The organism is Massilistercora timonensis, from assembly GCF_048354975.1.
GTDB lineage: Bacteria > Bacillota > Clostridia > Lachnospirales > Lachnospiraceae > Massilistercora > Massilistercora timonensis.
Map to the genome: position 1 here is coordinate 1 of NZ_DBGCJQ010000102.1, position 40,983 is coordinate 40,983.

40 protein-coding genes and 1 tRNA gene are annotated in these 40,983 nt (G+C 47.7%); 25 read left to right on the top strand and 16 right to left on the bottom strand.

Annotated elements, in window-relative coordinates:
- Positions 1-639 (top strand): glycerate kinase (locus tag ACML7B_RS09210; RefSeq protein ID WP_418540814.1); only part of this gene is annotated, 639 nt, incomplete at its 5' end.
- A gap of 70 nt (positions 640-709) precedes the next feature.
- On the opposite strand, the gene ACML7B_RS09215 is transcribed toward ACML7B_RS09210, so the two are convergent.
- The 3 genes from ACML7B_RS09215 to ACML7B_RS09225 all read right to left on the bottom strand — a co-directional run bounded on the left by ACML7B_RS09215 (position 710) and on the right by ACML7B_RS09225 (position 4,142).
- Positions 710-1,939: a dicarboxylate/amino acid:cation symporter gene (locus tag ACML7B_RS09215; protein ID WP_418540817.1), complete on the bottom strand. Its 1,230-nt coding sequence runs from the start codon at positions 1,937-1,939 to the stop codon at positions 710-712.
- A 224-nt stretch (positions 1,940-2,163) separates the two neighbouring features.
- Positions 2,164-3,120 (bottom strand): D-2-hydroxyacid dehydrogenase, encoded by a 957-nt coding sequence (locus ACML7B_RS09220; RefSeq protein ID WP_418540820.1) that lies wholly within the window; start codon positions 3,118-3,120, stop codon positions 2,164-2,166.
- Positions 3,121-3,230: 110 nt separating this feature from the next.
- The gene (locus tag ACML7B_RS09225; RefSeq protein ID WP_418540823.1) at positions 3,231-4,142 is read right to left on the bottom strand and encodes a LysR family transcriptional regulator; all 912 of its coding nucleotides are present in this window, start codon (positions 4,140-4,142) and stop codon (positions 3,231-3,233) included.
- A 118-nt stretch (positions 4,143-4,260) separates the two neighbouring features.
- On the opposite strand from ACML7B_RS09225, the gene ACML7B_RS09230 reads away from it, so the two are divergent.
- Entirely contained in the window at positions 4,261-5,544 is a 1,284-nt protein-coding gene (locus ACML7B_RS09230; protein WP_418540826.1) for an aminotransferase class V-fold PLP-dependent enzyme, read from the top strand.
- A 145-nt stretch (positions 5,545-5,689) separates the two neighbouring features.
- Here the strand turns inward: ACML7B_RS09230 and ACML7B_RS09235 are convergent, their stop codons facing one another.
- From ACML7B_RS09235 to dnaA, 9 genes are all read right to left on the bottom strand, one after another.
- Entirely contained in the window at positions 5,690-6,154 is a 465-nt protein-coding gene (locus ACML7B_RS09235; protein ID WP_418540829.1) for a hypothetical protein, read from the bottom strand.
- A 19-nt stretch (positions 6,155-6,173) separates the two neighbouring features.
- Complete coding sequence (locus ACML7B_RS09240; protein ID WP_418540831.1) at positions 6,174-6,518, bottom strand: hypothetical protein; 345 nt, start codon at positions 6,516-6,518, stop codon at positions 6,174-6,176.
- A 78-nt stretch (positions 6,519-6,596) separates the two neighbouring features.
- Complete coding sequence (locus ACML7B_RS09245) at positions 6,597-6,719, bottom strand: DUF4367 domain-containing protein (protein ID WP_418540834.1); 123 nt, start codon at positions 6,717-6,719, stop codon at positions 6,597-6,599.
- Positions 6,720-6,893: 174 nt separating this feature from the next.
- On the bottom strand, positions 6,894-9,374 hold the full coding sequence (gene gyrA / locus ACML7B_RS09250; protein WP_418540836.1) for a DNA gyrase subunit A: 2,481 nt from the start codon (positions 9,372-9,374) through the stop codon (positions 6,894-6,896).
- Between the two features lie 14 nt (positions 9,375-9,388).
- Positions 9,389-11,320, bottom strand: a complete 1,932-nt coding sequence (gyrB, locus tag ACML7B_RS09255; protein ID WP_346707413.1) for a DNA topoisomerase (ATP-hydrolyzing) subunit B — start codon at positions 11,318-11,320, stop codon at positions 9,389-9,391.
- A gap of 11 nt (positions 11,321-11,331) precedes the next feature.
- Positions 11,332-12,417: a DNA replication/repair protein RecF gene (gene recF, locus ACML7B_RS09260; RefSeq protein ID WP_418540838.1), complete on the bottom strand. Its 1,086-nt coding sequence runs from the start codon at positions 12,415-12,417 to the stop codon at positions 11,332-11,334.
- A complete protein-coding gene (locus ACML7B_RS09265) occupies positions 12,407-12,616 on the bottom strand; it encodes an RNA-binding S4 domain-containing protein (protein WP_106789364.1) in 210 nt (69 codons plus the stop codon). The genes recF and ACML7B_RS09265 overlap by 11 nt, the downstream gene beginning before the upstream one ends.
- Positions 12,617-12,650: 34 nt before the next feature.
- Positions 12,651-13,760, bottom strand: a complete 1,110-nt coding sequence (dnaN, locus tag ACML7B_RS09270; RefSeq protein WP_418540840.1) for a DNA polymerase III subunit beta — start codon at positions 13,758-13,760, stop codon at positions 12,651-12,653.
- A gap of 235 nt (positions 13,761-13,995) precedes the next feature.
- Positions 13,996-15,384 carry a chromosomal replication initiator protein DnaA gene (gene dnaA, locus ACML7B_RS09275; protein ID WP_346707417.1) on the bottom strand — a complete coding sequence of 463 codons (1,389 nt, stop codon included), beginning with the start codon at positions 15,382-15,384 and terminating at the stop codon, positions 13,996-13,998.
- A 294-nt stretch (positions 15,385-15,678) separates the two neighbouring features.
- Between dnaA and rpmH the strand changes: the two genes are divergently transcribed.
- Genes rpmH through jag form a run of 5 tightly spaced genes read left to right on the top strand, consistent with a single transcriptional unit; the run spans position 15,679 to position 18,391 of the window.
- Positions 15,679-15,813 carry a 50S ribosomal protein L34 gene (gene rpmH, locus ACML7B_RS09280; protein WP_106789367.1) on the top strand — a complete coding sequence of 45 codons (135 nt, stop codon included), beginning with the start codon at positions 15,679-15,681 and terminating at the stop codon, positions 15,811-15,813.
- A gap of 51 nt (positions 15,814-15,864) precedes the next feature.
- On the top strand, positions 15,865-16,200 hold the full coding sequence (gene rnpA / locus ACML7B_RS09285; protein WP_106789368.1) for a ribonuclease P protein component: 336 nt from the start codon (positions 15,865-15,867) through the stop codon (positions 16,198-16,200).
- A gap of 22 nt (positions 16,201-16,222) precedes the next feature.
- Positions 16,223-16,423 carry a membrane protein insertion efficiency factor YidD gene (gene yidD / locus ACML7B_RS09290; RefSeq protein ID WP_418540886.1) on the top strand — a complete coding sequence of 67 codons (201 nt, stop codon included), beginning with the start codon at positions 16,223-16,225 and terminating at the stop codon, positions 16,421-16,423.
- A 32-nt stretch (positions 16,424-16,455) separates the two neighbouring features.
- Positions 16,456-17,523, top strand: a complete 1,068-nt coding sequence (gene yidC, locus ACML7B_RS09295; protein ID WP_418540844.1) for a membrane protein insertase YidC — start codon at positions 16,456-16,458, stop codon at positions 17,521-17,523.
- A 19-nt stretch (positions 17,524-17,542) separates the two neighbouring features.
- Complete coding sequence (jag, locus tag ACML7B_RS09300) at positions 17,543-18,391, top strand: RNA-binding cell elongation regulator Jag/EloR (RefSeq protein ID WP_418540847.1); 849 nt, start codon at positions 17,543-17,545, stop codon at positions 18,389-18,391.
- A 53-nt stretch (positions 18,392-18,444) separates the two neighbouring features.
- Here jag and ACML7B_RS09305 read toward each other — a convergent pair whose 3' ends face one another.
- From ACML7B_RS09305 to ACML7B_RS09315, 3 genes are read right to left on the bottom strand one after another with little or no spacing between them, the layout of a single operon-like run.
- The gene (locus ACML7B_RS09305) at positions 18,445-19,353 is read right to left on the bottom strand and encodes a lactate/malate family dehydrogenase (RefSeq protein ID WP_418540848.1); all 909 of its coding nucleotides are present in this window, start codon (positions 19,351-19,353) and stop codon (positions 18,445-18,447) included.
- Positions 19,354-19,364: 11 nt separating this feature from the next.
- Entirely contained in the window at positions 19,365-20,351 is a 987-nt protein-coding gene (locus tag ACML7B_RS09310; RefSeq protein ID WP_418540849.1) for an ornithine cyclodeaminase family protein, read from the bottom strand.
- Positions 20,352-20,373: 22 nt separating this feature from the next.
- Positions 20,374-21,021 carry a GntR family transcriptional regulator gene (locus tag ACML7B_RS09315; protein ID WP_418540851.1) on the bottom strand — a complete coding sequence of 216 codons (648 nt, stop codon included), beginning with the start codon at positions 21,019-21,021 and terminating at the stop codon, positions 20,374-20,376.
- A gap of 159 nt (positions 21,022-21,180) precedes the next feature.
- Here ACML7B_RS09315 and mnmE point away from each other — a divergent pair, with 159 nt between their 5' ends.
- Genes mnmE through rsmG form a run of 3 tightly spaced genes read left to right on the top strand, consistent with a single transcriptional unit; the run spans position 21,181 to position 25,214 of the window.
- Entirely contained in the window at positions 21,181-22,605 is a 1,425-nt protein-coding gene (gene mnmE / locus ACML7B_RS09320; protein WP_418540852.1) for a tRNA uridine-5-carboxymethylaminomethyl(34) synthesis GTPase MnmE, read from the top strand.
- Entirely contained in the window at positions 22,571-24,490 is a 1,920-nt protein-coding gene (gene mnmG / locus ACML7B_RS09325) for a tRNA uridine-5-carboxymethylaminomethyl(34) synthesis enzyme MnmG (protein ID WP_418540855.1), read from the top strand. Before mnmE ends, mnmG begins: the two co-directional genes overlap by 35 nt.
- The gene (gene rsmG, locus ACML7B_RS09330; RefSeq protein ID WP_418540858.1) at positions 24,474-25,214 is read left to right on the top strand and encodes a 16S rRNA (guanine(527)-N(7))-methyltransferase RsmG; all 741 of its coding nucleotides are present in this window, start codon (positions 24,474-24,476) and stop codon (positions 25,212-25,214) included. Before mnmG ends, rsmG begins: the two co-directional genes overlap by 17 nt.
- A gap of 30 nt (positions 25,215-25,244) precedes the next feature.
- On the opposite strand, the gene ACML7B_RS09335 is transcribed toward rsmG, so the two are convergent.
- Complete coding sequence (locus ACML7B_RS09335) at positions 25,245-26,198, bottom strand: alpha/beta fold hydrolase (protein ID WP_418540860.1); 954 nt, start codon at positions 26,196-26,198, stop codon at positions 25,245-25,247.
- A gap of 239 nt (positions 26,199-26,437) precedes the next feature.
- On the opposite strand from ACML7B_RS09335, the gene ACML7B_RS09340 reads away from it, so the two are divergent.
- The 15 genes from ACML7B_RS09340 to ACML7B_RS09410 form a co-directional block, all read left to right on the top strand.
- Positions 26,438-27,208: a ParA family protein gene (locus ACML7B_RS09340; RefSeq protein ID WP_418540863.1), complete on the top strand. Its 771-nt coding sequence runs from the start codon at positions 26,438-26,440 to the stop codon at positions 27,206-27,208.
- Positions 27,209-27,223: 15 nt separating this feature from the next.
- Positions 27,224-28,126: a ParB/RepB/Spo0J family partition protein gene (locus ACML7B_RS09345; RefSeq protein WP_418540865.1), complete on the top strand. Its 903-nt coding sequence runs from the start codon at positions 27,224-27,226 to the stop codon at positions 28,124-28,126.
- Between the two features lie 6 nt (positions 28,127-28,132).
- Positions 28,133-28,654, top strand: a complete 522-nt coding sequence (locus ACML7B_RS09350; RefSeq protein WP_418540867.1) for a DUF4446 family protein — start codon at positions 28,133-28,135, stop codon at positions 28,652-28,654.
- 21 nt (positions 28,655-28,675) lie between these two features.
- Positions 28,676-29,965, top strand: a complete 1,290-nt coding sequence (gene serS, locus ACML7B_RS09355; protein WP_106789379.1) for a serine--tRNA ligase — start codon at positions 28,676-28,678, stop codon at positions 29,963-29,965.
- Between the two features lie 43 nt (positions 29,966-30,008).
- Positions 30,009-30,884, top strand: a complete 876-nt coding sequence (locus ACML7B_RS09360) for a DUF3881 family protein (protein WP_418540868.1) — start codon at positions 30,009-30,011, stop codon at positions 30,882-30,884.
- Positions 30,885-30,938: 54 nt separating this feature from the next.
- Positions 30,939-31,010 (top strand) — tRNA-Arg (locus ACML7B_RS09365).
- An 83-nt stretch (positions 31,011-31,093) separates the two neighbouring features.
- Positions 31,094-31,534 (top strand): DUF4869 domain-containing protein, encoded by a 441-nt coding sequence (locus ACML7B_RS09370; RefSeq protein WP_346707429.1) that lies wholly within the window; start codon positions 31,094-31,096, stop codon positions 31,532-31,534.
- A 10-nt stretch (positions 31,535-31,544) separates the two neighbouring features.
- Positions 31,545-32,504: a translation initiation factor 2 gene (locus ACML7B_RS09375; protein WP_346707430.1), complete on the top strand. Its 960-nt coding sequence runs from the start codon at positions 31,545-31,547 to the stop codon at positions 32,502-32,504.
- A gap of 302 nt (positions 32,505-32,806) precedes the next feature.
- Positions 32,807-33,796, top strand: a complete 990-nt coding sequence (locus tag ACML7B_RS09380) for a helix-turn-helix transcriptional regulator (RefSeq protein ID WP_418540871.1) — start codon at positions 32,807-32,809, stop codon at positions 33,794-33,796.
- Positions 33,797-33,903: 107 nt separating this feature from the next.
- Entirely contained in the window at positions 33,904-35,289 is a 1,386-nt protein-coding gene (locus ACML7B_RS09385; RefSeq protein WP_418540873.1) for a D-alanyl-D-alanine carboxypeptidase family protein, read from the top strand.
- A gap of 162 nt (positions 35,290-35,451) precedes the next feature.
- Complete coding sequence (locus ACML7B_RS09390) at positions 35,452-37,056, top strand: response regulator (RefSeq protein ID WP_418540876.1); 1,605 nt, start codon at positions 35,452-35,454, stop codon at positions 37,054-37,056.
- Positions 37,057-37,066: 10 nt separating this feature from the next.
- Positions 37,067-38,125 (top strand): sensor histidine kinase, encoded by a 1,059-nt coding sequence (locus ACML7B_RS09395; protein ID WP_418540879.1) that lies wholly within the window; start codon positions 37,067-37,069, stop codon positions 38,123-38,125.
- Entirely contained in the window at positions 38,079-39,497 is a 1,419-nt protein-coding gene (locus tag ACML7B_RS09400; RefSeq protein WP_418540881.1) for an ATP-binding cassette domain-containing protein, read from the top strand. The genes ACML7B_RS09395 and ACML7B_RS09400 overlap by 47 nt, the downstream gene beginning before the upstream one ends.
- 113 nt (positions 39,498-39,610) lie before the next feature.
- Entirely contained in the window at positions 39,611-40,609 is a 999-nt protein-coding gene (locus ACML7B_RS09405; protein WP_346707439.1) for a substrate-binding domain-containing protein, read from the top strand.
- Between the two features lie 94 nt (positions 40,610-40,703).
- The coding region (locus tag ACML7B_RS09410) for an ATP-binding cassette domain-containing protein (RefSeq protein WP_418540884.1) at positions 40,704-40,983 on the top strand (280 nt) is incomplete at its 3' end.

A 40,983-nucleotide genomic window follows, 5' to 3' on the forward strand; every position in this document is an offset into this window, starting at 1 on the left:
GCTCTCTCAAAGATTGAAACCATCTCCGCAGAAAACGCAGATCCCCTTCTTGCGGACTGCCAGTTCCAGGTGGCCTGCGACGTGACCAACCCCTTATGCGGGCCTAACGGCGCCACTTATATCTACGGCCCCCAGAAAGGCGTGACCAAAGATCTGCTGCTCCCCATTGACCAGAGCATGGCGCACTACGCCAAGATCACAGCACAGGCAACCGGGACCCAATACCTGGAATCCCCCGGTGCAGGCGCCGCAGGCGGACTGGGATTTGCCTTCTTAAGCTATCTTAAGGCTGCTCTTGTCCCAGGCATCGATCTTATCCTGAACGCCATCCGTCTGGAAGAAGAGCTTTCTGACGCAGATGTAGTGGTCACCGGCGAGGGACGGCTGGATCACCAGACCGCCATGGGGAAAGCTCCCGTGGGTGTGGCCCGGCTTGCCAGGAAATATCACGCCACTGTCCTGGCCTTCGCCGGAAGCGTCACCAAAGGCGCATCCGCCTGCAATAACGCCGGGATCGACGCATTCTTCCCTGTTGTCCGGGGAGTGACCACACTGGAAGAAGCCATGGATCCTCAGAATGCATGGGAGAACCTGCGGGCAACGGCAGAACAGGTCTTCCGGCTTCTTGCTTGCTTCTAACTTTTAGATATGGATAAAAAAACATCGTCCACAAACGTAGATCCCCGATTGTGGACGATGTTTTTATTATCTAGCTATTGTATACTTCTTCATCTAATACATGCAGACTCTTTGATACAAGTGTTGTTCCTGTCAAATCTCCTACATTATTTGCGGTTGTCGCAAATGGATCAAGAGTAGGCCAAACTGCCGCCAAAATCGGAATTAACGTCAATCCGGCATCGCCAATCAAAGTCTGAATAATAATCGTTGACATAACAATTCCTGATCCTTTTACACCTGCCGCACCAATAGAGAGAATCAAACTCAGAAAGATAAACTGGAAAATTCTCTCTGGTGTAATATCTAATCCAAACAGATTGCAGGCGAAAACCGCGATCACGCTATACTGAATTGCCGCCCCATCCATATTACATGTATTTCCAAGCGGAAGTGTGAGCCCGTATACCTTCTGCGGACATCCTAATCCCTTCTCAGCTACCCTCATAGATACCGGCAATGTAGCCGCAGAAGAAGTTGTAGTAAATGCAACCAGCATAGAAGCTGAAGCCTTCTTAAAGAATTTAAATACATTCACCTTTGCCAGGAATTTTAATACTGCCGGATAGAATATCGCCATAAACACTACAATTGTTACATCAATCGTGGCAATGAATACTAATACTTCTTTCATCATTGCGCCAGACAACGTTGAAATCATAGATGCCATCAACGACATAATACCAATTGGAGAAAGATTGATCACATATTCTGTAATTTTCAGCATTACATTATTTCCTTCTTCAATCAATCCTAACATCCGCGGAACTTTCTCGCCTAAAGCAAGAAGCGCAACTCCTAAGAAAAGGCAAAATATAATGATCTGAAGCATGTTTGCTTCTGCCATGGCATTGACAATATTGTCCGGAAACCAGGAAACAATATTTTCTACCATATCAAAATCCGAAGCTTCCGCTGCTTCTCCTGCTGACAGCGCCAGATCCGTCACATTCCGGCCTGGCTGAGTAATCATTCCTCCAATAACACCAAAGATACCCGCTGCCACTGTAGAAAGTGTATAATAAAGAACAATTCGACCACCGACGCTTTTTAGCTGTTTCACATCTTTCATCTGGCAGATTCCGTTTGTAATACTGAAAAAAACAAGCGGAACAATCAACATCTTCAACAGATTCAGGAAAATATCCCCCAATGGGGAAATTACTTCTGCTGCTTTCGGCGATACTACCCCAATCAGTATACCAACTGCGATCCCTATAAAGATCTGCGCCCATAAAGGTACTTTTTTAACTTTTCCCATGCTTTCTCTCTTGCAGGATGTTTTTTTTAATAATGTGTACCTGCTCTCCTTTCCTTTGACTTTAATGGCATACCGGTTATACCTTTTAGATTTTGTTTTATCATACTACAAATACAAAAATTCTAAAAATGGATTATTTTTCTTAATAATATAAATATATTTTATATTATTAAAAGCATAAAGAGAGGCCATGAACGCATATAAATGCTTTCATGGCCCATAAATTAATTATTTATAATATTTTGTGGTTTTCCCGACTGGAATGCTTTCAGATTTTGAACAGCTATATCCATCAGCCGTTCTCTAGATTCTTTTGGCGCCCAGGAAATATGCGGAGTAATAAAACAATTTTTTGCCTTTAATAATACATTGTCTTCTTTAATCGGCTCCGTGGAAACCACGTCTAACCCTGCTGCATATACTTTTCCACTATTCAAAGCATCTGCAAGATCCTGTTCAACGATCAAGGGGCCTCTTGAATTATTCAAGATAATTACTCCGTCTTTCATTTTTGCAATATTTTCTCGATTGATCATTCCTTCTGTTTCTGGGAATAATGGACAATGCAACGCAATTACATCTGATTGCGCAAATAAAGTATCTCTGTCAACATATGTAGCCGTTTCTTTACCTTTTTCACTTTCAAAAGCATCGTTTGCAAGAACTTTCATTCCCAGGGCTTTCGCAATTCTTCCAGTTGTCTGACCAATCCTTCCATAACCAATGACCCCCATCGTTTTGCCGGCTAATTCAATCAACGGATAATCCCAAAAACACCAATCTGGATTATTGCTCCACTCTCCTTTATGAACAACCTCCGAATGATATCCAATATGATGACAAATCTCCAAAAGGAGAGCAATTGCGAATTGTCCTACGGCATCTGTCCCATACGTTGGAATATTTGCTACAGGAATCCCTTTTTCCTTTGCTGTTGCTACATCTACCACATTGTATCCCGTTGCAAGAACTCCGATAAATTTAATCTGATTACATGCTTCCAATGTTTCTTTGGTAATTGGCGTTTTATTTGTGTAGACAATTTCTGCATCACCAATCCGCGTAATTACTTCCTCTGGAGAAGTCCGATCATAAACTTTCAGTTCTCCCAATTCCTCTAATCCATTCCAGCTTATATCGCCCGGATTAAGAGTATATCCGTCCAGTACAACAATTTTCATGGCAACTTCCTCCTTTGTGTGCTGCATGATTCAATTTCTGTCGGAATTATACCATGATTCAATTTTTTAAAAAAATAAATTATTTAATTATAATATATTTACTTTTTCTATTAATTTTCTATATATCCCCAATCCTTTTCTCTAAGATACTCCCGCAGCTTTCTCTCAAAAATTTCCACAGATTTTCTGGTGGCTTCGCTTGGATATTTATTTCTTACTTTATATGTCGGCCGTTCTGGAGGAAGCACTTCATTTGCAATTTCACTCACAAGAACCGGCCGAAGCTTTTGGATTCTTTCAACCACCGATATCGGCGCAATTGTCCACATCCGTTCCCTGGCCAACAAATGAAAAAGTAATTCAAATGTGTCAACCTGAAATCTTGAGCGCTTTCCTTTTGTAACCCACTGGTCATGCCAGATCTGATATCCCGTCTCCCAACTTAAAAAAATTTCCCTTTCAACGTCCAACTCATCTGTATGGATAATTTCTTTTTCTATATCTGCTTTTTCTGACTGGATAATATACATTTTTTCCTTTAGTATCGGTTCCGCGATAATATTTTTAAAATGAAGATAATGGTGCACAAAACCAAGATCAATATCATGATTTTCCAAATAATGATATATTTCTGATGAATAATGGGTTTTAATCCGAAGTTTGATTATTTGTTCATCTTCATCCAACATCCCACTATACAAATTAAACATCATGGCACTGTTAATGGTATCTGTGCAGCCAATCGTCAGATAAAGATTCTCCCTATCTTCTCTTAGACACTGCATTTCCTGCCAAAGATAGATCCAACGTTCTGCAATAGGAATAAAATCTTCTCCATAAGAAGTAAGCTCTATCTGCTTATATCCTTTTTTTCTGGTCATAAGCTGTACTCCAAGTTCTTCTTCCAGCGCTTTTAATCTATGACTGACTGTTGGCTGCGATAAGAACAGGTTTTCCGCTGTTTTTGTAATATTTTTAGTTTCTACGGCCATTAAAAATGTTTCAATTTCTGCCAGATTCATTTGCTCACCTCAAATTATAAACTTTTTTAATATTATACAGCAAAATTATTCATTTCTCAATTATTAAAACTTATGATATGATGAAATCAACAAAAAGCTCTTACAAGGAGGGAACGGAATGAATACAGAGCATGGAATTTTATTTTCTGATGAATATCAAAAATCTCTAAAGGCGCAATTTTGCTATGCAGATGCAGATCCTACTCATGGAAAACGACTTTTTTTTGAAAATTCCGGAGGATCATTAAGACTTAAAAAGGCCGTAGAGGCAAAAGCGGAAGTGGAGATGTTTCCAGATTGCCCGGAACGTGTCCGCGGAAGAGGTCTTGAGTTATCCGCTTATGTCAAAAACGGAACGGAAGATATTTTAAAAACTTTATTTGGCGCAAAAAGCGGTGCGCTTATTACAGAATTATCCTCATCACAGGCCATGTTTTTGGCAGTAGGAACTATCATGGAAGGCATCAATTGGGGAAAAAATGTTGTCACTTCCGCACTGGAACATCCCTCCGCTTTTGATGCAATGGAATACTATGCTAAAAGAACCGGAAGAGAATTAAGAGTAGTTCCACCCAATCAAAAAACCGGAGGTATTGATGTAGATACTGTAATGGAATACGTAGATAAAGATACCTGCGTTCTGAGTATTATGGCTGCCTCAAATATTTCCGGAAATATTATGGATATTAAGGAAATCACCCGCCGGGCCAGAGAAATCAATCCTGAGATCTACGTTATCTCTGACTCTGTACAACATGCCCCACACGCTATTATTGATGTCGATGACTGGGATATTGATGTTGCAAATATTGCTCCGTATAAATTCTTTGGAGTTCGCGGATGTGGCTATGCCTATGTGTCCGACCGGGTAGCTGTCCTTCCTCATCGCAAACTTATTCATAAACCAGCAGACGTATGGGCACTTGGAACTCCTACCCCAGGAAATTTTGCTGCTATGATAGCTGTGATTGATTATGTATGTGCTATTGGAGCTCACTTTACTGATAGTACGGACCGCAGAACTTTATACAAAGAAGGAATGTACCGTATCCATATGCAAGAGCGTGCCTTACTGTACCGTATGCTGGAAGGAACTGCAGAAATTCCTGGGCTTCGCCACATTCCAAAAGTAGAGGTTTATGTAGACATGGAAGATCTGACTTATAAAGATCTGATCGTTGCCATGGGCATCAAAGGCATTAATTATGCAGAATGTTCTCAGCGTTATCTAGATCATGGCGTTACCATCTTTGAACGAGTAAAAACAAGTCCTTATTCCCAGAGAATCGTAGAATCTCTCGGATTAGAAGGAGCCCTCCGAGTATCTCCACTTCACTGTCATGGAACAGATGATATTGATGAATTTCTTAAGATTACAAAAGATATAGCAGAAAGCGCATAAAGGCATTTCCCCAATACTCTTTAAAAATGGGCTACTGTAAGATTGCAGTAGCCCATTTCCTTTCACTTTTAAGAAACTAGGTCCCTACGAAGAAATGGCATGGGGAGAAGAAAAGGGCCGAGAGCAACTCCCATACGAATTATCACTACATGATATTCGCTGTTGATGAACATGCCCGCTTCCCATGTTTCCTCCATTTTTGTATCTTAACAACCAGATATCCCGCGCTTATGCCGATACAGACACAATCCAGCAGACATATAACCGGATTCACCGCCCATCCATCCCACCAGATCCGGTCTGCTATCAGAAGCCAAAACATAAGCTCCGCCAAAACATTCAGGAATCCCACGATCAGGATCTCTTTTCTCCCCGTGGCAAGGTATTCCCTTTTCTTCCTTTTTTCTCTGCGCTTCTTGGTAAAAGGCACTCCCGGCAAGAACAAATAAATCCCAATCGCGCCTGAAGCCATCCAGTAATTCAGCTTACCTATATCCCAGCAAAATGGATTGAATAAGAGCAGCAAAATCACCAGTTCTATTATCAGCGGGAATATCGTCCGTACTTTCTCGCCGCGTATCATTCGGATATATTCATCGTCAATGATCATAAGCCTCTTCTCTACTTTCTCAGAAACCCGCACATAACCGTCCCCGCCAACGCGATCCCCATCCGGCGCCCAGGACAAGATACGGTATCTTCCGGGAATCTGTCCCCTTACTAGCGGTTATGACAGAAAGTCCTTCCTCTCCATAATCCTGGATCAGAGAATCTACCTCCGCTTCCGTAACCTTCCCCCTTGCCTCTGACGCGATCCGGACTCCCCGGTATTCTTCCGCTGTGATAACAGGGCTTTTTTCCGTCCCATCAACCTGCTTTCCGGACAGGACCATGGAAACCAGCAAAACACTCATAACTGCCAAAGCAAGGACAAAAAATATTGTAACCGCTTTGAAACCTCTCTTTTCTTTCAAAATAAATGGCCCTCCTTTTTCGTCTTTACTATTTCAACGAATCAGGAAGGCCATTTGTGACATGATAAGATCAATATTTTAATTTTCTTTTTCAATGATAGACTCTGCCATTTTTAGAAGTTCTTCTACTTCTATATCTCCTGTCAGGTCATAATAAATATCTTCATCTGTCCAAAATACATATCCCATACAGTAATTCAAATTTGAATTTCTCTTCTACGGTGTCGATGGCCGCCAGGTAAAGAGAAAGCATATCTTATGTTCTCCTTCAGCTTCTGCTCTCATTATACCCGAGGACCGGACAAAAAGAAACCAGCCCTCCCTCTTCATTTACTAGAACGAATCGGAAAGGCTGGTTGTGACACTTTGCGTCAATTATTCTTCAATCTGGAATTTATGCTTGTAGTCTTCTTTTTCTTCGTCTCTTACCTTGGCGATACTTGCCACCGTATCTCCCTCTTTCAGGTTGATCAGCTTCACGCCGGAGGTAACCCGGCCAAGAACGGAGATTCCGCTGCACAGCATCCGGATGATGATCCCTTCTGTGTTGATGATCATGATCTCATCCTGCTCGTTGACGCCCTTGATCCCCACTACATTGCCGGTCTTCTCGGTGATCTTATAGCACTTCACACCTTTGCCGCCCCGGTTCTGAGCGGTGAATTCATCCATCAGCGTCCGCTTGCCCATACCCTTCTCAGAGACGATCAGAAGGTCGGTTCCCTGGGAGGCAAGCTGCATACCGATGACTTCGTCCCGGTCTGCCAGGTTGATCCCACGCACGCCCATGGAGGTTCTTCCGGTGCAGCGTACATCCTGCTCCTTGAACCGGATACACTGTCCGTACTTGGTAGCCAGGATCACTTCCTGATGTCCGTTGGTGAATTTGACTTCGATCAGCTCGTCGTCCTCCCGCAGGGTGATGGCGGCCAGACCTACCTTTCTCACATTGGCATATTCCTTCAGCGGCGTCTTCTTGATCAGACCCTTCTTGGTGGACATCATAAGAAATGCTTTCTCGCTGTAGTATTCTACCGGGATCACCGCGGTGATCTTCTCTCCCGGCATAAGCTGCAGGAGATTGATGATGGCGGTTCCTCTGGAAGTCCGGCTGGACTCCGGGATCTCGTAGCCTTTCAGCCGGTAGACCCGTCCGGTGTTGGTGAAGAACATAATGTAGTGGTGAGTGTTGCACATCAACAGATCCTCCACATAGTCCTCCTCCAGGGTCTGCATTCCCTTGATCCCCTTGCCGCCCCGGTTCTGGGCCTTGAAGGTGTCCTCGGACATCCGCTTGATATATCCAAGCTTGGTCATGGTGATCACCACGTCCTCCCTTGGGATCAGATCTTCCATGGAAATGTCGTACTCGTCAAATCCAATGGAAGTGCGGCGCTCGTCGCCATATTTTTCCTTGATGGCAAGGATCTCTTCCTTGATCACCCCAAGCAGAAGCTTGCGGTCCGCCAGGATGGCTTTCAAATGTTCGATCTGTTTTACCAGCTCGTTGTATTCCGCTTCCAGCTTCTCCCGCTCCAGACCGGTCAGCGCACGCAGACGCATATCCACAATGGCCTGGGCCTGGGCGTCGCTTAAGTCGAAGCGGTTGATCAGTTCTGCCTTGGCGATCTGTACCGTCTGGGAACCCCGGATGATACTGATCACTTCGTCGATATGATCCAGGGCGATCAGCAGGCCCTTTAAAATATGCGCCCGCTCTTCTGCTTTATTTAACTCATATTTTGTTCTTCTGGTGACCACGTCTTCCTGGTGCTTCAGGTAGTGGTTCAGCATATCCAGAAGATTCATTACTCTTGGCACGTTATTCACCAGCGCCAGCATGATCACACCGAAGGTATCCTGCAGCTGGGTGTGCTTGTACAGCTGGTTCAGAAGAACATTGGCGTTCACGTCTTTACGAAGCTCGATCACCACCCGCATGCCTTCCCGGCTGGACTGGTCGCTTAAGTCTGTGATGCCGTCGATCTTCTTATCTCTTACCATCTCCGCGATCTTCTCGATGAGACGGGCTTTATTGACCATGTAGGGAAGCTCGGTGACAATGATCCGGCTCTTACCGTTTGCCATGGTCTCAATATTGGTCACTGCCCGTACCCGGATCTTGCCCCGGCCGGTACGGTAGGCTTCCTCGATCCCCCGAGTTCCAAGGATGGTTCCTCCTGTGGGGAAGTCCGGTCCTTTTACGATCTGCAGGATCTCCTCAATGGTAGTTTCTTCTTTACCTGCGATCTGATCGTCGATGATCTTCACCACCGCGTCGATGATCTCTTTCAGGTTGTGAGGCGGGATATTGGTGGCCATTCCCACGGCGATTCCCGAGGTTCCGTTTACCAGCAGATTGGGAAATCTGGCCGGCAGTACGGTAGGCTCCTTCTCTGTCTCGTCAAAGTTTGGCATAAAATCTACGGTATCCTTGTTGATATCCGCAGTCAGCTCCATAGAGATCTTGCTTAAGCGGGCCTCAGTATAACGCATGGCGGCCGCCCCGTCTCCGTCCACAGAACCAAAGTTTCCATGGCCGTCTACCAGCGGGTAGCGGGTGGACCACTCCTGAGCCATATTTACCAAAGCGCCATAGATGGAACTGTCTCCGTGAGGGTGATATTTACCCATGGTATCGCCCACGATACGGGCGGATTTCCTGTGAGGCTTATCCGGTCCGTTGTTCAGCTCGATCATGGAGTACAGGATCCGCCGCTGTACCGGTTTCAGACCGTCCCGCACATCCGGAAGGGCCCGGGAAGCGATAACGCTCATGGCGTAATCGATGTAGGAGTCTTCCATTGTCTTCTTTAAGTCTACTTCATGGACTTTATCAAAAATGTTGTCTTCCATGTCTCTCTATCCTCCTACACATCCAGGTTCTTCACGTATTTCGCGTTTTCTTCAATAAATTCTCTTCTGGGCTCTACTTTATCCCCCATCAGGGTGGTAAAAGTAAGGTCCAATTCGGAAGTAGTCTCCTCGTCCATGGTCACCCGAAGCAGTACCCGGTGTTCCGGATCCATGGTGGTATCCCACAGCTGCTCCGCGTCCATCTCTCCCAGACCTTTATACCGCTGGATCTTATTGTTGGTATCTCGTCCTACTTCTGTCAGGATGTTGTCCAGCTCCTCGTCGCTGTAGGCATACCATACCTTCTTATTCTTCTCCAGTTTATAGAGTGGCGGCTGAGCCAGATATACATATCCTTCCTTGATAAGATCCGGCATGAACCGGTACAGGAAGGTAAGGAGCAGAGTACTGATATGAGCTCCGTCCACATCCGCATCGGTCATGATGATGATCTTGTGATATCTTAATTTGGAAATGTCGAAATCTTCGTGGATCCCGGTTCCAAAGGCGGTAATCATCGCCTTGATCTCCGCGTTGCCGTAGATCTTGTCCAGACGGGCCTTCTCCACATTCAGGATCTTGCCACGGAGAGGCAGGATGGCCTGGGTGGCCCGGTCTCTCGCCGTCTTGGCGGAGCCTCCCGCGGAGTCTCCCTCTACGATGTAGATCTCGCAGTTTTCCGGATTTTTGTCCGAGCAGTCCGCCAGTTTCCCGGGCAGGGACATGCCGTCCAGGGCAGATTTTCTCCGGGTCAGGTCTCTTGCCTTCCGGGCTGCTTCACGGGCACGCTGTGCCAGGACGGATTTTTCCACCGTCTGCTTGGCAACCTGTGGATTCTGCTCCAGGAAGATCTCCAGCTGGCGGCTGACCACGCTGTCCACCGCTCCTCTGGCCTCGCTGTTCCCAAGCTTCTGCTTGGTCTGGCCTTCAAACTGAGGATCCTCGATCTTCACGCTGATAATGGCGGTCAAGCCTTCCCGGATATCCTCCCCTGACAGATTTGGCTCTGTATCCTTCAATAGCTTGTTCTTTCTGGCATAATCATTGAAGGTCTTGGTAAGAGCGTTTCGGAATCCCATTACATGGGTACCGCCCTCAGGGGTGGTGATGTTATTTACAAATCCATAAGTATTTTCATTATAAGAATCGTTGTGCTGCATAGCCACTTCCACAGCCACGTTGTTCACCGTTCCCTCACAGTAGATGATATCTTCATAGAGGGGAGTGGTGCTGCGGTTTAAGTACTGAACGAATTCCTTGATCCCGCCTTCATAGTGGAAAGTTTTCTCAATGGGTTCTTCTTCCCGGTCGTCCCGAAGAACGATCTTCAGCCCTCTGGTCAGGAAGGCCATTTCCCGGAACCGCTGTTTCAGCACGTTATATTCAAACACAGTGGTATCGAAAATGGTATCATCCGGCAGGAAGGTAACCTTGGTTCCTGTCTTCTGAGGATCACATTCCCCGATCACTGCCAGCTTCTGCACCACTTTTCCACGTTCGTACCGCTGCTTATAAACTTTTCCCTCGCTGCAGATCTCAACCTCCAGCCAGTTGGACAGGGCGTTTACAACAGAAGCTCCCACTCCGTGGAGACCTCCGGATACTTTATATCCGCCGCTTCCGAATTTTCCACCGGCGTGGAGAACGGTAAACACCACTTCCACCGCAGGAAGTCCGGCCTTGTGGTTGATCCCCACCGGGATTCCACGGCCGTTGTCAACAACGGTCACAGAATTATCCTTATTGATGGTCACCAGGATGGTATCACAGAATCCTGCCAGAGCCTCGTCCACCGAGTTGTCCACAATCTCATACACCAGATGATGAAGACCTCTGGCCGAAGTGCTCCCGATATACATTCCCGGACGCTTTCTTACCGCTTCCAGACCCTCCAGGATCTGGATCTCGTCTGCGCCATATTCATGCTGTACTTTTTCTGTACCCATTTAGAATCCTCCTAATTTTCTTTTGCCACCTGTCCGTTCTGAACATGGAATACTTTATTGATGGAAAAACGATGACTGACAAATTCCTCCACACCTGTACAGGTGATCAGCGTCTGGATGTCGTGGATACTGTCTAATAAATAGTTTTGCCTGTGTTTGTCCAGTTCAGACAGTACGTCGTCCAGAAGCAGGATGGGCGTGTCGCCGATCGCTTTTTTTACCAATTCAATCTCAGAGAGCTTCAGGGAAAGGGCTGCTGTTCTTTGCTGTCCCTGGGAGCCAAATCTTCTCAGATCCAGATCTTTTATCTGAAAACAGATATCGTCCCTGTGAGGCCCTACGGAAGTGCTCTTTATTTTAATATCCCGCTCCCTGTTTTTCTTAAGGGCCTGTTCCAGAGTCAGATTTCCATTGCCCGGCTCATAGATCAGTTTGATATCTTCCCGCTCTCCGGTTAATTTTTTATGAATAGAAGAAACTATTTTATTTATTTCTTCAATAAAAATCTTTCTTCTTTCAATGATCGCTGTTCCATATTTTACCAGCTGCATATCCCAGATTTCAAGGGTAGAAATTAAATCTTTTTGGTAAGAAATTTCTTTCAGCAGATGGTTTCTCTGGTTGACGATCCGGTTATAGTTAGCCAGATTTTTCAGATATATTTTGTCCAGCTGAGACAATTCCAGGTCAATAAACCTTCTTCTCTCAGAAGGACCATTTTTTATAATATTCAAATCTTCAGGAGAAAAAAATACAATATTGACAATTCCAAATAATTCGCTTGCTTTCCGAATGGGGATCTTGTTGATGGCGATCCCTTTTGGACTGTTTTTCTTTAAGTGGATATCGATCTGATAGGACATCTGGTTTTTTCTGACGACAGCCTCTATATGGGATTCCTCCTGCTCAAACCGGATCATATCCCGGTCCTTGGAGCCTCTGTGGGACTTGGTGGTCCCGCAGAGATAGACCGCCTCAAGGATGTTGGTCTTTCCCTGGGCGTTATCCCCATAGAAAATATTTGCCCCGCCGTCAAATTTCAGGTTAAGAAGATCATAATTTCTGAAATTTTTTAATTTTAAAGACTCAATCTTCAATTTTGATTTCTTCCCCGTTATATGATACCACATCTCCCCCGTAGAGTTTCTTTCCTCTGCGGGTATCGGTCTCGCCGTTTACCTTCACCAGGCCTTCCTGGATCACTTCCTTGGCCTCTACACCGGAAGAAACCAGGCCGGCGGCTTTCAGCGCCTGGCCCAGTTTAATATACTCATCTCTCAGTTTGATCTCATACATACCTTGCGTCTCCTTTGTTATCTGCGAAACCCATTTAGGAAACTGCGTTGAAGTTCACCGGAAGGATCAGGTAAATATAGGATTCCTCATCGTCCCGGATAAAGCAGGGAGCTTTCGCGTTCATCAGATACAGGGTAACTTCCTCGTCGTCGATCACCCGAAGGGCATCGATCAGGAACTTGGGATTAAATCCGATGAGAAGGTCTTTCCCTTCTTTCTCGATCTCGATCTCTTCGTTCATGGAACCGATCTGAGACTTGATCTTCAGTTCCATCACCCCGTCCTGGATATTGATGATAATAGGCTTTTTATCTCCCTCTTTGATCAGCAGGGTTGCCCGGTCGATACAGTTGAGAAGCTCTTTTTTGTTGATCTTAAGTTTGGTCTCATAATCGCTGGACAACATCTGGTCGATCTTAAAGTATTCTCCCTCGATCAGTCGGGATACCACGATGGTATTGTCAAATTCAAATACGATATGGTTGTTGGTGTAAGAGATATTCACCAGACTCTCCACTTCTCCGGAGAGGATCTTGCTGATCTCGATCAGGGTCTTGCCCGGAACGATCAGCTTCTTGTCTCTGACTTCATTCTTCAGTTCCATCTTCCGGATGGAGATCCGGTGTCCATCCAGGGAGATCACCCGCAGCACATTGTCTTTGATCTCAAACAACTCTCCCGTCATCATCTTGTTGCTCTCGCTGTCAGAGATGGAGAAGATGGTCTGACGGATCATTTCTTTCAAAGTAAACTGTGAGATTTCGATAGAATCTTCCTTCTCGATCACCGGCAGATAGGAGAATTCTTCTCCCGGCTTGCCGGCAATGTCAAATTTCGCTTTCTCACATACAATAGTGGTCTGAAGATTGTCATCTGTTTCGATCACAATATCATTATCCGGAAGCTTGCGCACGATCTCGGAGAAGATCCTTGCGTCGATGGCGATCATACCCCTGTCCAGGATCTCTCCTTCGATCTCCGTCTGGATCCCCAGTTCCATGTCATTTGCCGTCAGGCGGATGATATCTGTGGTAGCGTCGATCAGGATACACTCCAGGATAGGCATGGTTGTCTTGGAAGGAACTGCCTTGCTTACAATGCTGACTCCTTTGGCCAGATTCGATTTGGTACAGATGATCTTCATGGTAAAACTCCTTTCGCGGGGGAAATAGATATTATGTATGATTTATTTCCGTATTCTTCTTCTTCGTAGTGTGGAATCCGTGGATAAGTGTATCTGTCCCTTTATTTATCAGGCTTTCTGGTTTTTATAACCAGGTGGATTCCCGTTTAGGCTGCTGTGAATGTTATCTGGATAACTTTTTTCTTTCTTTTTTCTTTTCTCTGTTTTCCATCTGGTATTCACAGAGTTATTCACATCAGGCCGGATTTATTTTCTTCTTTATTATATTGATGGTGTTGGCCAGAGTCTCGTCTTCCTTTATTTCAATGGCGATCTTATCCGCCCCGTACTTAATGGTGGAGTGGTCTTTTCCACCCAGGATGACGCCGATACTTTTCAGGGAGGTATCGGTCATGCTGCGGATAAAGTACATGGCGATTTGTCTTGGGATGGCGATCTCCGCGTTTCTTTTATTACTCTTTAAGTCCGCCACGGATATATTAAAGTGATCCGCCACGATATCCAGGATCAGTTCCGGAGTCACTACCCGGTTATTCTTGGAAGAGATGATATCCTTTAAGGCTCTGGTAGCCAGGTTAATATCAATGGGATCCTGATAGCTGTTCAATTTATAGAGCGCGATCAGCTTATTGAGAGATCCTTCCAGTTCCCGGATATTGGTCTTGATGTTGGTGGCGATATAATCCAGCACATCATGAGGAATGTTGTATTTCTCCAGATGGTCCAGCTCGATCTTCTTCTGAAGGATGGCCATCCTGGTCTCATAGTTAGGCGCGGAGATATCCGCGATCAGTCCCCACTCAAACCGGGTCCGCAGTCTTGCCTCCAGAGTCTCGATATCTCTGGGCGGCTTATCACTGGAGATGATGATCTGCTTGCCGGAAGTATGTAAGTGATTAAAGGTGTGGAAGAATTCTTCCTGGGTACTCTCCTTGCCGATAATGAACTGGATGTCGTCGATCAGAAGTACGTCGTTGTTCCTGTATTTCTCCCGGAACTTGACGATGGCAGATTCATTTCCTGAGGTCTTCCCGTTCTTCAGGGCGTCGATCAGCTCGTTGGTGAAGGTCTCGCTGGTAACGTAGAGAACCTTCTTCTTTGGATTCTTCTCCAGGATAAAATGGGCGATGGAATGCATAAGATGGGTCTTGCCCAGTCCCACGCCTCCATAAATAAAAAGAGGGTTGTATACCTCTCCCGGAGATTCCGCCACCGCAAGGGAAGCGGCGTGAGCAAAGTTGTTGTTTCCTCCGACTACGAAGGTGTCGAAGGTGTACTTTGGATTTAATCCCGCCTTCTCTGCCAGACTTTTGGTCCTCTTATGCTGGTTTGCCTCCGCCGCCAGACTTTGCAGTTCTGTCAGCTGGCTGCTGTCCTCGGAGATGAACTTCACTTCGTATTCCACACCTGTGATCTCAGCGATGCACACCTTCAGTGGAAGGAGATACTTTTTCTCGATGTACTCTACACTGGCGTTCATATTTACCAGGATGAACACCGTATCGTCAATGACATCGTAGACCTTCAAAGGCTGGATCCAGGTGGTAAACGATACATTGGACAGCTCGTGCTCTACCCTCAGATGTTCAATTATTTCAGGCCATTTTTCCTCTACGATATTCATTGCGGTATACTCCTAATCTTAAAACTTACTCTTATCTATTCTACATCAATTTATAGATTTAGGCAATCTTTAATACCTGTGGATAAAGTTATCAAAATGGAAAAAAGGCTTGTTCATTAAAAAGAAGAATGAAAAATTTTTCTTATTCACATATTATCCACCTGAATTAAAATAATTTTCCACATTTTGTGGATAACTAAAAACAGGCAAAAATCAAGAAATTGCTTGACGTACGGGCATTTATTTAATATAATCTAGAATGATGTCTTTAGGAAAAACAGGAGGTGGATATCAATGAAAATGACATTCCAGCCAAAAAACAGACAGAGATCTAAAGTTCATGGTTTTAGACAGAGAATGAGCACAGCAGGTGGAAGAAAAGTACTTGCGAGCAGAAGAGCAAAAGGAAGAAAGAAATTATCAGCTTAGGCCGCATATATGTGGCCTTTTCTTCTCTCAAAATCAGGAGAAATCAAGGGTATGGAATATTCCGGATCATTAAAGAAAAACAGAGATTTTCAGACTGTATATAAAATAGGAAGATCATACGCGAATAAATATCTGGTCATGTATGTAACTGAGAATCATACAGACCGGAACCGATTGGGAATATCCGTGAGTAAGAAAGTAGGGAACAGTATCGTCAGGCACCGCCTGACCAGACTGTTAAGAGAGAGCTATCGACTGCAAGAAGACCGGTTCCAGCGTGGATTGGATATTGTGGTGATCGCAAGAGCAGGCGCAAAGGGAAGAACATATCAGGAGATCGAAAGTGCGCTGATCCATCTGGCGGGTCTTCATAAGATCATAGATTAGAGGTGGCACTGTGAAGAAGATCATGCTTGCATGTATCCGTTTTTATAGGAAATATCTGTCAGCTCTTAAGGGTTACTCTACCTGTAAGTTTTATCCGACCTGCTCTCAGTATGCCCTGGAGGCGATTGAGAAGTACGGGGCTCTCAAGGGAGGGTTGATGGCGGCGTGGAGGATCTTGCGCTGCAATCCATTTTCAAAAGGTGGGTACGACCCGGTTCCTTAATGGAAATATAGTTACGATGGAGGAAGAAAAGAATGACTGGAAGTTTACTGACTGCAGCCAACTGGCCGATCATCGGACAGATCTGTACGCTGCTTGGTAAAGTAATGAACGCGATCTATATGATGCTGGACAATATCCTGACTACAGATCAGGGTCTTGTGGGACTGTCCATCATCATTTATACGATCCTGGTGTATACCTGTATGATGCCGCTTACCATCAAACAGCAGAGGACCTCTAAGATGACCTCTGTGATGAATCCGGAGATCCAGGCAATCCAGAAGAAATACAGAAATAAAAGAGATCAGGCTTCCATGCTGAAGCAGCAGGAAGAGATGCAGCAGGTTTATGACAAGTACGGCACATCTATGATGAGCGGATGTCTGCCTCTTCTGATCCAGATGCCACTTCTGTTTGCTCTCTACCCGGTTATCTATGATATCCAGGATTATATCCCGGCGCTGGAGGGAGCTCCGGCTGCGGTTAATCAGTTTCTGACCATTCCGGATCTTACCATCTCTCCCTGGACCATGATTCGTCACAGTGGGGATTACGGACTTCCGGCCGCGGTGATCATTGTAACGGCCATCCTGCTCCCGGTACTTTCCGCTCTCACACAGTTCGGAAGTATCAAGCTGAGCCAGGCCATCTCCGGAACGGTGATCGACAAGGACAATCCCATGGCGGGAACCATGAGGACCATGAACGTGACCATGCCGCTGTTCTCTTTATATATCGTATTTACCCTGCCTACCGGTATTGGTATCTACTGGATCGTCAGCGCGGTGGTAAGATGTATCCAGCAGATCTTCATCAACAAACATCTGTCCAAGATGTCTGTGGACGAGCTGATCGAGAAAAATAAAGAGAAGGCAGAGAAGAAGCAGAAAAAACGTGGAGAGAGAGCAGAGCGGATCAATGCCATGGCTCAGACCAATACCAAGAGTCTCAGCGCTTCCGCAAGGAAACAGGCTTCTTCCATGAGCGAGAAGGAAAGAGAAGAAAAAGTAGCCAAAGCAAAGGCAAACGCAGATCAGGCGAAAGCCGGAAGCCTTGCAGCGAAGGCGAACATGGTAAAGAAATTTAATGAAAATAAATAAACAAAAGGGGGCTTTTGTCATGGATGAATATATTACCGTATCGGCAAAGACATTGGACGACGCGATCACAGACGCGTTGGTTGAGCTTGGTGTTACCAGCGACCAGCTGGATTACATCGTAATTGAAAAAGGAAGCGCCGGATTCCTTGGGATCGGTATGAAGCAGGCAGTGATCAAAGCCCGCAGAAAACAAGAAGAGCCTGTTGAAGCTGCAGAGCCGGAAGCTGTCGCAGAGGCACCGGTAAAAGAAGAATCGGTAAAAGAAGAGCCGGCAAAGGAAGAGAAACGGGATAACCGGAAGAAGAAAAATAAAAAATCTTCTCATCATAAAGACCACAAGGAGCAGGATGAGCATAGAGAAACCGCTCCTGTAAAGGAAAAGAAAGAAGTTGAACTTGCCCCGGTAGAGGAAGTTACCATGGAAACCTGCAGAAAGTTCGTTCAGGACGTTCTGGAAGCCATGCATATGGAAGATGTTCAGGTAACTGCCAGCGTAGATGAGGAAGGCGCTCTTGCCATTAATATGGATGGAAAGGATATGGGTATTCTGATCGGAAAGCGTGGACAGACTCTGGATTCTCTTCAGTATCTTACCAACCGGGTAGCCAACAAAATGCAGAGCGGTTATGTAAGAGTGAAGCTGGATACGGAAGACTACCGGAGAAGACGGAAAGAGACGCTGGAGAACCTGGCCAAGAATATTGCCAGCAAGGTAAAACGGACCAGAAGGACCGTTGCTCTGGAGCCTATGAATCCTTATGAGAGACGGATCATCCACTCCGCTCTCCAGGCGGATCCGGCGGTAACCACCCACAGCGAGGGAGAAGAACCCTACAGAAGAGTGGTTGTAACCCTGGTAAGAAAATAAAATATACATAGAAAACGGGAACCGGTGATCATCCGGTTCCGTTTTTTAATCCCCTAACAGGAGATTTTTTTGATCATGTTTTTTAGCATCTCACAGCTTTGATCAAACCGGTTTTTCTCCTCTTCGGTAAGATCCAGTTCTTTCAGAGGGGTAGCCCCTTCTTTGGAAATGATACAGGGGATCCCGGTATAAAGTCCGCTCTGACCGTATTTTCCCTTGGGATCTACAGAGCAGGGAAGGATCTTGTGTTCATCTCCCAGGATAGCCTGGATGATCTGGACGGCGGACATGCCGATGCCAAATTCTGTGCTTCCCTTATGAAGGGCGATCTCACATCCTGCAGTAATGGTCTCCTTCTCGATCTGCGCCTTCTGCTCTTCTGTAAGAAGCTGTTCCACCGGAAGGCCGCCGGCTCTCATCTGGGACCAGACGATGGTCTGGCTGTCTCCGTGCTCTCCGATACAGTATCCCTGGATATCTGAAGGGGCAAGGCCGAGAGTTTCCGCTACTCTTGCCCGGAGTCTTGCAGAATCCAGAGCGGTTCCGGTACCGATCACATCGGCGTCGATCTTCTGGCTGATATACCAGGAAATGAGATCACAGGGGTTGGTAAGAACGATCATAGTCCCTTTGAAATGATTTTTCTGCACTTCCGGCAGGATCTGATCGATCACGGCGATAGACCCGGACAGCTCCTGCAGCCGATCTTCATCACAGATCTTGCCGCAGGCGGTCATCACGGCGATATCTGCATCTGCCAGGTCCTCATAACTGCCGCTGCGGATCAGAGTCTGTTTGCCAAGGTAGGGCATCATATCTGCCAGATCCCGGATTTCTCCCCATTCCTTTTTCTTATTATAATCAATGCCAACCAGTTCGTTGGCGATCCCGCTGATGGCGAGGATCTCCATCACATGGGCTCCAAGATGTCCAAGCCCGATCACTACTACTTTTCTCTTCATAGGAGCCTCCTTTATTCCCATCGGGTGCCGATTCCTGCTTTGACGGCGTTGTCATAGATCCTTCTTGCGGCCACCAGATCCTGAGTAGCGACGCCAACAGTTTCAAACACGATGATTTCCTCATCATTTTCTCTTCCCACAAGTTCTCCTTTGATCACCTGTCCCAGATCGCCGGTGAAATCTTCCTTTGTTATGGTGCCCTCTTCAAGAGGGATCAGGATATCGCCGGATTCAGAGAGAACAGCCTCTTCGGAATCAAAATAGAGCTTGCTTGCCCGAGTAAGGATCGCGGGATCCATCTCCTGCATGTGCGGCTGATAGGCGCCAACACAACTGATGGTAGCGCCGGCCTTGATCCTGGAGGCGTCAAATACCGGTTTGGAAGAAGGTGTTACAGTGATCAGAAGATCCGCGTTGTCAACCGCCTGATCAGAACTTTCCACCGGGATGATCTTCGTGCCGTAGGACGCCAGTTTTGCTTGCATCTTTTCTGCAAATGCTTTCGTACGCTCCGGATTTATGTCAAATACTCTTACTTCCTCCAGATCCCTTACAGCGATCATAGCTTCCAACTGCGTGGCGGCCTGTCCGCCGGTACCGATAAGCGCGCCGATCCGGCAGTCTTTTTTGGCAAGCACATCGAAAGCCGCCCCGGAAGCTGCTCCGGTTCGAAGCTGTGTCACATAGGTCCCGTCAAGAACCGCTGTCACAATGCCGGTGGTACCGTCGATGAGAAGCACCTGGGCCGGAGAAGAAGGCTTCCCGTTATCAATATTATGGGGGAAGATATTGATGATCTTCAGGGAGGCAGTGTCCATATCCGCTACATAGGCCGGCATAAACAGGAAACACCCCTCATATTTCGGCGCCTGGATGTTGGTACGAAGAGGCGCGTCGCACTTGCCCTCCACTACCAGTGTAAACGCATACTTGTCGGCTTCGATGGCATCCTTCATGGTAAATACCTTTTTGATGTCTTCTCTTGATAATAACAGCATAAAAAATATCCTCTCTTTCTTCTTATATTTTCAGAACTGGCTGCCCGTGCTGGATATGAACGGACATCAGTTTTCTTACCTGATCTTCTTGATGGGATTCCATCAGGTCAATGATATTACGGTGTTCCTGAAAGGCCTGTTCCCAGTTGTTTTCCAGTTTTCCTCCCAGGATGAGTACACGCTTTTGCAGCAGGGAAATGCTGGTGATCAGCTTCTCAAACCAGATATTTCCGCAGAACTGGCCGATCCTGGTGTGGAACAGACACTCATATTCGATCAGTTCCGCGGTTTTCTGTTCCTGGAATGACTTTTCCTGGAGACGGACGATTTCCCGCAGTTCCCGGCACTGATCTTCGTCTGCGGTTTTGGCGACCATTCCGGCCACTTCTACTTCCACCAGCCTCCGTGCCTCTACTGCGTCCTGGATGTCTTTTTCCGTGATCTTTGCCACGATGATGTTCCTGGAGGGATTGACTTCTACCAAGCCTTCGTATTCCAACTGTTTTACCGCAGTTCTTACGGGGGTGCGGCTAATAGCCAGTTCTCCTGCAAGCTGTTCTTCTGTGAGGATCTGGCCCGGCTGAAATTCTCCGGTAACGATGGCGTCTTTGATACTTTCGTAAGCTCGTTCAGAAAGCGATTTTTTATTTCCGATCTGCGTTAATGGCATATTTTTTCCTCACTTTATAATGTGTATGTATTTGTATACAATTATAGTTTCAGATAAGAATGGTGTCAAGATAGTTTGAGAAAATGATTAACATTTACAATCAGAAGTAAAAAACGTATAATAAGAACATTGAGAGAAACCACACAAGGAGGAATCCCCATGAATGATCCATATTCCGGCACCATCGCCGCGATCTCTACAGGGATGAGTAATTCCGGGATCGGCATTGTCAGGATGACAGGGCCGGATTCCTTTGCCATTATTGATAAAGTATATCAGGGAACCAGGGAGAAGAAACTTTCTTCCCAGGACAGTCATACCATCCATTACGGATATATCTGTGATCAGGGGGAAGTGATCGACCAGGTTCTGGTGATGCTTATGCGGGGGCCTCATACCTATACCGGGGAAGATACGGTGGAGGTAAACTGCCATGGTGGCGTCTATGTGGTAAAGCGTGTTCTGGAGACCATCCTTGCAGCCGGCGCAAGACCGGCCCAGCCTGGTGAGTTTACCAAACGGGCATTCCTTAACGGAAAGCTGGATCTCTCTCAGGCAGAGGCGGTGGGCGATCTGATCGCCTCCCAGAATGAATATGCCCGCCAGAGTTCTGTCAGCCAGTTAAGAGGAAGTGTAAAGAAAAAGATAAGTGAAATTAGAAATAAAATAATTTACCAAACAGCATTTATTGAGTCTGCCCTGGATGATCCGGAGCATATCAGCGTGGATCATTACGGAGAGGAACTTCTTCCTATTATAGAAGAACTCTCCGGTGAGATCCGCCATCTTCTCTCCACCTGCCAGGACGGCAGGATCATAAAGGAAGGGATCCAGACGGTGATCCTTGGAAAGCCTAATGTAGGGAAGTCTTCTCTTCTCAACGTACTTACCGGTCAGGAGCGGGCGATCGTGACGGATATCGCAGGGACCACCCGGGATATCCTGGAGGAGCATATCAACCTGGGAGGGATCTCTCTCAACGTGCTGGACACCGCCGGGATCCGTAAGACAGAGGACGTGGTGGAGAAGATCGGCGTAGATAAGGCGAGGGAATACGCTTCCAGAGCCGATCTTATTATCGCGGTGATCGACGCTTCCACTCCGCTGGATGAAAATGATCTGGAGATCCTTGAGATGACCTGTGACAAGCCCTCGGTGATCCTTCTCAATAAGTCGGATCTGGAGATGGTAGTCACAGAGAAAGATGTGGAAAATGCTATTTATGAATTAAATCCTGCAAGAAATAAAAACGTTTCTACATTCAAAACACCAGTAATAGAGATATCTGCGAAGAAATTACTGGGAATCGACGAATTCGAATCCATAATTAAAGACTTGTTTTTTGCAGGAAATCTTTCATTTAATAATGAGATCTATATTACCAACCTTCGTCAGAAGACGGCGCTGGAAGACGCTTACCACTCTCTTCTGAAAGTAAAGGAAAGTATTGAGAACGGGATGCCGGAGGATTTCTATTCCATTGATCTGATGGCAGCTTATGAATCCCTGGGAAGCATTACGGGAGAAACGGCAGGTGAGGATTTAGTCAATGAAATATTCAGCAAATTCTGTATGGGAAAATAAAGATCATTATGACGTGGCAGTGATCGGCGCCGGCCATGCAGGCTGCGAGGCTGCGCTGGCCTGTTCCAGGCTGGGATTCAAGACCATCGTGTTCACTGTGAGCGTAGACAGCATTGCCCTTATGCCCTGCAATCCCAATATCGGAGGAAGTTCCAAAGGTCATCTGGTGCGGGAAGTGGATGCGTTGGGAGGCGAGATGGGAAAGGTGATCGACCGGACCTTCATCCAGTCCAAGATGCTGAACCGCTCCAAAGGGCCGGCGGTCCACTCTCTGCGGGCTCAGGCGGACAAGAACCGTTACAGCGCGGCCATGCGCCAGGTATTGGAGGATCAGGAGAACCTGGAGATCAAGCAGGCGGAAGTGGTGAAGATCCTGACGGAAGAGGATCAGGTTACAGGCGTACAGATCTACTCCGGCATGGTGATCCCCTGCCGGGCCGTGATCCTGTGTACCGGCACCTATCTCCGGGCCCGGTGTGTCTACGGGGATGTGAGTATGAATACAGGGCCAAACGGGCTTCAGGCGGCCAATCATCTGACGGAATGCCTGAAGGATCTGGGAATCCGGATGTATCGCTTCAAGACCGGGACGCCGGCCAGGATCGACCGGAATTCCGTGGATTTCTCCAGGATGGAGGAGCAGTTTGGCGATGAGCGGGTGGTGCCCTTTTCTTTCACCACAGATCCGGAGGATGTGCAGATCGATCAGGTTTCCTGCTGGCTTACCTATACCAATGAGAAGACTCATGAGATCATCCGGGCCAATCTGGACCGCTCTCCTCTCTTCTCTGGTATGATCGAGGGAACCGGGCCCAGATACTGTCCTTCTATAGAAGATAAAGTGGTGAAATTCGCGGATAAGAACCGGCATCAGGTGTTTATCGAGCCGGAAGGTCTTACTACTAACGAAATGTATATCGGCGGCATGTCCAGCTCTCTTCCCGAGGACGTCCAGTACGCCATGTACCGGACAGTTCCGGGGCTTGAGCATGTGAAGATCGTGCGGAACGCCTATGCCATTGAATACGACTGTATCGACGCCAGGCAGCTCATGCCATCCCTGGAATTCCGCAAGATCAAAGGGCTCTTCAGCGGCGGCCAGTTTAACGGAAGTTCCGGGTATGAGGAAGCGGCGGCCCAGGGTCTGGTGGCAGGGATCAATGCGGCCAGGAAGCTTCAGGGAAAGGAGCCCCTGATCATCGACCGTTCTGAGGGTTATATCGGCGTGCTGATCGACGATCTGGTGACAAAGGAAAGCCATGAACCTTATCGGATGATGACTTCCCGGGCGGAATACCGGCTGCTTCTGCGCCAGGACAACGCGGATCAGCGGCTGACGGAAAAGGGCTATCAGGTGGGGCTGATCAGTCAGGAGCGATATGACCGGTTATTGAAGAAAGAACAATATATCGCCAACGAGATCAAGCGGCTGAATCATACCAATATCGGCACCGGCTCTTCTGTTAATCAGCTTCTGGAGCAGCATGGCAGCACGCTTCTCTCCTCCGGGACTACCCTGGCGGAGCTGATCCGCAGGCCGGAACTCTCCTACGAGATTCTGGCCCCGGTGGATGAAGGACGGCCTCAATTCCCGGCGGATCTTGCAGAAGAGATCATGGAACAGATCAACATATCCATCAAGTACGAGGGGTATATCCGGCGCCAGGAGAAGCAGGTGGAACAGTTCCGGAAGTTGGAGAAAAAGCGGATCCCGGAAGATATTGATTACGACCAGGTAAAAAGCCTGCGTATCGAGGCGGTCCAGAAGCTGAAAGAATACCGTCCGGTGTCCATCGGACAGGCTTCCAGGATCTCCGGAGTCTCCCCGGCAGATATATCGGTATTGTTAATATACCTGGGAGGGGTATATGGAAAGGACAGATAACGTGACAGAGAACAGAATCCAGTTATTAAGGGAAGGGCTTTCTTCCTTCCCCGTGAAACCAACAGACAGACAGCTGCAGCAGTTTCTGGACTATTATGATATTCTTACAGAGTGGAACCAGGTGATGAACCTGACGGCCATCACAGACTATGAAGAAGTGGTGGCAAAGCATTTTGTAGACAGCATCTCTCTTATCCAGGTCACAGATCTGAATCGGGAGATGAAAGTGATAGACGTCGGCACAGGGGCAGGCTTCCCCGGGATCCCATTGAAGATCCTGTTTCCGGAATTGAAGATCACTCTTCTGGATTCTCTGAATAAACGGATCCGATTTTTGAACGAAGTGATCAGTAAGCTGGAGCTGACTGATGTGGAAGCCATCCACGGGCGGGCGGAAGATTTTGCCCGGCAGAAGGAATACCGGGAGCAGTTCGACCTGTGTGTGTCCCGGGCGGTGGCCAACCTCTCTACTCTCTCTGAGTACTGCCTTCCTTACGTAAAGAAGGGAGGATACTTTATCTCCTATAAGTCCGGGGATATTGAAGAGGAAGTAAAGGCTTCCGGGAAGGCTCTTGGCATTCTGGGAGGAGAACTGGAAGATGTGGTGAAATTCTCTCTTCCCGGCACGGATATTGGCAGAGCCTTTGTGAAGATCAGAAAGATAAAAGATACCAGTAAGAAATATCCAAGGAAAGCCGGCCTTCCGGCAAAAGAGCCATTGTAGACGGATCTGCAATGGCTCTTCTTCTTATCATTATTTTGAAAATAAGATCTGTACCTGCTCCAGGAATTTTTCCGGTGCTTCTATCTGGGGTAGATACTTGGTCTCTCCTATGGAAGCAATCTCCACGGAAGGAAGAATGGACCGGTACTCTTCTGCCGCTTCCTGGTAAGAAGGATCTTCTCCGTGAATGATATAGATACTGTTGTTGATGGAACTCAGACAATGCTTAAGATTCACTGTGGTGTAATGTCCCATCTGGCTGGACAGAAGATATTTGCTTATTGCCCCGCCGGAATGAGAGGCTTCATAGTAAGTCTTGATCATCTCTGAAGTTACATTCTCCGGATGGAAGAAATATTCCTTCCGGAACAGAGATTCAATATGGTCTTCCTTTACCAGCATATTGTAAAGGAATGTTCCAAATACAGGAGTATTGATCATCCAGGTCAGAGTCTTACTTCTCTTTCCGGGGATCCGCCCCAGTTCTTTTATATCTTTCGGGTTCACGAAGATCATCTCATCGATAAGAGAGGGATCTGTCTGGCATGCGCCCACCACGAAGGAACAGGATTCTCCGGTGGCGATAATACTGCTCTTCTCTCCGATCACATGTTTGATAAAGTCCTGAACCAGCTGAACAAACATATAATTGGTGTAGGTAATGTTAAGCTTGTCTGAACGTCCGCATCCGGGAAGATCGATCACATATACCGTATTGGTTTTGGAAAGTTCCTTTACGATCTTGTTCCATTCATAACCGGAACTGCATACAGACAGGTCATGGATCAGAAGCAGCGGCGCTCCATCGCCCTGCTTTGTATAATAAACCTTTCCAAATTTCCAGTCATACCAGGTTCCCGGTGGATTTCCAAGAAGATCTCCGACGGTGGCGGACAGGAAGATAAATTTATTTATCAGGTGTATAGTTACGGTGCCAAGCGCAGCCAGGGATGTCCCGGCAGCCAGTTTCTTTTTCCAACTCATAGATTTTCACACCTTTCTTTTTGATAATAAAATCCTTGAAAACATTATACTACAGGACGGCCGCTATATCAAATGTTTCACGTGAAACATTTGATATAATAAAAAAGCATAAAAGGAGGAATGTTTCACGTGAAACATTTAGTACAAACAGAAAAAATATGTTTCACGTGAAACATTTAGTAGATAAGAAAATGAAAAAGTGTTATACTGGGCTTAAGTCAAAAGAAAGGTGATAAAATATGGGAAGAATCATAGCCGTCGCAAACCAGAAAGGCGGAGTCGGGAAGACGACAACAGCCATCAACTTATCATCCTGTCTTGCTGAAAAAGGGAAAAAAGTTCTGGCCGTGGACATGGATCCCCAGGGAAACATGACCAGCGGGCTGGGAGTAGACAAGAACTCGGTGGAGAATACCATCTATGATCTCATCATAGGGGAGTCAAGTATTGACGAAGTCCTGAGAAAAGATATTATGAAGAATCTGGATATTATTCCCGCCAATATAGACCTGTCAGCGGCAGAGATCGAGTTGATCGATGTGGAAGACAAAGAGTATATTGTGAGAAATGTCATCAAGGATATCAAGGACAACTACGATTATATCATTATCGACTGTCCTCCTTCCTTGAGCATGCTGACCATCAATGCTATGACGACAGCCACCTCGGTTCTCGTCCCTATTCAGTGTGAGTACTATGCGCTGGAAGGATTAAGCCAGCTGATCCATACTGTGGATCTGGTGCGGGACCGTCTGAATCCGGAGTTGGAGATTGAGGGAGTTGTATTTACCATGTATGATGCAAGGACCAATCTGTCGCTTCAGGTTGTGGAGAATGTGAAGGACAATCTGCACCAGAATATTTACAAGACCATTATTCCGAGAAATATCCGGCTGGCAGAGGCGCCAAGCTACGGGGTCCCCATCAACGAATATGATCCCAAGTCGGCGGGATCAGAAAGTTATATGCGGCTGGCGGAAGAAGTGATCAACCGGGAGAATGATCAATAATAAGGGGGAATCAATATGGCGGTAAAAAAGAAAGGACTGGGAAAAGGACTGGACAGTCTGATCCCGGATAACCGGCCGGCGAAAGCAGAACCGGCAAAAGAACCGGCGAAAGAAGAAGTAAAGACCGGCGAACAGATGATGAACATCAATATGGTAGAGCCCAACCGGGAGCAGCCCCGTAAGAAGTTCGAGGAGGATGCCCTCCTGGAGCTTTCGGATTCTATCAAGCAGTTTGGCGTGATCCAGCCCATCCTTGTAAGGAAGAGGAAGGACTACTATGAGATCATCGCCGGGGAGAGAAGATGGCGGGCCGCGAAGATGGCGGGAGTAAAAGAAGTGCCGGTCATCGTGAAAGAGTATACCGAGCAGGAGATCGTAGAGATCAGCCTGATCGAGAATATCCAGCGGGAAAACTTAAATCCCATCGAGGAAGCCATGGCCTATAAGAAGCTTCTGGAAGGATTCCACCTGAAGCAGGACGAAGTGGCGGAACGAGTGTCCAAGAGCCGGACAGCCGTCACCAATTCCATGCGTCTTCTGAAGCTGGATGAGAAGGTCCAGCAGATGATCGTGGACGATATGATCTCCACCGGACATGCCAGAGCCCTTCTGGCTATCGACGACCATGAACAGCAGTATGAACTGGCGGTGAGAGTCTTCGATGAAAAGCTGAGTGTCCGGGAAACTGAGAAGCTGGTCAAGGATATCAAGAATCCAAAGAAACCAAAAGAGAAGAAAGTCATTGAACACGCATTTGTCTATACAGATCTGGAGAACCGGATGAAGGAAGTCCTGGGTACCAAGGTAAGTATAGCGGCCAAAGGAAATGGAAAAGGTAAGATTGAGATCGAATATTACTCTGACAAAGAATTAGAACGTATGTTCGATATGATCGTAAGCCTTGGAAAGGAAGATTAAAGATATATGGGAAAAGCATTGAGCTCACTGGGAATTACTCCTGCATTTATCTTTCTGCTGCTTTTCGTTATTCTATTGTTTCTCTTGTACGTTAATGTTACAATGAAATACAACCGTTTAAAGAGCAGCTATATGACGTTTATGCGGGGAAAAGACGGGAAAACTTTAGAAGAGAGCATGAAGGAGCGCTTCGCGGAGGTGGATACGATCCTGAAGGTAACCAAGCAGAACCGGTCCGATATCCGTGAGATTAACCGCAGGCTGGAAGGAAATTATCAGAAACTTGGGATCATCAAGTACGACGCTTTCAATGAGATGGGCGGAAAGCTGAGTTTCGCCCTGGCCATGCTGGACGGCAAGAACAACGGCTGGGTGATCAACGCCATGCACAGCCGGGAAGGATGTTATACCTACGTGAAAGAGATCGTCAAAGGCGAGAGCTACGTAGAACTTGCAGAGGAAGAGGCAGAAGCTCTGGACAAGGCGATCTTCCAGGATCCCTACGAGCTGGAACCAAAGGAAAAGTAAGAGTAAGAGGAGGAAAAGACCATGTTAGACATTAAGTTTGTGCGAATGAATCCCGATGTTGTGAAGGAAAACATCAAGAAAAAATTCCAGGATGAGAAGCTTCCATTGGTAGACGAGGTCTTAGAACTGGATCAGCGGAATAGAGATATTAAGCAGGAAGTAGAAGCGCTTCGTGCAGACCGCAACAAGATCTCCAAAGAGATCGGCGCCTGCATGGCACAGGGCAAGAAGGAAGAGGCAGAGGAGCTTAAGAAAAAGGTTCAGGCCAACGCAGACCGGGTAGAGGCTCTGTCTACTGAGGAGAAAGAGGTAGAGGCACGGATCAAGAAGATCATGATGACCATCCCTAACATCATTGATCCTTCCGTACCCATTGGAAAAGACGACAGCGAGAATGTAGAGATTGAGAAATTCGGCGAGCCGGTGGTTCCGGATTTCGACATTCCGTATCATACCGAGATCATGGAAACCTTCAACGGCATCGATCTGGAAAGTGCAGGAAAAGTTGCAGGAAACGGATTCTACTATCTGATGGGAGATATCGCCAGACTGCACTCCGCAGTGATCGCTTACGCCCGTGACTTCATGATCAACCGTGGATTCACTTACTGTATCCCGCCGTTCATGATCCGCAGCAACGTGGTGACCGGCGTTATGAGTTTCGCGGAGATGGACGCTATGATGTATAAGATCGAGGGAGAGGATTTGTATCTGATCGGAACCAGCGAGCACTCCATGATCGGAAAATTCATCGACTCCATGCTGAACGAGGATCAGCTTCCTCAGACCCTGACCAGCTATTCTCCCTGCTTCCGTAAGGAGAAAGGCGCTCACGGCATCGAGGAGAGAGGCGTATACCGGATCCATCAGTTTGAGAAGCAGGAGATGATCGTAGTCTGCAAACCGGAAGACAGCATGTTCTGGTATGACAAACTGTGGCAGAACACGGTAGACCTGTTCCGCTCTCTGGATATCCCGGTACGGACCCTGGAGTGCTGCTCCGGCGACCTGGCGGATCTGAAGGTGAAGTCCTGCGACGTAGAGGCATGGTCCCCGAGACAGAAGAAGTATTTCGAAGTAGGAAGCTGCTCCAACTTAGGAGACGCCCAGGCGCGCCGCCTTGGCATCCGAGTAAAGGCAGCGGACGGCACCAAGTACTTCGCCCATACACTGAACAACACGGTAGTGGCTCCGCCCAGAATGCTGATCGCCTTCCTGGAGAACAACCTTCAGGCAGACGGCACCGTAAGGATCCCGGAGATCCTGCGTCCGTACATGGGCGGCACGGAGAAGCTGGTACCGAAGAAATAAAGACCCGAAAACGGCAGACGTTTCATAGAATGAGGGAAAGAATATGCATCAATACCTGGACGCCATCGGCTTTCACAACGTAAAGACAAAGAAACAGCTGTATGAGATCCTGACGCAGGTAGAAACAGCATTTACCCAGCATGAACTGATTTCCCAGGAAGAGGGCGTGGACTTCTGCGAATTCCAGAAGGAATACGCCCCCGGGATCGGGATCTCCCTGTGCGGGGACATGGATCTGGATGAATGCTTCATGAGGCAGTATTATTTCCCTTATTTTATTGGAACCGGTGTCACCTCCTACGCGGACGTGGCAATGGAGAAGCGGATCGACCGGGACGCCTACGTGGGGATCTGCGAGGATTTGAAGATTGGGATCAACCTGATCTTTTATCTGCAGAATATGGTAGAATACATGAAGGAACGGCAGATGAGCAAAAGTCAGGTAAAGTACTCCTCCGTTACCCTTTCCGGCCTGTGCCGGGAGGGGACGGTGCTGCTCCCGGTTCGTAAAGACGCTATGCAGGAGCAACAGCAGCAGGAAGAAGTGCAGAATCGGATGATGCTCATAAGCGCTGCCAAAAGCGGGGATCCCCAGGCCATCGAGAGCCTGACTCTGGAGGATATCGACACCTATTCCAAAGTGTCCCGCCGCCTGGTGACAGAGGATGTGTTCAGCATCGTGGACACCTACATCATGCCCTACGGCGTGGAGTGCGACCATTATTCCATCCTGGGCACCATCCAGGATCTTCACACCGTGGAAAACGAGCTTACCGGCGAAGAGCTTACCATCATGAAGATGGAGGTAAACGGCCTGACCTTCGACGTGTGCGTGCCCTCCGCCCGGATCACGGGAGAGCCCGCCCCGGGGCGGAGATTCAAGGGAAATATCTGGCTTCAGGGCCGGATCAATTTCTAAGTAGTGTTTGACAAGGCCCATGGAAATGCAGTATAATTGATGGGCATGAAAAAAGTTCCCTTAGTTAAATGGATATAACAAGCGCCTCCTAAGCGCTAGTTGTGAGTTCGATTCTCGCAGGGAACGTTCGAAAGAAGCAGGATGTTGTGGAAAAAAGAAAACATGATCCTGCTTTTTTGGTATTATAGAAAAGGCAGGAGGGGATTCCTATGCTTAGCGTTTATCTGGGAGAATTAGAGCCGGTCATTTATCATCCGCCGACATATTTCGACAATCAGTATGAGGATGAGTGGATCACAGATCCTTTATCCGTAGAAATGATACGGGATGTAGATAAATCGGAAGTCGTAAGTCCGCATCTGATCGAAAGTCCTGTTCTTGGCCCTGTTTCTGTAAAAGAAATCTCAGGCGGAGTGAAAACACTGATCTTAATGGCATTCGATCAGTCCGGAAAGATTTTTAACGCATCTGCCTGTGGAGATAACTGTGCAAAGTGGATCCTGGAAATTGGCAGCAAGAAAGATCTGACAATTAATTTAAGGCATATCATGGATTTTGGGGAAGGCGAATTTGAGATCAAAATCCTTAATACCAATGAGATCGTCCACAATATGGAGCAGTTTATCAAAGTTGCAGGAGAGTACGTATAGGTGACGGGGAATGAAAGGAAAATATAAGGTTGTTGTGAAGAACAACCGTCTTCATTATGAATTTGAAATAAAACGGAATATTACCATTATCCGGGGAGACAGCGCCACAGGAAAAACAACTCTGATCAATATGCTGCGGCAGGCAGAAAACCTGGGAGATTCAAGCGGAATTGAAGTCGTAAGCAAAGTTCCCTGCAGAGTGTTGGAAGGCGCCAACTGGGAACTGATCCTCGATAATACGGAAGGAACGATCTTTTTCATAGACGAAGAAAATGTCTTTATCACAACAGAAAGATTTGCAGAGAAGATCCGAAATTCAAATAACTATTTTGTTTTGATCACCAGGGAAAATTTATACACTCTGCCATACAGCGTGGAAGAGATCTACGGAATCCACTGTTCCGGGAAATATCATGATACGAAAAAAGCATATCAGCAGCTGTATCGGATCTATTCTAATTATCAGAGTTTGCCGGTGAAACCGGAAAAGATAATAACAGAAGATTCAAATTCGGGGTTTGAATTTTTTAAAGCGGTAGGAAAAGAAAATGGCATCGATTGCGAAAGCGCCGGAGGGAAATCTAACATTTTTCATATGCTGGAGCAGACGGGAGAGAAAGAGATCTGCGTTATAGCAGATGGGGCAGCGATCGGACCAGAGATGGATCGCCTTTATCAATACGCTTCTCGGAGAGATAATATATATCTGTATTTTCCAGAATCCTTTGAATGGCTTATCTTGCGTTCCGGACTGATTGAAGGGAAGGAACTTCAGGATATATTAGAGAATCCGGAAGCGTATATTGACAGCAGAGCGTATTTTAGCTGGGAAAGGTTTTTTTCATATCTTTTGACAGATAAGACCAGGAATACCTACCTGCAATACAGCAAGTCAAAATTGAACGAAGTTTATCTGCATGAAAAGAACCGGGAAATGATCTTAAAAACGATAAAAGGGATAGAATTGTAATGCTAATGTAAATAGTGAAAAAATAGTGTAATTTTAATGAAAAGATATAAGGAGGCTGCGGCCTCCTTTTTTATTTCCTGCTATTTGGTGGCATTTTTATAGGACAGCTTATCCCGTATTCTATCCATATCAGAACAAGAAAGAGGTGGATCGCAATGAAAGGATACAATACTGCAGACGGTTATATGGGATATGTAGACGGAGAATACCTGTTGTTCGCCAGCGAGACGGATTACCGGGAGTGGCTGGAAAGCTAGAACTTGTGATATACTGTCTTTATAAAGGGAAAGGAGGATCCCGCCATGCCCAAGGGAACCAATCAGAAGTTCAAGCTTTACCGCCTGGCCCAGATCATGCTGGAGCGCACAGACGACGACCACTACATCACCATGCCGGAGATCATCGCGGCCCTGGGAGAGTATGAGATCACCGCGGATCGCAAGAGCATTTACTCCGACCTCAAGGACCTGGAAGTACTGGGGATCGAGGTGGAGGGAGAGCCGGCGGGGAAGGGCTATCACTACCACGTGGTCTCCCGGCCTTTTGAACTGCCGGAGTTGAAGCTTCTGGTGGACGCCATTCAGTCTTCCAAGTTTATCACGGAGAAGAAGACCAATACCCTGATCCGGAAGCTGGAGAAACTGGTCAGCCGCTATGAAGCCATGAAGCTGCAGCGGCAGGTCTACGTCTCCGGGCGGATCAAGACTATGAATGAGAGCATTTACTATACGGTGGATGCCATCCACAACGCCATCTCCGAGAACAAGAAGATCCGGTTCCAGTACTATCAGTGGAATGTGAAGAAGGAGATGGAGCTGCGCCGTGAGGGAGCTTACTACTGCGTCAGCCCCTGGGGGCTTTCCTGGGACGACGAGAACTATTATCTGGTGGGGTATGATTCCGAGGCTGGGGAGATCCGGCATTACCGGGTGGACAAGATGCTCCATATCCGGATGACGGAGGAAGCCCGGGAAGGGCGGGAGCATTTCCAGAAGCTGGATATGGCCGATTACGCCAAGAAGAGCTTTGGCATGTTCGGAGGAAAGGAAGAGAAGGTGAAGCTTCTGGTGGACAACAGCCTGGCCGGCGTGATGATCGACCGGTTTGGTAAGGACATCATCATGGTTCCCGGGAAGGGAGAGCATTTTACGGTAAATGTTACCGTCCACGTGAGCAGCCAGTTCCTTGGATGGATCTTCTCTCTGGGGGAGAAGGTGAAGATCCTGGGGCCGGAGGAAGTGATCCAGGCCATGCGCCGGGAAGGAGAACGGCTGACAGAACAATATCGGTAGACGGCATAACACATTTTCCCTGTAATTTCTGGTAATAAAATGCCAGATATGGTAAAATCTAAAGAAGATGGGGTTTTAACCCCGTGAGGGACAGGAGTTTATGGGAAATGCGAAGGATTTTCTCTATTGTGCTGTTATTTATCCTTCTTCTGGCAGGCGCGGGAAGAGATGTATATGCCACAGGAGTGGACGCGCAGGAAGCAGGTCAGGAAACGGACCAGGAAGAGGAACTGACTGAAAAAGAAAAGCGGGAACAGATGTTAAAAGAGATCTATGACATGCCGGTGCAGTCCAACGAGATCAAAGGCTGGCCCAAGGGGCCGGGTACTTACGGGGACGCGGCCATCGTCATGGATGCGGGGACAGGGGCGATCCTGTACGCCAAGAATATTGATGAACATTTCTACCCGGCCAGCATTACCAAGGTGCTGACTGCACTGGTGGCCCTGGAGAACGGGAAGTTCGAAGACCCGGTGGTGGTATCGGAGGATTGTGTGAGTTTCCTGGAGCCGGGGGATTCTTCTATCGGCCTGAAGAAGGGGAATGAGATCACTTTGGAGCAGGCGCTTTATGCCACCCTTCTGGCCTCTGCCAACGAGGCGGCCTACGCGGTGGGAGAGAATGTGGGGAAGAATGCCGGCCACGATTATGCCTGGTTTCTTGAGCAGATGAATGAGCGCTGCCGGGAGCTTGGCGGGACGAATTCCAACTTTGCGAATACCAACGGGCTCCCCGATCCGGATCACTATACCTGTGCAAGGGATATGGCCCTGATCGGAAGCGAGATGTTTAAATATCCGGAGTTTTTCAAGATCGTCCAGACGATGCAGTACGAGATCCCGGCGTCTGACACCTGCCAGCAGCACATTTTCCAGCAGAAGCATAAAATGCTCAATGAGAGCAGCGGGGAATATTATAAATACGCAGTGGGCGGGAAGACCGGGTATACCCCGGACGCGCTGAATACCCTGATCACCATGGCGGATAAGGACGGCATGCAGCTGGTGTGCGTGGTACTCCATACCCAGAGCGGCCATCATTATGGTGACACCAGGAAGCTCTTTGATTATGGGTATAAGAATTTTACCAAGACTCCGGTGGAGGGCAACGAGACTTCACAGGACGTGGGGGAGATCCTGGAGGAAGAAGGGGGCGGCTACGTGCTGCTGCCAAAAGGCGTGGAATTCGCAGATCTTGAGATGGAGCTGGTGCCGGACGACGCCAATGACGGGAAAGCTACGCTGAATTACACTTACGAGGGGACCCTGGTGGGCAAGGCCCGGGCGAAGCTGAGCGATCAGTATATCAGTGAACACAAAGCCAAGATTCAGAAGCTGGATGCCAGTGATGCCGGGAAGGATGAGTCGAAAAAGGGGATGGCAGAGAAGGCAGTGCTGGCCGGACTTTGCGTGGTCTGGGTGATACTGGTGATCCTCTTCGTGCGGACGATCCTTAAGCGGAAACGGCGAAGGAAGCAGCATAGAAGGCATTAGCTGTTAATTGGGGACGTGGTATTTTCGAAAATACCACGTCCCCAATTCATTTTTAATTCGACAAGTGAGTGAAAACCAATTAGAATAGAGGTAAGCAATACGGCTTGGGGATCGTTATGCGGACAGATCATAAGGCCGGGACATACAGGAAGAAGGGATAATATGCAGAACAGGAAATGGCAGGTACTGATCGTAGAGGATGAATACAGGATCGGGATGCTGATCAAGCATCTCATCGACTGGGATGAATATAATATGGAATGTGTGGATGTGGTGGATAACGGGGAATCTGCGCTGCGGATCATCGAGAGAGCAACCCCGGATATCGTTATCACAGATATCCGTATGCCTAAGATGAACGGGCTGGACCTGATCGGCAGATCCCGGGAACTGGGGAAGAAGATCAAATTTATCGTGATCAGCGGTTACAAGGAATTTGAGTATGCCCACCGGGCGCTTCAGTACGGAGTGGATGATTATCTTCTTAAGCCCATCAATAAAGATGAACTCAACAAGGTGATGGACAAACTTCAGAAAGAGCTGACCGCTCAGTACCGGCAGGTGATGGAAGAGCGGGAGCTTCAGGAGACAGTGCAGGAGAGCAGGCAGATCATCAAACGGAATTTTCTGAAGAACATCATTGAACGGGAAGATGAGCTGGAGGCGGAAGCTTCTCATGTGAACCTGGAGGGGGAGATCTACCGGGGCATCGATATCAAGCTGGACTATGTGGACTATAATAAGCGGGATAAAAAGCAGGACAAGCTGACTGTAGAGAGGGTGGTCTCCCTTGTGGAAGGCATCCTCTGGGCAGAGGCAGAGGAGGTGCTCACCTGTGAGAAGGAGAATCTCCATCTCTATTGCTTGTTTAATTACAGTTGTGACCGGTCAAAAAGCATCCGCAGCAGGATCCACGATATCCTGTCGGCAGTGAAGGATTATCTCATGGGATTTGAGCAGTATGAGGTGACCATCGGAGTGGGCACGGAGCGCAGTGAATTCGGGGAGATCCGCTTCTCCATCAAGGAGGCTAACCGGGCGGTGGGGAACCGGATCAAGCTGGGCACCGGACGGGTCATCTATGCGGAATCCATTCCCCGCAGGACAAAAGAAGCAACGCCGGAGCTGACAGAGCAGATCAAAGCGGGGGTACTGGCAGCCATTGAGAGCTATTCCAAGGAGAATCTGGATCAGTGCATCAATCAGATCTACAGCGAGTTCCTGTTGCGGGAGGATCAGGATTATTCTCTGTGTTATGAGAAGGCGGAGTCTCTGATCCAGTTTTTCTTTGAGCATACGGAGAAGCAGGAAGAAGAGTTAAAAGAGATGCGAAAGGAACTTTTATCCAACTGTCAGCACTGTTATACCATCCGGGAACTGAAACACCTTTTGAAGACCAGTCTGGGAGATTATCTGGAAGCCAGCAGGGCGGCGATGGAAGCGGAATCTGCCCGTCCGATCCGCCAGGCGCTCCAGTATATAGAGGACCATTATGCAGAGAAGCTTACGCTGGAAGAACTGGCGGATATCGTGGAGTTGAACGCTGTATATTTCAGTGTGCTTTTTAAGAAGGAAACGGGGATCAATTTCAGTTCCTACCTGGTAAATGTCCGTATGGAGAAGGCAAAGGAGATCCTGTGCAGCACCAATGAGACCATCGCGGCAGTTGCTGAAAGCGTAGGGTATAAGGATTCCAGATATTTTAGTCAGGTCTTTACCAAGACGGTAGGGATCAAACCGGCGTTATACCGGAAACTTCATTCATAGGAGAGAGGCTATGAAGCAGGCAAAAGCAGTAAGAAATTTTCTGATTGGGGAGTCTGTTCTTATCCTTCTGGCGGCAGCTGTGCTGTGGCGGGGGGAAGGAAGGATCCTGGATGCGGGAACGCTTCTGATCTTGCAGGCGGGAATTGTTCTGGGGACGATCTTTCGGATTATCCGCCCCCTGGAGAGTTTTGAGAAGACGCTGGAAGCAGTGACCGACGGGGAGTGGAAAGAGGAAGAATTCGGACAGGTGCCGGCAGAGGTTCCCTATGTAGAGCCAATCCGGGAGGCCATGGAGCGGTATGCCGCATTCCGGACCAGGGAGAATTCTGCCCAGATCTTTAACAAGCAGACGGAGCTTACTGCGCTGCAAAGCCAGATCAACCCACATTTTCTCTACAATACGCTGGAATGTATCCGGGGGCAGGCGCTGATGGATGATAACCTGGAGATCGCCAGGATGGTGGAGGCGCTGGGGGCCTTTTTCCGATACAGTATCAGCAGGAAGGGAAACCTGGTCACACTGAAGGATGAGCTTGATAATATTGATAACTATATGCTGATCCAAAGGTATCGGTTTGGGAACCGGTTTTCCATGGAAGTGATCATCGATGAGGAAGATGAGGAAGCCTATAATTGTCTGATCCCCAGACTTATTATCCAGCCCATTGTGGAGAACGCCATTTTCCACGGATTGGAGGAGCGGCTGGAAGGTGGCCGGGTGACCATCGAGGTGATCGTTACGGAGAAGACTCTGATCATCACCGTGTCAGACAACGGGAAGGGTATCAGCCGGGAACAGCTCAACAAGCTGAATGCGAAGATCCGGTCCCGGAATACAAATCCGGAAGACGGAGAGACAGGGAATCAGAGAAACACAGGCATCGCGCTTCCCAATATCCACAAGAGGATCCAGCTCTTGTTTGGGGAGGAGTATGGCGTAGACATATATAGTACACCTGGCCAGGGAACGGACGTGGAGGTTACGATCCCGGTGAATTATGGCCATGACTGGGAGGCAGAAGATGAAGAGAGAGATACTGAGGATCAGCGATCTGAATTACCGTCATGAGAGAATGCCGGCGCTTGAAAACATTTCTCTGTGTATTCTGGAAGGGGAATGTGTAGGTTTTTTCGGTCTTTCTTATTCAGGAAAAAACTTTCTTGTAAGCCTTCTGACCGGCAAGGTCGAGGGGGCGTCAGGAAAGTTTTCTTTTTCCATTGATGCTCAGAAGGTGGACAGCAATAAAGAGTTGAAAGAAAAGGTGTACCACATGACCGCCCAGAATTATCTGATCGGGGACTGGACAGTGGCGGAATACATTGGACTGGTGGATTCCAGAGGCTTTGGCCTGATCCTGCGCAAGGGAGCGATCGAGGAGAAGGTATCACAGCTTTTTGCTGAACTGGGGTTTGAGATGGATGTATCCCGGAAGCTGAGAGATATCAGTGAGGCCGAGAAGCGGATCGTGGATCTTGTGAAGGCGCTGAACAAAGGAGCCAGACTGGTGGTCATCGAGGATGAGTTTGAAGGGATGGATGCAGAGGACATCCGGCTCTTCCGGGAGACGATGAAGCGGTTGATCGCCGGCCGGATTGCGGTGATCATAAGCAGTAATTCCTACATGGTCATGCAGACGCTTTCGGACAAATATGTGTTTTTCAATAAGGGCCGTATCGTAAAGAAGTGTGCCAGAGAGTCTATCCGGGACAGGGAGCAGCTGGAGGGGTATCTTCTGGGAGATACGCTGTTGTCACTGGAATCTGAACCAGACCGGCAGGCGCCGGAGCATAACGGACGGGAAAATGTGATCTATCGTGTGAAAGGCCTGCGGCTGCAGAGTGGGGAGCAGAGAGATTTTGCTTTTGCAAGGGGAGAAGTGACTACCTTTCTGATCCTGAATGGCCGGGAGAAGGAAGAATTTTTCCTGGCCCTTTCCGGAAGGCGAAGAGATGATAAGACCGTGTATCTCCTGGATGGCATCCGCCTTGAAGCGGCGGGGACAGACCTGTTTGTCAAAAATAAGATCGTTTCTGTTAAAAACATGGGAGGAAGCGAGGAACTGTTTTCCAAGATGACGGTGGAAGAAAATCTGCTCATGCCCTCTCTCAGTAAACTTTCTGCGTGGGATTACATTGCGGCCTCCGGTGGCCTGATGAAGATGGTCTCCAGGGACGGCGGAGCCAAAGATGTGGAGCAGAACACGCTGACGGGAAATCTGAAGATCAATGAGATGATCCGTCTGATCCTGGAGCGGTGGTATTTCTATAACCCCCGGGTATTGGTGCTGTTTGAGCCCTTTATCATGTGTGATGCCCAGGGGATCTCCATTGTGAAGGCCTATATCCGCAAATTTGCCCAGAGGGGAACCGCCGTTATCATTTGCCAGTCCAGGGATGAATATATTGAGGATCTTTCAGACCGGATCCTGCGCATTCGGTGACATCTTAAAATTATCCCCCTTATTCTAAATGTTCTCTCATTGGAGGGGAAATGGCTTTGTTTTATAATAAAATCATTCCAAAGAGAACTAATATCTGGAAAAGGAGGAGAAAAATGAAAAAGAAAATTTTGGCAGTATTGTTGACAGCAGCTATGATCGGAACGCTGGCAGTAGGCTGCTCAGGCGGAAGCGATGAAGGCGGCTCCAGCGAAGGAGGCGGCGGCGCAGCGGAAGATATGACATTCGTCGTAGTTCCCAAGTGCGTACACGCCTGGTTCGATGAAGTAAACAAGGGCGCGCAGAAGCAGGCAGATCTGCTTTCCGAGCAGCTTGGCGTTGAGGTTACCATCGACTATCGTGCACCGGAAGCAGCAGAAGTTTCTGAACAGAACTCCGTATTGGAGCAGGCGGCGGCTACTGAGCCCACAGCGATCCTGATCGACCCCGTTGACTATGATGGAAGTGCAGACATCATCGAGGAGATCCAGGGAAGAGATATCCCGGTTATCCTGTTTGATGCTCCGTCACCGGAAGGAAGCGGACTTACCTCTGTAGGTAATGACTTCGCAGAGCAGGCAACCATCGCCGTTGATATGCTGATCGAAGAGATGGGAACATCTGGAAAAGTTGCAGTTATGCAGGGTGCTCCTACCGCTCCGAACCATGCAGAGAGATATCAGGCACATCTGGATGCCCTTGCTGAGTATCCGGACATCGAAGTGATCGATGGTGGTATCGACAATGATAACGTTGAGACAGCACAGTCTCAGGCAGCAGCCGTTCTGGCAGCGAACCCGGATCTGACCGGATATCTGAACTGTGACGCCTGCGGCGCTGGCGTAGCAGCAGCCATCGAAGAAAAAGGCATGCAGGATCAGATCACATTCGTAGCAATGGATAACCTGATCGAGATCCTTGAGTATGTAAAGACCGGAACTATCACAGCTACATCTTCCACACTTCCTCAGGAGCAGGGAATGTACGCAGTTCTGATGGCATACCAGGCAGCACAGGGAATGTCCCTTCCTGCAATGGTTGACACCGGTATCGGACAGATCACAGCAGACAACGTAGACGAGTGGATCGAGATTGTCAGCGCACAGTCAGAATAAGCGGATTTGAAGAAGTAAGATATTAGTAAAGCGGGGGCTTGTGACTCGGATTTATTCAAGTTGCTCGCCCCCGCTTTTTATGAGGAGCAAGTCTATGAAAATATTAGAAGCGAAAAATATTACGAAAATGTTTCCGGGTGTTGTGGCGCTGGACTCTGTAGATGTTGCTTTCGAACCAGGAGAAATACATGCGATCATCGGAGAGAATGGAGCAGGGAAAAGTACGCTCATCAAATGTCTTACCGGCGTATATGAGCCGGAGGAAGGTGAGGTGCTGATCAAGGGAGAAAACGCGATAAAGAACAAAGCCCTTTTTAATAAAGTCGCGTACGTGCCTCAGGAGATCGACCTGTTTAACTATATGTCGGTTGCGG

Coding starts and splice junctions, on each gene's coding strand:
- ACML7B_RS09215 (WP_418540817.1), bottom strand. CDS start 1,939: ATGGGAAAAGTTAAAAAAGTACCTTTATGGGCGCAGATCTTTATAGGG.
- ACML7B_RS09220 (WP_418540820.1), bottom strand. CDS start 3,120: ATGAAAATTGTTGTACTGGACGGATATACTCTTAATCCGGGCGATATA.
- ACML7B_RS09225 (WP_418540823.1), bottom strand. CDS start 4,142: ATGAATCTGGCAGAAATTGAAACATTTTTAATGGCCGTAGAAACTAAA.
- ACML7B_RS09230 (WP_418540826.1), top strand. CDS start 4,261: ATGAATACAGAGCATGGAATTTTATTTTCTGATGAATATCAAAAATCT.
- ACML7B_RS09235 (WP_418540829.1), bottom strand. CDS start 6,154: ATGATCATTGACGATGAATATATCCGAATGATACGCGGCGAGAAAGTA.
- gyrA (WP_418540836.1), bottom strand. CDS start 9,374: ATGGAAGACAACATTTTTGATAAAGTCCATGAAGTAGACTTAAAGAAG.
- gyrB (WP_346707413.1), bottom strand. CDS start 11,320: ATGGGTACAGAAAAAGTACAGCATGAATATGGCGCAGACGAGATCCAG.
- ACML7B_RS09265 (WP_106789364.1), bottom strand. CDS start 12,616: ATGTATGAGATCAAACTGAGAGATGAGTATATTAAACTGGGCCAGGCG.
- dnaN (WP_418540840.1), bottom strand. CDS start 13,760: ATGAAGATCATCTGTACCAAATCGAATCTGGCCAAAGGAGTCAGCATT.
- dnaA (WP_346707417.1), bottom strand. CDS start 15,384: ATGAATATCGTAGAGGAAAAATGGCCTGAAATAATTGAACATCTGAGG.
- rpmH (WP_106789367.1), top strand. CDS start 15,679: ATGAAAATGACATTCCAGCCAAAAAACAGACAGAGATCTAAAGTTCAT.
- rnpA (WP_106789368.1), top strand. CDS start 15,865: ATGGAATATTCCGGATCATTAAAGAAAAACAGAGATTTTCAGACTGTA.
- yidD (WP_418540886.1), top strand. CDS start 16,223: ATGCTTGCATGTATCCGTTTTTATAGGAAATATCTGTCAGCTCTTAAG.
- yidC (WP_418540844.1), top strand. CDS start 16,456: ATGACTGGAAGTTTACTGACTGCAGCCAACTGGCCGATCATCGGACAG.
- jag (WP_418540847.1), top strand. CDS start 17,543: ATGGATGAATATATTACCGTATCGGCAAAGACATTGGACGACGCGATC.
- ACML7B_RS09305 (WP_418540848.1), bottom strand. CDS start 19,353: ATGAAGAGAAAAGTAGTAGTGATCGGGCTTGGACATCTTGGAGCCCAT.
- ACML7B_RS09310 (WP_418540849.1), bottom strand. CDS start 20,351: ATGCTGTTATTATCAAGAGAAGACATCAAAAAGGTATTTACCATGAAG.
- ACML7B_RS09315 (WP_418540851.1), bottom strand. CDS start 21,021: ATGCCATTAACGCAGATCGGAAATAAAAAATCGCTTTCTGAACGAGCT.
- mnmE (WP_418540852.1), top strand. CDS start 21,181: ATGAATGATCCATATTCCGGCACCATCGCCGCGATCTCTACAGGGATG.
- mnmG (WP_418540855.1), top strand. CDS start 22,571: ATGAAATATTCAGCAAATTCTGTATGGGAAAATAAAGATCATTATGAC.
- rsmG (WP_418540858.1), top strand. CDS start 24,474: ATGGAAAGGACAGATAACGTGACAGAGAACAGAATCCAGTTATTAAGG.
- ACML7B_RS09335 (WP_418540860.1), bottom strand. CDS start 26,198: ATGAGTTGGAAAAAGAAACTGGCTGCCGGGACATCCCTGGCTGCGCTT.
- ACML7B_RS09340 (WP_418540863.1), top strand. CDS start 26,438: ATGGGAAGAATCATAGCCGTCGCAAACCAGAAAGGCGGAGTCGGGAAG.
- ACML7B_RS09345 (WP_418540865.1), top strand. CDS start 27,224: ATGGCGGTAAAAAAGAAAGGACTGGGAAAAGGACTGGACAGTCTGATC.
- ACML7B_RS09350 (WP_418540867.1), top strand. CDS start 28,133: ATGGGAAAAGCATTGAGCTCACTGGGAATTACTCCTGCATTTATCTTT.
- serS (WP_106789379.1), top strand. CDS start 28,676: ATGTTAGACATTAAGTTTGTGCGAATGAATCCCGATGTTGTGAAGGAA.
- ACML7B_RS09360 (WP_418540868.1), top strand. CDS start 30,009: ATGCATCAATACCTGGACGCCATCGGCTTTCACAACGTAAAGACAAAG.
- ACML7B_RS09370 (WP_346707429.1), top strand. CDS start 31,094: ATGCTTAGCGTTTATCTGGGAGAATTAGAGCCGGTCATTTATCATCCG.
- ACML7B_RS09375 (WP_346707430.1), top strand. CDS start 31,545: ATGAAAGGAAAATATAAGGTTGTTGTGAAGAACAACCGTCTTCATTAT.
- ACML7B_RS09380 (WP_418540871.1), top strand. CDS start 32,807: ATGCCCAAGGGAACCAATCAGAAGTTCAAGCTTTACCGCCTGGCCCAG.
- ACML7B_RS09385 (WP_418540873.1), top strand. CDS start 33,904: ATGCGAAGGATTTTCTCTATTGTGCTGTTATTTATCCTTCTTCTGGCA.
- ACML7B_RS09390 (WP_418540876.1), top strand. CDS start 35,452: ATGCAGAACAGGAAATGGCAGGTACTGATCGTAGAGGATGAATACAGG.
- ACML7B_RS09395 (WP_418540879.1), top strand. CDS start 37,067: ATGAAGCAGGCAAAAGCAGTAAGAAATTTTCTGATTGGGGAGTCTGTT.
- ACML7B_RS09400 (WP_418540881.1), top strand. CDS start 38,079: ATGAAGAGAGAGATACTGAGGATCAGCGATCTGAATTACCGTCATGAG.
- ACML7B_RS09405 (WP_346707439.1), top strand. CDS start 39,611: ATGAAAAAGAAAATTTTGGCAGTATTGTTGACAGCAGCTATGATCGGA.